53 protein-coding genes (2 of these 53 only partly in view) are annotated in these 57,671 nt (G+C 50.1%); 35 read left to right on the forward strand and 18 right to left on the reverse strand.

The features are described from left to right. A protein-coding gene (locus tag BGO59_RS27775) for a DUF1345 domain-containing protein (protein ID WP_293689208.1) crosses the window boundary here: on the forward strand, positions 1-339 show its 3' portion. The gene continues 330 nt to the left of window position 1, outside the view; only the last 339 of its 669 coding nucleotides appear in the window; its start codon lies off the left edge, out of view; the stop codon is at positions 337-339. Between the two features lie 31 nt (positions 340-370). On the opposite strand, the gene BGO59_RS27780 is transcribed toward BGO59_RS27775, so the two are convergent. Further along, positions 371-838, reverse strand: a complete 468-nt coding sequence (locus tag BGO59_RS27780) for a hypothetical protein (RefSeq protein ID WP_293689210.1) — start codon at positions 836-838, stop codon at positions 371-373. Between the two features lie 44 nt (positions 839-882). Continuing rightward, positions 883-1,062: a hypothetical protein gene (locus BGO59_RS27785; RefSeq protein WP_293689212.1), complete on the reverse strand. Its 180-nt coding sequence runs from the start codon at positions 1,060-1,062 to the stop codon at positions 883-885. Positions 1,063-1,305: 243 nt separating this feature from the next. On the opposite strand from BGO59_RS27785, the gene BGO59_RS27790 reads away from it, so the two are divergent. The 8 genes from BGO59_RS27790 to BGO59_RS27825 all read left to right on the forward strand — a co-directional run bounded on the left by BGO59_RS27790 (position 1,306) and on the right by BGO59_RS27825 (position 9,938). Continuing rightward, positions 1,306-2,019, forward strand: coding sequence for a ferritin-like domain-containing protein (locus BGO59_RS27790; protein WP_293689214.1), 714 nt, complete (start codon positions 1,306-1,308; stop codon positions 2,017-2,019). A 14-nt stretch (positions 2,020-2,033) separates the two neighbouring features. Then, positions 2,034-2,777 carry a ferritin-like domain-containing protein gene (locus BGO59_RS27795; protein ID WP_293689216.1) on the forward strand — a complete coding sequence of 248 codons (744 nt, stop codon included), beginning with the start codon at positions 2,034-2,036 and terminating at the stop codon, positions 2,775-2,777. A gap of 151 nt (positions 2,778-2,928) precedes the next feature. Continuing rightward, on the forward strand, positions 2,929-3,834 hold the full coding sequence (locus BGO59_RS27800; protein WP_293689218.1) for a CPBP family intramembrane glutamic endopeptidase: 906 nt from the start codon (positions 2,929-2,931) through the stop codon (positions 3,832-3,834). Between the two features lie 181 nt (positions 3,835-4,015). Next, positions 4,016-4,393 carry a lipocalin family protein gene (locus tag BGO59_RS27805; RefSeq protein WP_293689220.1) on the forward strand — a complete coding sequence of 126 codons (378 nt, stop codon included), beginning with the start codon at positions 4,016-4,018 and terminating at the stop codon, positions 4,391-4,393. A gap of 87 nt (positions 4,394-4,480) precedes the next feature. After that, complete coding sequence (lgt, locus tag BGO59_RS27810; protein ID WP_365981579.1) at positions 4,481-5,491, forward strand: prolipoprotein diacylglyceryl transferase; 1,011 nt, start codon at positions 4,481-4,483, stop codon at positions 5,489-5,491. Positions 5,492-5,562: 71 nt separating this feature from the next. After that, a complete protein-coding gene (locus tag BGO59_RS27815; protein WP_293689222.1) occupies positions 5,563-6,918 on the forward strand; it encodes a neutral/alkaline non-lysosomal ceramidase N-terminal domain-containing protein in 1,356 nt (451 codons plus the stop codon). 70 nt (positions 6,919-6,988) lie between these two features. Next, a complete protein-coding gene (locus tag BGO59_RS27820; protein ID WP_293689224.1) occupies positions 6,989-9,556 on the forward strand; it encodes a glycoside hydrolase family 9 protein in 2,568 nt (855 codons plus the stop codon). An 88-nt stretch (positions 9,557-9,644) separates the two neighbouring features. Continuing rightward, complete coding sequence (locus tag BGO59_RS27825) at positions 9,645-9,938, forward strand: hypothetical protein (RefSeq protein WP_293689226.1); 294 nt, start codon at positions 9,645-9,647, stop codon at positions 9,936-9,938. Between the two features lie 76 nt (positions 9,939-10,014). On the opposite strand, the gene BGO59_RS27830 is transcribed toward BGO59_RS27825, so the two are convergent. From BGO59_RS27830 to BGO59_RS27845, 4 genes are all read right to left on the reverse strand, one after another. After that, the gene (locus tag BGO59_RS27830; RefSeq protein ID WP_293689228.1) at positions 10,015-11,226 is read right to left on the reverse strand and encodes an ATPase; all 1,212 of its coding nucleotides are present in this window, start codon (positions 11,224-11,226) and stop codon (positions 10,015-10,017) included. Positions 11,227-11,387: 161 nt separating this feature from the next. Next, the gene (locus BGO59_RS27835; protein WP_293689230.1) at positions 11,388-12,860 is read right to left on the reverse strand and encodes a M17 family metallopeptidase; all 1,473 of its coding nucleotides are present in this window, start codon (positions 12,858-12,860) and stop codon (positions 11,388-11,390) included. A 33-nt stretch (positions 12,861-12,893) separates the two neighbouring features. Beyond that, positions 12,894-13,964, reverse strand: a complete 1,071-nt coding sequence (locus tag BGO59_RS27840) for an alpha/beta hydrolase-fold protein (RefSeq protein WP_293689232.1) — start codon at positions 13,962-13,964, stop codon at positions 12,894-12,896. An 84-nt stretch (positions 13,965-14,048) separates the two neighbouring features. After that, positions 14,049-14,477, reverse strand: a complete 429-nt coding sequence (locus BGO59_RS27845) for a response regulator (protein WP_293689234.1) — start codon at positions 14,475-14,477, stop codon at positions 14,049-14,051. Positions 14,478-14,879: 402 nt separating this feature from the next. Between BGO59_RS27845 and BGO59_RS27850 the strand changes: the two genes are divergently transcribed. The 4 genes from BGO59_RS27850 to BGO59_RS27865 all read left to right on the forward strand — a co-directional run bounded on the left by BGO59_RS27850 (position 14,880) and on the right by BGO59_RS27865 (position 21,305). Continuing rightward, positions 14,880-16,055, forward strand: a complete 1,176-nt coding sequence (locus BGO59_RS27850; RefSeq protein WP_293689236.1) for a DUF4856 domain-containing protein — start codon at positions 14,880-14,882, stop codon at positions 16,053-16,055. 74 nt (positions 16,056-16,129) lie between these two features. After that, entirely contained in the window at positions 16,130-17,284 is a 1,155-nt protein-coding gene (locus BGO59_RS27855; RefSeq protein ID WP_293689238.1) for an imelysin family protein, read from the forward strand. Positions 17,285-17,350: 66 nt separating this feature from the next. Beyond that, positions 17,351-18,700 carry an HTTM domain-containing protein gene (locus BGO59_RS27860; protein ID WP_293689240.1) on the forward strand — a complete coding sequence of 450 codons (1,350 nt, stop codon included), beginning with the start codon at positions 17,351-17,353 and terminating at the stop codon, positions 18,698-18,700. Positions 18,701-18,905: 205 nt separating this feature from the next. Next, positions 18,906-21,305 (forward strand): TonB-dependent receptor, encoded by a 2,400-nt coding sequence (locus tag BGO59_RS27865; RefSeq protein ID WP_293689885.1) that lies wholly within the window; start codon positions 18,906-18,908, stop codon positions 21,303-21,305. Here BGO59_RS27865 and BGO59_RS27870 read toward each other — a convergent pair. From BGO59_RS27870 to BGO59_RS27885, 4 genes are all read right to left on the reverse strand, one after another. Continuing rightward, complete coding sequence (locus tag BGO59_RS27870; protein WP_293689242.1) at positions 21,255-22,907, reverse strand: SulP family inorganic anion transporter; 1,653 nt, start codon at positions 22,905-22,907, stop codon at positions 21,255-21,257. The two genes, BGO59_RS27865 and BGO59_RS27870, sit on opposite strands and share 51 nt — an antisense overlap. A 110-nt stretch (positions 22,908-23,017) precedes the next feature. Then, complete coding sequence (locus BGO59_RS27875; RefSeq protein ID WP_293689244.1) at positions 23,018-23,335, reverse strand: hypothetical protein; 318 nt, start codon at positions 23,333-23,335, stop codon at positions 23,018-23,020. Between the two features lie 110 nt (positions 23,336-23,445). Continuing rightward, entirely contained in the window at positions 23,446-24,813 is a 1,368-nt protein-coding gene (locus tag BGO59_RS27880; protein WP_293689246.1) for a HAMP domain-containing sensor histidine kinase, read from the reverse strand. 3 nt (positions 24,814-24,816) lie between these two features. Beyond that, positions 24,817-25,500, reverse strand: coding sequence for a response regulator transcription factor (locus tag BGO59_RS27885; RefSeq protein ID WP_293689248.1), 684 nt, complete (start codon positions 25,498-25,500; stop codon positions 24,817-24,819). Positions 25,501-25,961: 461 nt separating this feature from the next. On the opposite strand from BGO59_RS27885, the gene BGO59_RS27890 reads away from it, so the two are divergent. Then, the gene (locus BGO59_RS27890; RefSeq protein WP_293689250.1) at positions 25,962-26,360 is read left to right on the forward strand and encodes a hypothetical protein; all 399 of its coding nucleotides are present in this window, start codon (positions 25,962-25,964) and stop codon (positions 26,358-26,360) included. Between the two features lie 79 nt (positions 26,361-26,439). Here the strand turns inward: BGO59_RS27890 and BGO59_RS27895 are convergent, their stop codons facing one another. From BGO59_RS27895 to BGO59_RS27905, 3 genes are all read right to left on the reverse strand, one after another. Further along, entirely contained in the window at positions 26,440-27,651 is a 1,212-nt protein-coding gene (locus tag BGO59_RS27895; RefSeq protein WP_293689252.1) for a sialidase family protein, read from the reverse strand. 119 nt (positions 27,652-27,770) lie between these two features. Then, positions 27,771-30,113 (reverse strand): TonB-dependent receptor, encoded by a 2,343-nt coding sequence (locus BGO59_RS27900; protein WP_293689254.1) that lies wholly within the window; start codon positions 30,111-30,113, stop codon positions 27,771-27,773. A gap of 123 nt (positions 30,114-30,236) precedes the next feature. After that, positions 30,237-30,614, reverse strand: a complete 378-nt coding sequence (locus BGO59_RS27905; RefSeq protein ID WP_293689888.1) for a hypothetical protein — start codon at positions 30,612-30,614, stop codon at positions 30,237-30,239. A gap of 293 nt (positions 30,615-30,907) precedes the next feature. Here BGO59_RS27905 and BGO59_RS27910 point away from each other — a divergent pair, with 293 nt between their 5' ends. Then, complete coding sequence (locus tag BGO59_RS27910; RefSeq protein WP_293689256.1) at positions 30,908-32,950, forward strand: 7TM diverse intracellular signaling domain-containing protein; 2,043 nt, start codon at positions 30,908-30,910, stop codon at positions 32,948-32,950. On the opposite strand, the gene BGO59_RS27915 is transcribed toward BGO59_RS27910, so the two are convergent. Together BGO59_RS27915 and BGO59_RS27920 are read right to left on the reverse strand one after the other, a co-directional pair. Further along, entirely contained in the window at positions 32,931-33,149 is a 219-nt protein-coding gene (locus tag BGO59_RS27915; protein WP_293689258.1) for a cysteine-rich CWC family protein, read from the reverse strand. The genes BGO59_RS27910 and BGO59_RS27915 overlap by 20 nt on opposite strands. After that, positions 33,127-33,654 carry a PAS domain-containing protein gene (locus BGO59_RS27920; RefSeq protein ID WP_293689260.1) on the reverse strand — a complete coding sequence of 176 codons (528 nt, stop codon included), beginning with the start codon at positions 33,652-33,654 and terminating at the stop codon, positions 33,127-33,129. The genes BGO59_RS27915 and BGO59_RS27920 overlap by 23 nt, the downstream gene beginning before the upstream one ends. Before the next feature lie 268 nt (positions 33,655-33,922). On the opposite strand from BGO59_RS27920, the gene BGO59_RS27925 reads away from it, so the two are divergent. From BGO59_RS27925 to BGO59_RS27950, 6 genes are all read left to right on the forward strand, one after another. Then, the gene (locus tag BGO59_RS27925; protein WP_293689262.1) at positions 33,923-34,246 is read left to right on the forward strand and encodes a DUF6660 family protein; all 324 of its coding nucleotides are present in this window, start codon (positions 33,923-33,925) and stop codon (positions 34,244-34,246) included. Between the two features lie 71 nt (positions 34,247-34,317). Beyond that, positions 34,318-36,519: a TonB-dependent receptor gene (locus tag BGO59_RS27930; protein WP_293689264.1), complete on the forward strand. Its 2,202-nt coding sequence runs from the start codon at positions 34,318-34,320 to the stop codon at positions 36,517-36,519. A 78-nt stretch (positions 36,520-36,597) separates the two neighbouring features. Continuing rightward, on the forward strand, positions 36,598-37,527 hold the full coding sequence (locus BGO59_RS27935; RefSeq protein WP_293689266.1) for a cation diffusion facilitator family transporter: 930 nt from the start codon (positions 36,598-36,600) through the stop codon (positions 37,525-37,527). Between the two features lie 166 nt (positions 37,528-37,693). Continuing rightward, a complete protein-coding gene (locus BGO59_RS27940; RefSeq protein WP_293689268.1) occupies positions 37,694-38,407 on the forward strand; it encodes a gluconate 2-dehydrogenase subunit 3 family protein in 714 nt (237 codons plus the stop codon). An 80-nt stretch (positions 38,408-38,487) separates the two neighbouring features. Next, positions 38,488-40,206 carry a GMC family oxidoreductase gene (locus BGO59_RS27945; protein WP_293689270.1) on the forward strand — a complete coding sequence of 573 codons (1,719 nt, stop codon included), beginning with the start codon at positions 38,488-38,490 and terminating at the stop codon, positions 40,204-40,206. Positions 40,207-40,311: 105 nt separating this feature from the next. Then, positions 40,312-40,962, forward strand: coding sequence for a Uma2 family endonuclease (locus BGO59_RS27950; RefSeq protein ID WP_293689272.1), 651 nt, complete (start codon positions 40,312-40,314; stop codon positions 40,960-40,962). On the opposite strand, the gene BGO59_RS27955 is transcribed toward BGO59_RS27950, so the two are convergent. Beyond that, positions 40,963-41,424, reverse strand: a complete 462-nt coding sequence (locus tag BGO59_RS27955) for a hypothetical protein (RefSeq protein WP_293689274.1) — start codon at positions 41,422-41,424, stop codon at positions 40,963-40,965. Between the two features lie 92 nt (positions 41,425-41,516). Between BGO59_RS27955 and BGO59_RS27960 the strand changes: the two genes are divergently transcribed. After that, entirely contained in the window at positions 41,517-42,023 is a 507-nt protein-coding gene (locus BGO59_RS27960; RefSeq protein WP_293689276.1) for an N-acetyltransferase, read from the forward strand. Between the two features lie 113 nt (positions 42,024-42,136). Beyond that, positions 42,137-42,277 (forward strand): hypothetical protein, encoded by a 141-nt coding sequence (locus BGO59_RS27965; protein ID WP_293689278.1) that lies wholly within the window; start codon positions 42,137-42,139, stop codon positions 42,275-42,277. Positions 42,278-42,293: 16 nt separating this feature from the next. Here the strand turns inward: BGO59_RS27965 and BGO59_RS27970 are convergent, their stop codons facing one another. Next, positions 42,294-45,842, reverse strand: coding sequence for a carboxypeptidase-like regulatory domain-containing protein (locus tag BGO59_RS27970; RefSeq protein ID WP_293689280.1), 3,549 nt, complete (start codon positions 45,840-45,842; stop codon positions 42,294-42,296). Between the two features lie 65 nt (positions 45,843-45,907). Beyond that, on the reverse strand, positions 45,908-46,207 hold the full coding sequence (locus tag BGO59_RS27975; RefSeq protein ID WP_293689282.1) for a putative quinol monooxygenase: 300 nt from the start codon (positions 46,205-46,207) through the stop codon (positions 45,908-45,910). A gap of 84 nt (positions 46,208-46,291) precedes the next feature. On the opposite strand from BGO59_RS27975, the gene BGO59_RS27980 reads away from it, so the two are divergent. From BGO59_RS27980 to BGO59_RS28035, 12 genes are all read left to right on the forward strand, one after another. After that, complete coding sequence (locus BGO59_RS27980) at positions 46,292-47,263, forward strand: aldo/keto reductase (protein WP_293689891.1); 972 nt, start codon at positions 46,292-46,294, stop codon at positions 47,261-47,263. A 116-nt stretch (positions 47,264-47,379) separates the two neighbouring features. Next, positions 47,380-48,063, forward strand: coding sequence for a response regulator transcription factor (locus BGO59_RS27985; protein ID WP_293689284.1), 684 nt, complete (start codon positions 47,380-47,382; stop codon positions 48,061-48,063). Continuing rightward, positions 48,060-49,337 carry a HAMP domain-containing sensor histidine kinase gene (locus tag BGO59_RS27990; protein WP_293689286.1) on the forward strand — a complete coding sequence of 426 codons (1,278 nt, stop codon included), beginning with the start codon at positions 48,060-48,062 and terminating at the stop codon, positions 49,335-49,337. Before BGO59_RS27985 ends, BGO59_RS27990 begins: the two co-directional genes overlap by 4 nt. Before the next feature lie 212 nt (positions 49,338-49,549). Further along, on the forward strand, positions 49,550-49,969 hold the full coding sequence (locus BGO59_RS27995; protein WP_293689288.1) for a PqqD family protein: 420 nt from the start codon (positions 49,550-49,552) through the stop codon (positions 49,967-49,969). Continuing rightward, positions 49,951-51,036: a hypothetical protein gene (locus BGO59_RS28000; protein ID WP_293689290.1), complete on the forward strand. Its 1,086-nt coding sequence runs from the start codon at positions 49,951-49,953 to the stop codon at positions 51,034-51,036. The genes BGO59_RS27995 and BGO59_RS28000 overlap by 19 nt, the downstream gene beginning before the upstream one ends. Further along, positions 51,017-51,760, forward strand: a complete 744-nt coding sequence (locus tag BGO59_RS28005; protein WP_293689292.1) for a glycosyltransferase — start codon at positions 51,017-51,019, stop codon at positions 51,758-51,760. Before BGO59_RS28000 ends, BGO59_RS28005 begins: the two co-directional genes overlap by 20 nt. After that, a complete protein-coding gene (locus BGO59_RS28010; protein WP_293689294.1) occupies positions 51,757-52,470 on the forward strand; it encodes a glycosyltransferase family A protein in 714 nt (237 codons plus the stop codon). Before BGO59_RS28005 ends, BGO59_RS28010 begins: the two co-directional genes overlap by 4 nt. Then, a complete protein-coding gene (locus tag BGO59_RS28015; RefSeq protein WP_293689296.1) occupies positions 52,451-53,587 on the forward strand; it encodes a nucleotidyltransferase family protein in 1,137 nt (378 codons plus the stop codon). Before BGO59_RS28010 ends, BGO59_RS28015 begins: the two co-directional genes overlap by 20 nt. Before the next feature lie 3 nt (positions 53,588-53,590). Continuing rightward, entirely contained in the window at positions 53,591-54,397 is an 807-nt protein-coding gene (locus tag BGO59_RS28020; protein WP_293689298.1) for a DUF2837 family protein, read from the forward strand. A 68-nt stretch (positions 54,398-54,465) separates the two neighbouring features. Then, positions 54,466-56,655, forward strand: a complete 2,190-nt coding sequence (locus tag BGO59_RS28025) for a TonB-dependent receptor (RefSeq protein ID WP_293689300.1) — start codon at positions 54,466-54,468, stop codon at positions 56,653-56,655. A gap of 246 nt (positions 56,656-56,901) precedes the next feature. Further along, a complete protein-coding gene (locus BGO59_RS28030; protein ID WP_293689302.1) occupies positions 56,902-57,288 on the forward strand; it encodes a hypothetical protein in 387 nt (128 codons plus the stop codon). A 334-nt stretch (positions 57,289-57,622) separates the two neighbouring features. Then, on the forward strand, positions 57,623-57,671 hold the 5' portion of the coding sequence (locus tag BGO59_RS28035; protein ID WP_293689304.1) for a DNA starvation/stationary phase protection protein. Its footprint extends 608 nt past the window's final position; the window shows 49 of its 657 coding nt (coding positions 1-49); the start codon lies at positions 57,623-57,625; its stop codon lies beyond the right edge, outside the window.

Consider the following 57,671-nt stretch of genomic DNA (forward strand, 5'->3'; position numbering starts at 1 on the left):
GCCAGCCTTAAACCGTATTACATGTCGCTGGTTCTGGTAGCAGTTGCCAGTTCGTGGTGTCTGGTGCATACCGTGTTTGTATTTCGCTATGCCCATCTGTATTACGGCAATGGCCTGGAGAAGGGCAAACGACCAAAGGGCCTGGAGTTCCCCAATGAATCAGAACCTGATTACCTGGATTTTGCGTATTTCTCGTTTGTGATTGGCATGACAAGCCAGGTATCCGACGTGGCGGTCAGTTCTAAGGCCATGCGTCGCACCGCATTAGCGCATGGCATACTGTCGTTTGGCTTCAATGCCATTATTATTGCCCTGACCATCAGCGGCATTTCTAAATAACCGTTGGGCCTTTAGTTGTTCAGGGCGAACATTACCCGCGTCGCTTGCCCCAGTAGAATCCCACCAGAACGAGTGCCAGTGTTACGGCCACTTGAAGGCCTATCAAGGAGTTGGTCATAATCACCACAAAGGGATCTTCCAGTGGGGTAGGTTGATCTGGACTGGGCAACACCGAGACACTTGTCCACAATTTCGTTATTGCAACAGACATTCTGGAAAATAGGATCACCAGCAGCAGCCCAAGGACGAGAATAATCAGGTTAGGAAGCGTTCTACTAAATCGTATTCGGCCTTCTTTTACCAGGAAAAGCAGAAAAGAGACGATCAGAAAAAGTGGAAAGACGACCCAGGCTGATGAAAGGACAAAATAGGTATCATACAGTTGAATATCGACACTGCCACCTACCAAACTCCGACCGAATATAGCCAAGCAAATCAGAACGCTGATGGCGAATGCGAGCGCCAACCAGAATAGCTCAATCAACGTAGGCCTGAACATAGTTCATCTTTAAACGATCCTAACATAGGACAGATGGCTCTTTACTATTCGTTCGACCGACGGTTGGCAGCTTGTCGTTTTGCTTTTTCGGCCTGTTCTTTTTCGTAAGCTTCCCGCTGCCGTTTGTCGGAAATCAGGTTGCGGTATAAGCCATTAAGTACGTAAATATCGTCGACCTCGTCGATGAGTCGATGGAGTTGTTCCCGAACCTGGTTGATATTCATATAATCTGCTGAGTAAGACAAATAACATTATCCGCAACAACGGCCCGCAAAAGTAGTATGTAAAGACGGTTTTTCTAGTTCAACGTCCACCCTTCACAGGCGGCTGGTGGTATATATAGGAAGTGATGGTTTAGCCTGCCTGATTCGTACTGAAAATCTAAATTTCAACCACTCACGTATATAGTTCAAACCAAGTGATGCAATAGCGGTTATACCTGCAGAGATCGTATCAATTTCAACAACATGAAAAAACAACAGCTTAAACCAGGCTTATCGATGTTGCCTGGCCAGTTAGAACCGGTATGGGTAGGGCGCCGTTTATTTTTACGCTATGCTGGTGCCTTAACGGCTGGCGGAATGCTTTTAGCAGCCTGCGGAGATGAAGAAAACCCAACTACAGTTACAGCGCCTGTCGATCTGGGTTCGGGCGATACGGGGATTTTGAATTATGCCTATGCACTTGAGCAGTTGGAAGCCGCTTTCTACACACAGGTTGTGGCTTCACCCTTTAGCGGCATGACCGATGCCGAAAAAACGTTGCTGACCGACATTCGTGACCACGAGATTGTACACCGCGAATTTTTCAAGGCAGCACTGGGCGCTAATGCCATCGGCGCGTTAACACCAAATTTTGCTTCGGTTAATTTCTCAGATCGGGCTAGTGTGCTGGGAGCCGCCAAAGCGTTTGAAGATTTAGGTGTATCGGCCTATAATGGAGCCGGAACCCTAATTACGAACCCAGATTATATTACGATTGCCGGAAAGATTGTATCGGTCGAAGCACGTCATGCTGCGGCTATTCGGGACTTGCTCAACCCAAAATCAGCTGATTTCGCGGGCGATGACGTCGTAGATCCTACTACAGGATTGGATGCAGCCAATGCACCAACGGTTGTCCTGCCAATCGCGCAGAAGTATGTTAAAACGCAAATCACCGCCAACAATCTTCCCAAGTAAATCGGAAACATATCATGAACTTACTAAAATTAATCGCCGACATCGAGCAGGTAGACCCCGAATTCGGCGACCGCTACAGCTTCCACTCACGTAGGAACTTACTTAAATTCAGTTCAAAGCTTATTGCTGCGGGCATTCCGGCTATCGTAGCAGGCACTCTCAATAAAGCGCTGGCTCAATCGACAACACCCTCACAGACTGCTATCGACATAGCCAATTACGCGCTGACGCTGGAATATCTGGAAGACGATTTTTACCGGATGGGCCTGGCGGCTCAGGGGCTCGTTCCGACCAGCGACCAGAAAGTGATTGCCCAGATCAGCAAGCATGAAACAGCCCACGTCAATCTGCTGAAAGCAGCGCTGGGTACGTTGGCCGTAGCTAAACCGACCTTCAAATACCCAACCGGAACGTTCACAAGCTATCCAACTTTCCTGGCAACGGCACGGGCGCTGGAAGATACGGGCGTGCAGGCCTATAAAGGTCAGGCAGCCGCTCTGGTCAACGACAAAGCCATCCTGAAAGTAGCCTTACAGATTCACTCGGTAGAAGCCCGCCATGCCGCCGAAATCCGGCGAATTCTGGGGCTCAAAAGCTGGGTATCTGACACAACTCAAACGACATTTACACAAGGCGGTGTTAATCTGAAAACGCTTCCGAACGTATCCGGTATTTCGGATGATAACCTTCGGGGAGCGTTTGACGAACCGCTAACCAAAGCACAGGTACTGGCTATTGCAGCGCCATTCCTTGGCTAAACGACATAGGGAGGCCGGGAAACCGGCAATGGGTGTCGGAAGGCATCGGAGATTTTCTCCGGTGCCTTTTTCTTTGATTGCCATTGCTTTACCCTTAGTTATATCTTTCTAGCTCAACGCTTTTGAATACACTATACTACAGCTATCGCCTATGTACAAATTGAGAGCCGCTTTACTCCTTTTTGGTTGTACACTTCTGGGTATGTCAGTTGGATCGGCTTTGACGCTATTAATTGTCTATTCAGCAGGCCATCTAAAGGAGATCAGCTCCTTACCCATATTTATCCAACAAGTTGCTCAACTGCCTAACGGATGGTATATTTTTATATCCGTTCAAGCTGTAAGTCATTTGTTTACTTACTTGATCCCTGCTTTAGTCTATTGGTATTTGTTTGAGCACCGTCGATGGGCTGATTTTCAAACTAACTCCTTAAAGGCTGTTTCTGGACTATGGCTAGGGCTTCTAAGTGTTATTGTTATTCTACCCTTCAACGAGTTAATTATCAACTGGAATCAGCATCTCGAATTACCTGGACTTATTGAAAATCTTGCCGATTGGATACATCGCAAGGAACAAGAAAGCACCCTGCAAACCAAGCTGTTGGTCGCCTTTAAATCAGCAGATCAATTATTGATTGCCATTCTCGTTGTTGGATTTGTTGCTTCAATCGGTGAAGAGGTATTCTTTCGAGGCATAATTCAGCGCTGGCTCATGAAATGGACAGTTAATGCTCATGTTGGCATCTGGTTAGCGGCTATTATATTCAGTGCCGTTCATTTTCAATTTTCTGGCTTTTTTCCAAGAATCTTACTTGGCGTACTGTTCGGCTATTTATACTTCTGGTCAGGCAATATATGGGTAGCCATAGTCGCTCATTTTATTAATAACAGTCTAATTGTTATTAATGCCTATATTCAGCAGCCCGCTTGCTTAGATCTTGGATTAAAGCTTCATACAAATAATTGGTTTTGGGCCATGCTGTCCGCTATTGGCGCAACAATTCTACTCTTTTTCTTTCAGCGATTAAATTATAGGCGTACGGTACATCTGTATTAAGAAGTGGTTTGCGTTCGTGGGGGCAGATTCTTAAACCTACCCCATGAGGTTTCTCCAAACCGAGCCAGGGAAGGCTACAAGAACTTTTACTATGGATTTTACCTCCAGCTAAATCCAACGCTTTGGACTGAAAACGAATCCCTTTTGTATGGAAAAAGGCATCCGTTCCACGTAATCCATAATGAAAAATATCGCCTGGATAATTGTGCTTATCACCCTGGGGTGCCGCTCAAACGACCCCGTTTTATCCATCAATCCTGCTCAGTTGATTGGCACCTGGACTAGTCAGTCAATTTCCGGCAGTGAAAAACCGTACACGCGATGGACGTTTGAATCAAATTACGTGTACGTTGTCGATGATGCATTGAAAAAGTGTCAGCCAGTTACCAATTTATCTTATTACAGATACTGGCTGGAAGGCGACAATTTAGTGATGCGGTATGAAGGTATAACGAATGGATTAGTCCCTATACCTGATATTCGTCGCCGAATTATAGCCATCACAGCCAATGAATTCGTGTTGGATACCCCTTATCAGGTACTCGAAAAATGCCCTTGATGCCTACCGTTTCGACTGGCAGATGCAGGACAATTAATTATACACGTTAAAATTTCTCCCATTCTAGCCCCTATAAACCAAGACGATATGCTCCATTACATCATCTGGAATGTTGATCCTGAAATTTTCCGTATAGGTTCCTGGCCAGTGCGATGGTACGGCTTGTTGTTTGCCACTGGGTTTCTGTTCGGCATGCAACTTATGACCCACATCTTCAAAACTGAACGAAAACCCCAAGCCGACACCGATGCGCTTCTGATGACAATGGTTCTGGGAACCGTCCTGGGTGCCAGGCTAGGTCACTTTCTATTTTACGAGCCAGCTATGTTTATTGATGACCCGCTAGGCATTGTTACCCCTCCTTATGGTGGATTAGCTAGTCATGGAGCCATCATCGGTATCCTTCTGGGCTTATGGATCTACTCCCGTCGAGCAGCCAGTCAGGCAACCGGGCAAAGTTTTCTCTGGGTAATCGACCGTATTAGCATTGTAGCGGCCCTGGGTGGGGCCTTTATTCGGTTCGGCAATCTCATGAATTCCGAAATTTTCGGTAAGCCAACTACCGTCCCCTGGGCTTTTGTTTTTGTAAGAGATCATGAGTTTAGCCAGGTACCTCGTCATCCCACTCAGATCTATGAATCGTTATCCTGTCTGATTTTAGCCATTGGGCTATTCTGGTTTTGGAGAACGTATCGTAACCAGGCGGCACCGGGGACCATGGCGGGTATCTTTTTGATTTGGGTATTTAGCCTGCGCTTCGTCTGGGAATTTTTCAAAGAAAATCAGGTCGCTTTTGAAGACAGCATGAACTTTAATATGGGGCAACTCTTGAGTATACCGGCCATTTTGCTCGGCTTGATTTTACTTTTACGAAACTTCATCCGACCCGCTTCTCTCATTCCCGTTGCCCTGGTTATTCAATCGTCAAGTCTCTGTTATCAATGCGATTATCAGTCGGCCTTGCCAGCCTCCAGCAAACCCAACGCTGAACGATGTAAGAACACCCTTTCTGACAAGGCCCTTCCCGGAAGCCGACCTGTTCAGGAGTACATAGCGAGAGTCCCAAAGCAGCTTTCTAAAGTAAGTTCATTCACCTAACCTTAGTTACTGGTTATCCTTACCACATCTTCATTCCTTTTACCGAAATTCGCTGGTCTAAGCGATTGTACATGAAATTTGTCCGTATTCTTTTAAAAGTCCTGCTCGGTCTGGTTGTTGTCATCCTGCTGTTTCTGGCCGTTAGTTTGGCCCCCGTCGATGAAACGCCTTACCAGCAAATGCCTTACTATACCCAAACCAAACAACGGCTGGAAGCCCTTCCCACTCCTCCACCAGCTAAAGGACCACTGCGCGCTGGCTGGGCGAAAGCAAGCATCACACCCTCCTACTCTACCCCAACAGGTGGCTATGGTGCGCGTAGAGGCAAACACTGGCACATTATCAGCGACTCCATTTTTGCACGAGCCATCGTACTCGATAATGGCACCACCAAAGTAGCGCTCGTTGGGCTGGATTTGCTCATCACCCCACCAACGGTGACCGAAGCGCTAAAAAAACGACTGCCCGAAGTGGGGCTTCGCTGGGAGAACGTGTACACAGGAGCGATTCACTCACACAATAGCATGGGCGGCTGGGCACCGGGTCTGGTCGGTCAGTTGATTGCCGGTGGATACGACGAGAAAATTGTAACCCAGATTACGGAGGGTGTGCTACAGGCCATTCGCGTTGCACAAATGAACATGGCACCGGTACAAATCGGTTACGGTGAAGCCGATGCTACGGACCATATCTACAACCGCATCGGCTGGTCGGGGCCGACCAAACCGCTTGATGGAAAAATCCACCTGCTGAGGCTAAAGAAAAATTCAGGCGAATCGGCGCTTCTATGCTCCTTTTCGGGTCATGCCACCCTGTTTGAAGACAGCATGTGGAACTACCTCAGCCGCGACTACCCGGGTTCGCTCGTGGATCGGCTGGAGAAGAAATCGGCTGATTTTGCGGTCTTTCTGGCGGGCGCCGTTGGCAGTACAGGCCCCGAAGCCAAAGGCAAGACCGATTTTCAGGAGATACGAAACTATGCCGGTGATTTAGCTGCGCGGATCGAACGAACCTTGCCAACTATCCCGCTTAACTCAGACAGCACCCTGGCCATGCTGACGCTACCCTTGAGCCTGCGTGAGCCACACCCCCGCGTAATCGGCAACTGGCGTGTACGCCCCTGGTTATTCTACGCGATCTACGGCGATTACCCGTCCGACCTGAAAGCGTTGCGCATTGGCCACACCGTTCTGCTCGGCACCCCTTGCGATTACTCCGGCGAATTCGTTGCCGACTTCAAACCACTGGCTCAGCAGAAAGGCGTTAACCTGATGATTACCAGCTTCGATGGGGGGTATATTGGCTATGTCACACCCGATGCGTACTACAACCGCCCCACCTACGAAACCCGCGATATGAACTGGTTCGGCCCCTACAACGGCGCCTATTTCGAGGAAATGATGATGGGGCTATTGAAGAAACTATAATTGCGTAACCATTGAACAGCCGTATCGTTGGTAATGATGCCATCATTACCAACGATACCCAAACCTAATTATGCCAGTTCGACTATTATTAATCACTGCGTTCATCATCACCATAGCTGCTTTCGTCAATCATACCGACGAGTCGGCGGTTATTCGGATCAACCTGATGGGGTATCGGCCGAACAGCCCTAAAATAGCCGTTTGGGGGAGCCTTAGGGAACAAACAATCAGCAGGTTTCAGCTTATCAATGAACAAACGCAGCAGCCTGTTAAAGAATGGTCGTCGGGCAAAGCGTTTGATGCCTACGGGCCTTTCCGACAAACGTATCGGCTCGATTTTTCAGATTTTCAGAAACCCGGTCGGTATTATCTTCAGGCCGAAGATGGTACGCGCTCGCCCAGCTTTCGGATCGATGAGGATGTGTATAACGGTGCGGCTGATTTCTGTTTGCGCTATATGCGCCAGCAACGCAGTGGCTTCAACCCGTTTCTGAAAGATTCCTGCCACACTCATGACGGCTATACCCTCTACGGCCCCATGCCCGACAGTACTCATATTGATGTAGTGGGTGGCTGGCACGATGCATCCGATTACCTGCAATACGTAACTACCTCGGCCAACGCCACCTATCACCTGCTGGCTGCCGTCCGGGATTTCCCGAACGCCTTTACGGATGCCTATCAGGCCAATGGACTGACAGGTTCCAACGGGCTCCCCGATGCACTAGACGAAGCTCATTGGGGGCTGGACTGGTTACTGAAAATGCACCCCAAAGAGGATTGGCTGTTCAATCAACTCGGCGACGACCGCGACCACGCAGGCATGCGGATTCCGAAAGAAGACAATTTTTACGGCAAAGGGCTGGAACGGCCTGTTTATTTTGCGACGGGCCAGCCGCAGGGCATGTTTAAATACAAAAACCGGGCTACGGGTGTTGCCTCTACAGCGGGTAAAGTGAGCAGTGCATTATCACTTGGCTATCAACTTCTTCGCAACTGCCAGCCCGACTATGCACAAACGCTCCGGCAACGGTCGCAATCGGCTTATCAGCTCGGCTTACAAAAGCCCGGTAATTGTCAGACAGCCCCTGGCCGTGCTCCTTATTTTTACGAAGAAGATAACTACGTAGACGATATGGAACTGGCAGCCGTTGAGCAGCTTAACCTTCTCAACGCGACAGGCAAGCAGGCAACACAACTTCAGAAAACAGCCCTGGATTTTGCCCGGCAGGAACCTGTTACGCCCTGGATTCTGAACGACACGGCCCGGCATTATCAGTGGTATCCGTTTGTGAATGTGGGGCATGGCGAACTAGCGAAAAAGCTTCCCGTCAATCAACGAAAAACGGTCACCGACTTTTACAAAAAAGGTATCGAAACCGTCTGGAATCGAGCCCGACAGAATGCATTTTACCGGGGTGTACAGTTTACCTGGTGCAGCAACAATTACACGGCTTCGTTTGCTACCCAATGTTTCTGGTATCGACAACTCACCGGCGACAATCAGTTTGTGGCCCTCGAACAGGCCAATTTCGACTGGTTATTCGGTTGCAATCCCTGGGGAACGAGCTTTGTGTATGGCCTGCCTGCCAACGCCGATACACCGAGTGATCCTCATTCGGCATTCACCCACCTCAAACAGTATCCGATTGATGGCGGATTGGTCGACGGGCCGGTGAAGGGGAGCATCTACAAAAATCTGATCGGCATTACGCTCTACCAGCCCGATGAATACGCGGCTTTTCAAAGCGACGTAGCCGTTTATCACGACGATTATGGCGATTATAGTACCAACGAACCTACCATGGACGGTACGGCCTCGCTCATTTACCTACTGGCCGCCAAACAGGCTGAACGACTAACCCAATCTACCAAAGCGACGAAACCGAAACGAGAGGCTCGACCTGCTCCCAAACGCCTTCAACCAACGAAATCTGACCCAAAATCGACTTATTTTAAAGGGGCTCGAATTCGGGGCGATACAACCGCCCGACGGCTGGCGCTGGTTTTTACTGGTGATGAATTTGCCGATGGTGGTTCTGTAATTGCCCGAACGTTGCAAGCCCATGACGTTCGGGCTTCGTTTTTTTTGACTGGGCGCTTTTTGCGGAATCCGGCATTTAGGGCCACCATCGACCAGTTGGCTCGCGAAGGTCATTACCTGGGGCCCCATTCCGACCAGCATCTGCTCTACTGCGACTGGCGCAAACGCGATAGTTTATTGGTCACCCATGAACAGTTTATTACCGACCTCCGAGCCAATTATGCTGCACTGGCTCGTTTTCGGCAGAAACCCGTTACAAAACGAATCTTCCTACCGCCTTATGAATGGTATAACGATAGCATTGCTGTCTGGACAACGGCCGAAGGTATCCACTTAATCAACTACACATCCGGCACGCTTAGCCACGCCGACTACACAACACCCGACGATCGAAACTACCGCAGTAGCGAGACTATTTTACAATCCATCCGTACCTACGAAACCAGCCATCGCAACGGCTTGAATGGGTTTATCCTGTTGATGCACATCGGTACCGCCCCCAGCCGAACCGATAAACTATATACGCACCTGGATACGCTGCTGACCGAATTTCAACAGAAAGGATATCAGTTTGTTCGTATCGATGCATTGTGACCCGGACCGAAACTTTACGCATGAAAGTGAGTTGATATAGCAGCCGTCTATTGCCTGACGACGCTTTACTCAACAACTGACTTTTCTTATGCGCACGGTCCTGATTTGTTCCACGTTATGTCTGGCGGGCTCCCTTTGCTTTGCCCAGGCCGATTCCTCGAAAGTTATTCAGCAGCCTGCAGATCGGCAGGTGGCGATTCCGGGTGTCGATACACCTGTATCGGGTCCGGGCCTTACAGCACAGGTGCCTCTGAATACGCCACCGCCACCACAAAACGGCCGAAAAAAACGGAGGACTCAGCCTCCCAGCGATCCACGGGCCTTTGGTGTAGGTATACCTATTGAAAAAGACAAGAGCCGAAAAGATACCCTCAGGAATTAGTAGTAACGTGGTTGGAAGCCCGCCATTGGGTCCCAATGGCGGGCTTCCAACCACGTTACTCGCGTTACTACTGCCATTAATTAGTCGGTTTATCGGGCAGGGGGGCCGATGCGTGGAATTCCTGATAAATCCGATGCATGTAATTGTCCAGCAGGCTTAAAATCTCCGCCCGATCGTCGGAGCGAACAATGACGCCAACGTGGTATTCTTTTTTCATGCGCCACCAGATTTCCGGCTCAGTAAATACCGACAGATCAGGCCATTGCTGCCGGGCTAAGGAGATGATCAACCCGGCATACCGGGCATCGTCAGCGGGTGGAATGTAGTGCTCTTTGCGCGCCATAGCGATTTCCAGTTTCGCCCATTCGCGCCAAAGATTCACGCCCGATGCCGCTTCCACCATCTCGGCAATGTTGGCGCCCCCCACGCGCGAGGATGTTTCCAGAAAATAGAGTTCGCCATCGTGATCGCCCCGGATGTATTCCGAGTGCGAAGCACTGTATCGCATGCCAAAAGCTGCCAGCACCTGGTCGTTGATCTGACTGAGGGCTGTATTTTCAGGAGTTCCGAGGGGTAAGGTAGCCGTTCGAAAAACACCCCCACCATGTGCTACTTCCATTGGGGTTGCCAGATACTGGCTCACCCTTGTAAAAACAGCTTTTCCATCCACCGACAGCGAATCGACGTGGTACACTTTCCCTGGTTTAAATTCTTCGATCAGGTAATGATGCCGTTTATCTTCCAGCAGGTGTATAGCCGACCAGGCTTCTTCCAGCGAATGTACTTTTCGAATGCCCGTTGTCGATGCTTCGGACCGGGGTTTCAGAAGCCAGGGCGATTCGGTCGTTTGCAAAAAAGCAGTAATAGCTTCGTCGTTAAACAGGGGGCTGAATGCCGGAACCCGAATCCCTGCCGATGCAGCCCGCATTCGCATAGCCAGCTTATCACGGAAATAACGAGAAGTTGTTTGCCCCATCCCATCGATCCGAAAGGTTTCTCGGATCAGGGCACCCTTTTCCACATCGAAATCATCCAGCGCCACAACCCGGTCGATCCGGCGCGAACGCATGGCATGGGCCAGACCAACGATCATTTGCTCCAGATCATTCGGTTCGTTGCTGGGTGATGGCAGGTAGAAAAATTCGTCGATTGCTTCATGAGGCCAGGCTTCATTAGCCAGTTTCTGATCGGTTAACAGATACACGGTGTTGCCCAACTCCTTACAGGCCCGCATAAATTCGTGTCCTTTAAAAAAAGTGGCAATGCACAGAAATGACAACTGGCTCATAGAGGACTATCGTTTATCTCACGGTTTTAGTTTACGGTTTATGGTAAGTTGATGCATCCGTCTCGCATTAACCAACCATAACCTGAAAACCGAACACCGTAAAAGCTGTTCTTATTTTCTCCGAAAAAGATACGGCCAAAAGATTAAATCACGAATTTTTCTTAGCGACTTTCTGCAATCAGCGCCTGTAAGTAGGATGTTAGTAGTCGGATGCCAAAGCCCGTGGCATTCTTTTGCGAACCAAATTCGGTGTCGGCAAAGGCCATCCCGGCAATATCGAGGTGCGCCCAGGCGGGATGGTTTTCCGTAAATACTTCCAGGAATTTTGCCGCACTGATGGCCCCGGCGACTGGCTTGCCACTGAAATTTTTCACATCGGCCACATCCGATTTGATGTCTTCTGTATACACATCCCAGATGGGCAGCCGCCAGAGGTGTTCGCCCGTCTGGTTAGCTACTTCGGTCAGTTTATTGGCCAGTTCATCGTTAGCCGTAAATAGCCCGGCAGCATGATACCCCAGGGTTGCAATAACACTACCCGTCAACGTAGCCAGGTCAATCAGCACATCAGGGTTATAATGACGCACCATGTAGCCCAGCCCATCAGCCAGAATTACGCGTCCTTCGGCATCCGTATCGATGATCTCGATGGTTTTGCCGATGTAGGAGGTAATCACATCACCCGGTTTGGTCGAGCGTCCGTCGATGGCGTTTTCCGTTGCGGGCACAATCCCGACTACGTGAATGGGCAGTTTCAACTTAGCAGCTACTTCTACCGTTCCCAGCACAGCCGCAGCGCCACCCATGTCACTTTTCATTAGGTGCATGTTCGACGAGGTCTTGATGGATACTCCGCCCGTATCGAACGTAACCCCTTTCCCAACCAGACCAATTGTCAGTACGTTAGTGGCATCGGCTGGTTTATAGTCTGTTATGATCAGTACTGGGGGTACATCACTTCCCTGGCTCACACTTAACAAAGCCCCCAGTTTTTGCCGCTCCAGTTCGGCTTTGTCGAGTACCGTTACACTATAGCCATGCTGTTTGCCCGAATTCATGGCCCAGTCGGCCAGTGTTTGTGGTTGTTTATAGTTGGCTGGGGCATTCATCAGGTCCAGCATCTGCCGTTGCGTTTGGGCAATGGCTTCGGCACGAATGAGCGCTTCCTGCGCAACGGTTTCAGTTCCGGGCGATACCAGTATGCTAAGTTGCCCCCCATCGGAGAAGAAAACCGGCGTATCAGGCTTATCAGTCTGGTATAACTTCAAATCATACCCGCCCCAGCGAACGCCTAGCACCACACTTTCGACTACCTCGCCCTCAAACTGACTTAAGTCAATCGTGACCTGCGTCGACAGCTTTCCTTTTTGGTCGAAAAAACACTTCCGGAAAGAGCGTAACCAATCCATCGCCTTCGGATTGGCCCCTACTCCAAGCAGATACGTTTTGAAGCCATCAGCTTTATAGACCGTAAAGACCTCTTTCGCATCCGCTTTAAAATCGCGTTGGAGAATGGGCAACGGAAGGGTTAACTTCTGAGAAAGATCGGTTAGCTGACTGGTCAAATCGGTCTGTACAACCGGAATGATCAAATCGCCTGTTGGCGGAGTTTGCGTTTGTAGGGTAATGTTCATGGGTAATAGTTTGGCAGTTCGACGTCAAAATTATCAATAAAACAGCCACTCCACAGCTTTCGGGAACTCCCGGCTCCAGTGGGCTTCCTGGTGCATACCCATTGGATCGACCGATAGATGAATATCGATTGGGTTTCCACCATACTGCTGACGTGCCAGTGCATCGCGAAACCGTTCAATATTAGGGATCATGTAACGTGACTCCTGCTCCCCTCCGTAGGCATAAATTTTCATGGATACGGGTGCTTTAAAGCGAATCGCATCGAAATAGATCTTGGGCGAAATCCAGAGCGAAGGCGAAAATACCATCAGTCGGCCAAACACGTTCGGATGCATCAGTCCGGCATAAATACTGATTAGCCCACCCAGTGAGCTTCCTCCAATACCCGTATGTTCCGCATCAGGCAAGGTTCGGTATCGGCTGTCGACTATCGGTTTGATGGCATGCCGAATAAAATCGAGGTAATACTGTCCTCGGCCCTTTCCGGCTCGGGTCGTCTGAAAAGTAAACTCCCGAATCCGACCTTCTTCGGCATGGTCAATGGAAACCAGAATTACCTCGTGATGGTGCCGGGCAGCCAGCAGGGCCATTTTCTGGTCGATCTCCCAGCTTCCGTACCCCGCTCCTCCCCCAAACAGATTCTGCCCATCGTGCAGATAAAGAACCGGATAGCGTTTGTCGCTCTGCGCGTAATCGTGCGGAAGCAGTATATGCACCCGACGCATCTGATGGATTTTAGGAGCGTCAAAAGTACTGCCAAGCAGTTCTATCTTAGGTAGCCACACTGGGTTGAAAGGCATGCCATACCAGCGCCAATGGGGTACAATATCCTGTTTCAGTCCGGCATCTGCCGAAACTACCCGGTTAGCAACCGACTCGCCAGAGGCATCCAATTCTACATGGTCCCAGCCGCCACGGGTGTATTTGTAGTCTACTTGCTGAGGAAGCTGTAGCGTGTTCGGGAACTCATACAGGTAATGCCCCGGCCCCACACACTGCATTTGAAAGCGATCAACATCAGGGTACCAATCACAAAAACTACCCGATACAAATACCGGGCGATCATCGTGAACAGGCGTATGCAACTCTAAACGTAACGACATACATTTAGAATCGGATACCTGAAAAGTTGGTTCAAAAACGGCTTAAAAGAGCTGGCAAAGGCCGCTTTTCGGGAGCGAATTCGATCAGGCTAATGCCCAGCGTTCACTGAGAGAGGTCACCATCGTTACTAATTCATTGTAACTGGCAGGTTTGGTCAGGCACTGATTGGCCCCGAGATCCATGCTCCGTTGCCGATCCGATTTATCGGACGACGTGGTCAGCATTACAACGGGCAATTCGGCGTAAGTCGGTGTACTCCGCAACTGGGTTAAGGTCTCGAACCCATTCTGCCGCGTCATGTTTATATCCAGCAAAATCAATTGGGGTATGGTATCGGCAACCGTTAAACGTGGTAATACCTGATCGCCATCCGTAAGCATCAGTACACTCACGGGCGTTTTCAGATCTTCAAAAGCCGAACGGATAAACAGACGATCATCCTCATCGTCGTCAACCACCCAAACGGAGGGCGGATTAACCGGAATATAGCTTGCTGACAGGTGAAAAGCCATGACTGGATTCGCGTTGAAATAAAGACGCTGATTAGTTGAGTACGTAGCAATTCACCGACTGATTACGGTGCGACAAGGGCCTCAATAGACAATGCAACTCCTATGATAAAGCGCAATTTTGATACGGATTGGGCTATACGATTATTTCGGGAATTGCATTTGGGTGGTTGGTGTGCTGGATATGGGCGGAATCAAATATACCGAACTACCGATTAATAAACTACTAATTACCTAACTATTTAACAGTTATTTAACTCAGTACAATATAAGCTCAGTCTACTTAACCAATTGGTAAGGTCTGGCTGAGAACGCAGTTCTTATTTAAAAAAAATCTAAATAAATTTTATACTTAGTCTAAATAGTAAATACCTTTGCAGGCGAAATCAGACAACCGATTGATTCATGCTAAAGCTTTTTCGCCTTTCACAACTTCTTCCTGTACTCGCGTTAACGGCCATCCTGGCCTCCTGTAAAGACGACGACGAAAACCCAACCACCGTCCGTCCTCAACTTCGAAAAACAGTTGATTACGCTAAGCTGACTGATACCACTACTTACGCCAACTTCTTTGTCGATGATAAGGGAGCCAAAACAGTCGATCTGACAACAGGTAGCACGCTATTGTCGATGTTCCGGGCAATCAATACCTACAACGGAACGGCTGCCAGTACGGGGGCTACACTCGACGCGACGACCCTGAAAAATATGTTTTCGAATACTGGCAACCCATTTTCGGGAACGGCCAATGCTGCATTAAACACCTCTGGTGTTCAGCTTCGGAACGTAACGGCTTCTTCGCTGTCGTCGGCCGATGCGGAAAAAGAGCGCCAGACGATCGAGGCTGCTTTTGGAGAGATGGCTACGGCTAGTAAATCGGCAACAGCCACCGCATCGGAAGGGCAGGCGGGTAAACTAGGTACCTATCTGGTTGATGCGAAAGGCATCGAATGGGCACAGATCATTCAGAAATCGCTCATTGGTGCTTTCCAGGTCGATTACATTGCCAATGTGCTGCTTAGCGACAAAAATCTGGCAGCTGATAATACGACGTTGGTAGCCGGTAAAAACTATACCCAGCTTGAGCAGAACTGGGATCAGATTTTCGGCATCATTACGGCAAACCCCGTTTACGGTTCAAAAGCGACTTCGACCTCTTCGGGCGAAAGCTTCATTGGCTCCTACATGTGGGAATACAATAAGGACGATTTCCCAAAAATTCACAAAGCCCTTCTGACAGGCCGGGCCGCTATTGTCAACAACGACCTGACTACGCTGAAAACACAGGCGACTTTCATCCGGTCGGCTATGGAAAAAGCGATTGCGGCTGCCGCTCTAGGCTATCTGGGCAAATGGAAAACGGCCGGAACCAACACATCGGCGGCAGCCCACGCGATGGGCGAAGGATTAGGTTTCATCTATAGCCTTCGCTATGCGAAGCTGAACAATGCGGACGCTACCTTCTCCGACGGCCTTCTGACGAATCTGGTTTACTCAGCCCCCAATGGCTTCTGGGGTTTAACGAATGCCAAAATTGATGCAGCTTCAACCGCTATCAAAACCAAGTTTAACATTCCTTAATTGCAAACACCCACTCTAATTCCAGACGCTACAGAGCGGTGTTTTTAATACCGCTCTGTCACTTTTTAAAACCTATGAAACAAGTTAGGTGGAAACAGATCGGCTCTGCGTGTATCCTGTTCGGTATGCTCTGGGCCTGCTCAGGTGGCGGAACCGATACACCGATGCCCACAAACCCTACCAATCAAGCCGACAGCGACCGGAAGGCCATGCTTACCAATATCGCTGACAACATTATTGTACCGGCCTACGCGAATTTTAAAACGAAGATGGACGCCATGACCACCAAATCGGACGCGTTTGCCGCTAAACCCGATAAGGCTTCTCTGGCCGATTTTCGGCAGGCCTGGGTGGATGCTTACACCGAATGGCAGAAAGTTGAACTCTTCGATGTGGGACCAGCCGAGCAGTATACCCTTCGCAATTTTTTCAATATTTATCCTGCCAATACGACGGGAATCGAAGAATACATTGCCGCTGGTTCGGGCTCGTTCGATGTGCCCCTTTCCTACCCTAAACAGGGTTTTCCGGCTTTGGATTACCTCATCAACGGTCTTGGCAGTACCGACGATGCGATTGTGGCACGATACACTACAGCCACCGATGCCGCCAAACGGATCGCCTACCTGAAACGCCTGACCACGCAGATGAACTCGGTGTTCTCGACCGTATACACGCAGTGGACAACGGGTGGCTATCGGGATACCTTCATCAACTGCACAGCCCTGAACGCGGGTTGCTCCACCGGGAAACTGGTCAATGGCTATGTGCTGAACTACGAACGCTACATCCGTTCGGGCAAAATTGGCATTCCATCAGGAGCTATGACCAACGGAACCGTATCGCCCGATAAAGTGGAAGCTTACTACAAAAAAGATCTTGCCCTAACTCTGGCCAAAACTGCGCATCAGGCATCTGTCGATTTCTTCAATGGCAAGAGCGTAAAAACCGGACAGGAAGGCCCAGGGCTGAAAAGCTACCTGAATAGTCTGGGTGCTAAGGATAGTCAAACCGGCAAATCGCTGGTCGATATCGTGAATGCCCAGTTCGATCTGGTCAATCAAAAACTCAGCGTTCTCAAAGCCAACCTGTCCGACGAAGTAAAGACTAATAATACGGCGGTTACGCAGGTGTACACGGAAATGCAGAAAGCCGTTCGGATGCTCAAAGTAGATATGACTTCGGCCATGAGCATTACGATCACCTACACGGATAATGATGGAGATTAATTAATGTGTACGGTTATGGGAATCGTAGTACGTGTAGACCGAGTCCCATAACCGTCCCCTATTGGCATGCCTGCTTACTTTTATAAAACAACACCAGCGGCTCCGCTGGCCCTTTTCAGGCTCCTGTTCGGGTTGATGCTCTTCGGGAGCATCGTTCGTTTCTGGGGAAACGGCTGGATTGCGGAACTGTACGAAAAGCCCCACTACTTCTTTCCATTCTACGGGTTTGAATTTGTAAAGCCACTGGGCCAGTACACCTGCGTTCTGTTTGCAATCTGTGGGTTATCGGCACTGCTGGTGGCCATTGGGTTATTTTATCGGGTTGCAATTATCACGCTGTTCCTGAGTTTCACCTACATCGAACTGATCGACAAGAGCACGTATCTGAATCATTACTACTTCGTGAGTATGGTTTGTCTGCTGCTCATGTTCCTGCCCGCTCATGCATACTTTTCAGTCGATGCCTACCGTCGCCGGACCTTGCTGGCCGATCAGATTCCGGCCTGGTGTATCGACTCGCTGAAACTCTTTGTTGCCATCCTCTATGTGTTTGCCGGTTTGGCGAAGCTGAACAGCGACTGGATTTTGCATGCGCAACCGCTACGGATCTGGTTACCAGCCCATAACGACCTGCCGATCATCGGCTTTCTGTTCAATTATCCCTGGGTACCCTATGTGTTCAGCGTATTTGGCTGCATCTATGATCTGAGCATTCCGTTTCTGCTCTGGAACTACGCAACCCGGCCGTTTGCCTATGTCGCTGTCGTTGTTTTTCATGGACTTACGGCCCTGCTCTTCCCCATCGGGATGTTTCCTTATATCATGATTGTGACGGGATTGATTTTTTTCTCACCTGCCTTTCATCAACGGATTATCAACCAGATCGGCAACTGGTTTTCGGCATCCTCCCAGTTTCTTCACCCCCGCCGAACCTATGCGTACTCGCCTGCTGTAAAGACAGCACTATTGGGGACTCTCACCATTTTTTTTACCGTTCAGTTGCTGTTCCCACTCCGCTACCTGCTGTATCCGGGCGAATTGTTCTGGACGGAGCAGGGCTACCGATTTTCATGGCGGGTGATGCTAATGGAGAAAGCGGGTTATGCCCAATTCACGATTAAAGATCAGCTAGGCCACCAAACCATCGTCAACAACAGTCATTTCCTTACTCCTTTGCAGGAGAAAATGATGTCGACTCAGCCCGATATGCTCCTGCAATACGCGCACCTATTGCGGGACTATTACGCGCAGCATGGTTTCCAGCACCCGGAAGTATACGTAGATTCTTACGTTGCCCTAAACGGTCGGCTTGGCAAACCACTCATCGACCCCAACACAAACCTGGCCAATGAGGAAGACTCATTCAAGCCTAAACCATGGATTACCCCATTTCATGATACGATTTACGGTCTTTAGTTTTTTTAGATTAAATCAGTTGACGTGTATTCGATGGTTCTATCAGCCACCGATTTTAATCGGTGGGTTGAGCGACGAGAATCTGAAACACGAACCGTTTCAACGGTTTAACACCCAGAAACCGTTGAAACGGTTACCCAAAACATTCGTTTTTTGTCTGGTCCCACAGCTAAAGCTATGGGCTACTAAAACGTTCTTATATACGCTGCTATTTAGTTGCTTTTTTACAGCCAATACATTCGCCCAATACCGCCTTACGGGTACGGTACGGGCCCGGCACGATAGCACTGTGGTGAAAGGCTGTACGATTTACCTGAACGACGGCAAGCGTAGCACGACTACCGATAGTCTAGGCCGATTTGCTTTTACCAATCTACCAACTGGCGAACACTTGTTGCAAACGACCAGCCCTGACTTCAAAACTTGCCGGCAAACGGTAATCATCCCGAATCAGGATCAGCACATAACGATCCTGCTCGCCAGTCGGCAGGAGAATCTGACGGAGGTGACGGTTACCGATAAGCAGTCGGATTTTGGCTTCACACGGATGCGCGGAGTCGAAAGCATGGGTATTTACGAAGGAAAGAAATCGGAAGTTATTTTGCCGGAACAACTGGTGGCTAATCTGGCGACCAACAATGCCCGTCAGATTTACGCCCGTGTGGCCGGACTGAATATCTGGGAAAACGAAGGTGCTGGATTACAGCTAAGCATAGGCGGTCGTGGCCTTGACCCCAACCGTAGTTCTAATTTCAACGTTCGACAGAATGGCTACGACATCAGCGCCGATGCATTAGGCTATCCTGAAAGTTACTATACTCCCCCCATTGAAGCCGTTGGACGCATTCAGATTGTTCGCGGAGCGGCCTCGCTTCAGTATGGTACGCAGTTTGGCGGGTTGCTCAACTTTGTCATGAAAAAGCCCGTAACCAACCGTAAACTGGAACTGACCGCCCGTCAAACCATTGGCTCCTTTGGGTTTTACAATGCGTTTACCAGCGCCAGCGGAACCGTAGGCAAGTTGAGTTACTATACCTTTTTCCAATACAAAAAAGGTGACGGCTGGCGACCCAATTCACACTTCACCAACTACACGGCCTACGCTGACCTTGATTACCACGTTTCGGAGCATACAACAATTGGTTTCGACCTCACGCAGATGAGTTATCTGGCCCAGCAACCGGGTGGCCTGACCGATGCCATGTTTGCCGACGATGCCCGCCAGAGCAACCGCGAACGCAATTGGTTTAAAGTCAACTGGACGATGCCTGCCCTGCATGTCGACCATACATTCAACACCAACAACGAAGTCAATTTGCGGGTCTTTGGCCTGAATGCGTATCGGTACTCGCTGGGTTTCCGGCCCAACCGGGTCGCCAGCGTCGACGACAACAGCGAGCGCGACCTGATCAAAGGCGATTTCCAGAACTGGGGCGCCGAAGCCCGGTATTTAAAACGCTATTATCTGGGGAAACAACAGGCCGTTTTGCTGGTCGGGAGCCGCTACTATCACGGATTCAACCATAGCGTACAAGGGCTGGGTAGTACCGGCAAAGATGCCGATTTTACCTTTATCAGCGATGCTCAGGCCATTACCTACGACTACCGTTTTCCGAACCGAAACGTATCGGCCTTTGCTGAGAACATCATCTATCTGGGCGAAAAGCTCTCGATCACGCCCGGCCTGCGCTACGAATACATCTATACTACGGCCGATGGCTTTTACGGCACCACGATTCGTGATCTGGCGGGTAATATCATCAGCTCGGCCCGAACCAGCGAGTACCGAACCAATGGCCGACAGTTTGTATTGGGGGGGCTCGGCATCAGTTATAAACCAACAAGTCAGCTAGATATTTACGGCAACCTGTCGCAGAATTACCGTTCCATCACGTTCAGCGATATGCGCATTGCAAACCCATCGCAGGTGATCGACCCGAACTTGCAGGATGAGAAAGGCTATTCGCTCGACCTGGGTATCCGCAGTACCCAAACAACGCTGTACAATTTCGACATCAGCACGTTCTACCTGAATTATAACAACCGCATCGGCGAAGTACAGTTCTACGACGAAAATCAGCGGGTGCTACGTCGGCGGGGCAACATCGGGCAGGCCGTCATTATGGGATTAGAGTCTTATGCCGAAGCAGACTTCCTGCGTCTGGCGAACCCGGCCAATGCCGATCTGAGTGGGGTTCTGTTTGCTAATGTAGCCTTGATTCATTCGGAATACAAAGCTAGTGAAGTGGCCGGAGTGGTAGGCAATCAGGTTGAATTTGTACCTAATGTGAACCTCAAAAGCGGGGTTCGACTGGGGTACAAAAACCTGAAAGCCTCCCTCCAGTACACCCACCTCTCCGACCAGTTCTCGGATGCCACCAACGCCCGTGAAGGGGGCGTGTCGGCCGTAATCGGCCTGATTCCGGCCTATACCATTATCGATGCCAGTCTGTCGTATCAATTCAGGAAATTTCGAGTGGAAGGTAGCCTGAATAACCTCGCCAACACCGTCTACTTTACCCGACGGGCTACCGGTTATCCAGGCCCAGGTATTCTACCTTCCGACGGTCGCAGTGTTTATCTGACCGTGCAGGTGAAACTCTGAGTCGTTACGCGTAGGTTGCCCCACATTGCCCGTATTGAAAACGGCAGGCAAATCGGCATTGGGGCTGGGCCGGAAAATGAGCCGGATATTCCGTTGTTTGGCGCCGATCCCGAAATTCTGAATGGCCGTGACCACATCGCTGTCGATAAAGGATGACTGGCTACCGTCGATTTCAATAATCGCGTTGTCGGGTATGCTTTTCAGCAGTTTCATCAACTTGGCTTTACTCAGAAACGACACATAATCGCCCAGGCTGACGTGAATTCGTTTGATGTCGCTATCCCACTCGGTCCGAACCTGGTGCGTGTTTCGGTAATGATCGCGCAGGATGAAGAATACCCCCGTCACCAAGCCAATGCCAATACCCGTCAGGAGGTCGGTCAGTACAACGGCTAACACCGTAACGCAGAAGGGGATAAACTTGGCAGGGCCCTCGGCGAACGTAGCTTTGAAAATATCGACCCGCGCCAGTTTATAACCCGTTACCAGCAGAATTGACGCCAGACTCGCCCAGGGAATTTTATTGAGCACCGATGGCAGCGTGACGACACAGACCAGCAGCAACGATCCGTGTAGTAAAGCCGCTAATTTGGTCCGGGCACCTGCGTTGATACTCACCGAACTCCGAACAATAACCGATGTCAGTGGAATACCGCCAATCAAGCCACTAATCACGTTTCCGATGCCCTGCGCTTTCAGTTCGTGGTTGGCAGGGGTTTTGCGTTTCAGTGGGTCGAGTTCATCGCAGGCTTCAACAGCCAGCAACGCTTCCAGACTGGCAACCAATGCAATAGCGATGGCTGATGAATACACCAGCGGGTTGTTCCACTGCGAAAAATCGGGAAAGGTAAATAGCTTAAAAAAGGCGTCCACGCTGTCGGGAACGGGCAATTGCACCACATGATTGCCCGACAATGCCCATTGTGGAGCCATGAGTTTCATGAGTTCGTTCGTCAGAATCCCAAATACGACGACGATCAATGCTGCGGGCACATTTTTGGCAAACGCCTGTTTTTTAAACGCTGGGCGTTCCCATACGTAAAATACGGTGAGCGAAACAATCGTGATCAGAATGGCGGTCAGGCTAAACTGACTCATGGCCATACGAAATTGCTCGTTCAGGTCAAACCCGTTGGGCTGAAAGAGCACCAGCCCTTCAGCCGCGTCGGCATCGTATCCAACCAGGTGCGGAAGCTGCTTGATGATCAGCATGATACCGATACCGGCCAGCATCCCTTTGATAACCGACGAAGGAAAAAAGTTGCTGACGTTACCAGCCCTGGCAAATCCAAATCCGATCTGAAACAGTCCGGCGATGCACAACGCCAGCAGAAACGCCGGAAATGACCCCAATGCTTCTATGGCACTCAAGGTCACAACGATCAGACCCGCTTCGGGACCCGAAATACTCAGCGCCGACCGACTAAAAATCCCGACGATAAGGCCACCCACGATACCAGCAATGATTCCGGCAAAAAGAGGAGCGCCGGAGGCCAGCGCGATCCCCAGGCATAGCGGCACGGCTACCAGAAACGAAATGGCTCCGCCCCGAATATCGCCCAGTTGGCTTTTAGATTCTATTGATTGATTAACGTTGAGCATAACTATAAGTCTGGTTGTATACGAAAAAATAGTGCCTGCCCTAAACAGTTAGCTCCGTACGAGGCATTTCAGAGCAACCGTTTAAGGCAGGACTTCGGCGTACCGACCGCTTACAACTCGCGGGCGGTCGATACAGTTGGAGGACCGACAGACTGCCGGGTCGACAGTTTTTGTCCGGTTGAGGTTTCTAGTTGCTGAAGGCGTTGCTCCAGCCGGACGGTTTCTTTATAAAGAGAGTCAGCCCGCTGGCTTTCTATTTCATACTGCGACCGATACTCGTTGGTAATCAATCGCTTCTGCCGATTATCGACATACATATTGTAGGCGATACAGGCTACGATGAACCCCCAGACGGTTATCCAGTTGATGTATTTACCGGAAGTTCTCCCTTTGACGTTTTTGTTGTCCATAGTTTGAAAACCGTTCATAGATCGTACGAAACGTTTCTGACAACAAAGTTCTCTTAACTAACCTAACCGTTCATTAAGGGTCAGTTAGAAGTTCATAAGAGGGCTGTTAGAAGTTGATTAGAAATCGATTAGAGCGACTTGGGTAACCGAACGGTAAAGGTGGTGCCCTGCTCAGGTTGGGAAACCACATCGATCTGGCCATAGTGGAGTTGAATGATCCGGTACGTTAGGGGTAAGCCGACCCCGTGTCCATGAATCCGTTTGACGTTCTGGGCCCGGAAAAACGGCTCGTAAATCTGTTTCAGATCGACCTCCGAAATGCCAATGCCCTCGTCCGCAAACCGGATCGTTACCCAGCGATTGTTGGCGCCTAACGTAACCTTTACCTGCTTTTTCTCCGAAAACTTACAGCCATTCTCCATCAGGTTGAAAAAGGCCGAGTAGAGCAGCGATTTGTTACCGGCGATGGTCAGTGAGGGTTGAATCGCTTCCACTTCGCCATCAAACGAGAACACGACCGAGTACTCTTCCTGATGGTTCATGAGCATCTGAGCGGCCTGGTAAATAACCTCATCGACGGCTACCTCGCTGAATTTCAAGGGCGTGGCCCCCAGACTCACCAGCGTCAGGTTGAGCAGATTATTGGTGAGTTTGTTCATCCGCTGAATCACATCCAGAGCCGCCCGCCATTTGGCTTCGTGTTCCTCAACGGTGCGCCGTTTCATAAGCGTCACTTCGATCTGGCCGGTAATGATGGTCAGTGGTGTACGTAACTCGTGCGATGCATTGGCCACAAAGTTGCGCTGTACTTCAAACGCTTCCTGCACCCGGTCGAGCATCAGGTTGAAGGTACGCGCCAGTTGGGCCAGTTCGTCCTGATCGTTACCCGCCGTTAGCCGACGGTTCAGGTTCGATGCCGTAATCTGATCGACCTCCTGAATAACTCTGGAAATGGGCCGTAGCGAACGCCCGGCATACGCCCAGCCTACCATACCGACTAAGGCCAGGCTACAGACCAGCCCAACCGCCATAATGGTGCTCAGGTGTCCCATTTCTTCAATGCCATATTGGTCGTAGGCCGACGCAACCAATACATATTCCTGCCGATTGTGCAGGTACGTAAACCCGACAATCTCAACTTTATTTTGCCGTAAGAAAATCTCTTTTTTCTGCCGGATACGGGCTACTATGTCGGTTCCGACAATAGCGCGTGACTGCGTTGCATACACGAGTCGCCCCTGCTGATCGTATACATTTATCTGCTCCTGGGGCAGAGCCGTCAGGTTATTCCGCTCGATAATCCGCAGTAAGCGTGTGTTGATTTCTTCTTCGTCCAGCAACAGTCGGGCGGTCGTTTTGGCCTTATCGCTCAACCGGAGGTAAAAATCCCGTTGCCGGAAGTATTCGGCGGTGGCATACACCACAAACGAAAACAGGAGCAGTATGGCCGCAACGACCCCCACAAACGTGAACGAAAGGCGCGTGCGTATTCTCATGATTTACTCGTCAGAAGCCTGCATAATGTAGCCGATACCGCTAATGGTATGAATCAGCTTGAGCGGAAAATCCTTGTCGATCTTTTTACGCAGGTAATTGACGTACACATCAACCACATTGGTACCCGTATCAAACGAAAGGTCCCATACGTGCTCCATGATATCCTGCCGGGTAAGTGCCCGATCCTGATTTTTCATAAAGAATTCAAGCAGAGCCAGTTCGCGGGCCGTCAGAAGAATTTTCTGGGCGCCCCGCTTTACCGCTTTACTCTGTAAATTGAATTCAAGATCAGCAATTTTAAGCACCGTTGGCTCCTGAACAGCCACGCCGTTTCGACGGTTCAACGCCCGTAATCGAGCCACAAGCTCCCGAAATTCAAAGGGTTTTACCAGGTAGTCGTCGGCCCCGGCATCAAAACCTGTCAGTTTATTTTCGGTACTGCCAAAGGCAGTCAGCATCAGAATGGGCAGGGTTTCGAACTTGTTCCGAATCATGCGGCAGAGGTCATATCCGCTGATAACGGGCAGGTTCACATCCAGAATAACCGTATCGTATTCGTGTTCGGCAAGTTGCTGGTTAGCCTCCATCGCATTGCCCGCAATATCGGCGGTGAAGTCGTACTCTTCCAGCCCATTCTTGATTAGCGACGCAACCTCCCATTCATCTTCTACGATCAAAATTCGCATAATGCCCTCCGATAGCGACTCACCTGGTCGCAGCGAAATTACGTGTTTTTGCTTAGACCTGTCCCATCTACACGTTACCCTTGTAATCCCAGTGATCGTTGATGACAACGCACCGAGCATTTTTACAAGGTCTCAGTATTCAAGGCTGGGCTGTATCGACCAAACCAAAACGCTTATCAACTCCGATGGTTCGTTTTTATCAAGATGTTCGTGCAGCCCTTCGGCCAGTTTCATAGCAAACAGGTTATTTTGGTGTAGAATACCCTCCGGCAACAACAGTTTATCAAAACAACCTCGACATCAAAAAATAACTCACAATCAACAACTTACACAAACACACATATAAACCAAGAAACCGCAAACGGGTCCATTTCCTTATTTACCTCATCATCGAAAGACAATTCCTGGTACAAACAGTTTCGGTTTTATACGTCTTTGACTTATCCAGATGTATTCAACGTATGAAAAAAATACTGATTAGTTCGACTTTACTTTTGTGCGTTGGCCTGATGAGTGCCCGAGCGCAATCGGCCAACACCGAAACCAACGCTGGGAAACAAGGCTCAACCACAACCAGCAACGCAAAAAATGCCAACAATGGCCAATTGACAGGGAAAGGGGTTCCTTACAACAAGGAAGCACAGCAGACGGGCAAATCCGCTACCCAAAAATCAAACCGTCCTATTCCTGAATCATCCATCAGTACAGAATCCGATAGAAGCTTACAGGACGCCGGTAAAATGTCGGTTGGGAGCCACAATCCCCGCCGGGACAACGAAACCCAGTTTGACAAAAAGAGAGGCAACCGAATCCTTCCCCGAACGGGCAGTAAGACCGATAGTAGCCAGCATCGCCGATAGTAGAATAGATAGTTGTAGGAAATTACTTTGTACGACCCCGTTGGGGTCGTACGTTTATGCGACACATTAGCCAAAAACATTACAACGTATCCAGCAGCCGAACAACGATCACAGCATTCTGTTTGTCTTTGCTTTGCTCATAGGCAACCAGCGTTCCTTTATCCGTCGACAGTACCGCCGGATACATTCCGTCGACAGTTTCGGGAGTCAGGTAAGTTGTGGGACTGACTTGTTGACCAGTCATCGTGCGCATCCCGATACGCTGCACAAACGACCCCATTTCGCCGGATCCATCTTTCGAAACCGACTCATCCCAAACCCATACTAACCGTCCGTTGGCAGCCGAAACCTGCGGATGTTTGGCCCGGTTTGTCGACACACTCGACACCAGTTTTTCGGAACCTAATCTAGCCAATCGCAAGCCAGCCGATTCTTCTTTGCCCGAAAACCAGGTTACCAGCAGATCATTGCCCACCTGTGCCACTACCGGCCCCGCGTGTGGGCAGGCCGCTACCTGCCAGTTATCAGCAAAAACAACCTGCGGTTTACTGAATGTTTTACCACCATCGGCCGACACTGCCGTACTCATATCACGAGCAGCAGGAGTACTTTTCTGAGTTGGTATCATATCCCGGTAGGTCAGGTGAATTCGTTTCTGACTATCGACAAACACGTTGGTGCGGCAGCATTGGCAGGCATTTTCATCGACCAGTACCGCCGGGCCAAATCCTTTTCCAGGAGTTGTCTGGGCAAATACGACCGGACGGCCTTCCTGTCCGGGCAATTTTTCATCGAGCCAGACCGCGCCAATTTCGCCATTCGGCAAGCGGGTAATATCGGCAAACGAGTGGCTCTTGCCGGGAGTTGCATCCTGATGCACAGGCTGGGCATCCGTCCAGGTTTTGCCACCGTCGGTCGAAAGCGTATACAGCAGGTCGCCCGCAAAACGAGACGCTGCGGTAGGTCTGGGCACTTCAAAAACCGCCAGCATAGTACCATCGGTTTTTACCGCTAGTTTGGGCATACCCTCGGCATGGACCGACAGTCCGGCGGGGGCTTTTACCCGAACTTTTTCCCCAAACGTTTGTCCACCGTCGGTTGAGAGAGAGAAGTAAAACGCAGCTTCTTTTTCGTTGAGTTTTTCAACCCAACTCAATAAGGGATTTCCGTAGGCATCGGTGGTCAGGCGCGGTACGGCTCCGGCAAACTGCGGGTCTGAGATAGCGGTTTCTTTACCCGGTTTTTCGGCCATTAGACCGATCAGAAGAAATAAGGTTAACAGGCTTTTCATAAGTCATTTTCGTTATTCGTCATACACAATCATTTTTCGACAGGATTGACAGGATAAAGCATGATTCGTATCGCAAAAATTTATCCTGTCAATTCTGTCAATCCTGTCGAAACCTTTTTTTATTTCCCCGAAAAACTATACTGCACCCCAATGACAAAGGTGCGCGGAGCTGCTGGCGTAAAGGTTGTTCGGTCGGTCGAGTTGTTGCCACGGGTGGCGTTGGTAGCATACAGCACATTCGTCACGTTCATGACATTGGTATATACCTCAATACCTTTCCATTGATAACCGAGTCGGGCATTGGCAAAATCGTAACCATCGTAACGAACGGTATTGATCTGGTTCTGATACCAGCCTGATACATGCTGCCATTCCATCGATGCCCGCAGATTTTTAGCCCAGGCTGGGTAGTAAGTCACTTCGGTGTTCCAAAGGGTACGCGGGGCTGACGGCATCTCTTTCCCGTTTACATTCTGAATCACATCCGACACGCGCTGGCTAAGGGTAAACTCGTCGAACCGATGTAGGGCATGTGTTCCGCCAAACCGAATAAATAGCTGTTTCGAAGGGCGATACGTAAGCCCAAGTTCAACCCCTCTGTGTAGAGTTCGACCCGCACTCTGGTAATCCGTCGAATTGTCGGGCTGGCGAATGCTGAGCAACTCGTTGGTGCCATTCATCTGATACAGCGCCACATCGACATACACTTTGTTGTTCAGCAACGACGCCCAGCCACCGATTTCCATATTATCGAATTTGGCTGGCTGGAGATTGTAGTAGAACAAATCTCCACTGGCTGTTGGTGTGGTTCGTTTCAGGAAGATCGACGTGAGCGCTGGGGGTGAAAAACCTTTGGCGTAATTGGCGTACAGGCCCTTTCCATTGCCCAAGTCATAGGTTGCTCCGATTTTTGGGGTTACCTGGCTGTATTCTTTGCTGCCCGTAGTTTTATCCAGCCCATTGGTATAATCGAACGCCATACGGTCGTAGCGCAAGCCCGCCGACAGGCGGAGTTTGGGCAAAGGCTCCAGATCATATTGCACATAAGCCGCCAGATTATGAATATCAGCCTTGTAGTTTGCCAGCTGAATATCAGGCCGTTCGGCAACCTGCGTATATTTCAACACCGATTTTTTATCGGCCCGTAGTTCGGTCGTTAAGTCCGTCTGATAGGCATAGTATGTATTCGGCGACAGATCAAGCGTAGCCCCGGCAATCAGTTTGCTATTCAGGAAATTCAGTCGCTGCGTATGCTGGGCAATGAATCCAGAACTACTGAAATCGTTGCTGTTGATCTGCCCGGTAGCGGTTGCCGAACCCGTTGTCCAGCGAATCGAATAGGCCGGATTCTGACCTACGCTATTATTCCGCACAAACGCCGTCAGGAATGACTGAGAGCCATTTTTCCAGTCGTGTTCGAGGGTCAGACGACTACGAAAGGAGACTGTTTTCCGATACGTAAAATCCGTTGTGCTGACATATTGCCGGGCAAAAAAGGCCGTACTATCGACGCTACCGCTGGTCTGTGAATTGTAATCGTTGTACGATAGGGTGCCGGTCAGGCGGGTTTGCGGAGTAAAAGCATATTCGAGTCGGGCGAAGTACGATGCTTTGTCGTAATTGGAACTGGCTAACCACGAATTCCGCTGACGGGCTACCAGGCCACCCACATAGATCCCAAACTTACCCTGCCGGGCCCCCGCTCCAAACTGAATCCGTTTATACCCCCACTGATCGAATTGAATACCGACTCGGGCCGTTGGCACAGCTGTGGGGCGCTGGGTGATAAAATTGACAGCTCCGCCCACAGCTTCCGGCCCATAAATCGACGAAACAGGCCCTTTTACGACCTCAATCGAGCTAACCGTAAACTGATTCAACTCCAGCAGCGCATTGTGATTAAACACGCCCATTGGCCGAATCGGAACCCCATCTTCCATGTAGAGGAAATACGCATTGGTGGTCATCGGTTGCCGGATGGCCATCATGTGCTGCTCGTTGTTGAGGTTTACCATTAGCACACCAGGCGTTTTGTTGATCACCTCGTAAATGCTGGTTGGCTTGGTATCCTCGATCAGTTTGGGCGACAGTTTCGAAATCGCAATAGGGGTTTCGGTGCGCAGGGCCGCTTCCCGATTGCCCGTAACCACTACGGTTTGTAAATCTTCCACAGCCGGTTCCAACGCAATCCGAATAGGCTGACCCGGGCTGATTAACACCTCCTGGCGACGATACCCTACGGCCGATATACGCACTTTTGACGGGAGTTGAGCCAGTGTAAAATGTCCGTTGGCATCGGTAACCACACCTGACTTACCATCTTGCCAGGATAGCGTTACACCTGGTATGGGTTCTTTGGTTTGGGCATCGAAAACAAGCCCTTGACTGGCGTTCTGTGCGTGAGCACAAAACGCGGCAATAGCCCATAGCCCACAGGCTACGAGGAGTTTATATGTATTCACGAAAGCTTAGTTTAAGTCTGAAAATAAACGGGTTACCAGACGCTGAGGAATGGTAAATGGACAGCCCCTGATGGACAAGACCTGCCAGACAGCTTATCGGGTGACAAGCCTAGGTAAGCTTCGTTAGACGCAGGGCGGGTGAAAAAATGAGGTAGCCGGAGCCGCGTAAACAGGTACTTCGTATGCCAGATGGGCAGAAGGAAGTAGCTCCGTCAAGGATGGCTGAAACAGGAAAGACAGATGATGATCGCAGAACAACTGCACGACGGGCGTATTCTGCACCCGTTCGGTCGTTTCTTTATCCTGTTTATCCTGCTGGGCTTTCAGCCGTTTCGCCAGGTAGCATTGCCCGTCACAATGGAGATCGGGTCTATCACGATTTTCGCATAGAACGCGGGCAATGTAGTCTTTATTGACCTGATAATACGCGATAGCCCCCCACTGACTGACCGTTGGCAGCAGCGTAGCAAAAACGAGGATATACAGGAGCGCATTTCTCACGACGGCGCAAAGATAAAGTTCGTTTGCCGTATATACTGCCCCACTGCCAAAAATCATCGATCCTGTTTGTGTACAAGGCATGCCTTGTCTATACAAACCCAATTGCCCAAATAGAAAAATCCCCTCGCAAACAACCCATTACAGGCCTCTGATAAGCGTTAAATTATACGAATAGCAGTAGAGCAATCAGGCACAATTGCTTATTTTAGCCGCGTATACTTTATCACGTTGTTAATACAATAGCAACTCAACACACGATAAAGTAACTCCAGTACCCAAGTACCCACCGACTCATGAAACGACTTTTACAAGCCTTCCTTTTGTGTGGGCTTTTTACGGCTGCCAATGCCCAGCCCATCGTCCTGAATGACCCTGATCAGATCTATTATCCTATACTTCATAGTTCTGCGCTTACAGTACGACTTGGATCAACTACCATCGATTCACTGTTACAACACCCAGAACGTTACCGCTTTCAACCCCTACAGGTCAAAGCCCTTCTCGATGGTGAGCATGAGCACTGGCTTCGCACCAAACTGGTTACTCCGTTAAAGCTGTACTTGTGGCCAATATTACCTACTGTAGATCACACGATTATATACGAAGTAGTCGATGGTCACATTTTGCAAACGATGGAGTATAAGCATGGCTTACTGGTTTCAAGCGATGGCTACTTGCAAACAAGACGTGCATGCGCCCTGTTGAGCCAGCCTGGCAAGAAGACCACCCTGTACATTAGGGGCAGGTACGGAATTGGCACAACTACGCTCATCGCTAACAACAAATTGCTTGTCTGGCTACACCAGGAGGATTTGTTCTTCGGTCTTTACTTCGGATTAGCCTTGCTCATAAGCCTGTACAGTTTGATGCTGTTTGCTCGCCTTCGGGAAAGGGAAAACCTTTTATACACAGTCTGGGTATTAACGCTTGCCATCACAACAGCTACCTCGTTTGGGCTATTATCCGAATGGCTCCCCTCCTTGTATGTGCTCCTGTTTGACCACTTAATCATTCTCTTCAGCCTGGTCCCCCTGTTGTCTATGGTATTTGCAATTGAATTTTTGCAAGTCCGTCAGCGATCTCGTCGTATGTATCGAGTGGGCCTTGTCATACTAGCCATTATGACTGTCATCCTTTTTACCTACAGCGACAGTTGGCTTTTAGGCACGGTTATAGGCTTAATGCAGATGCCTTACAGTTTGATGGTGAGCATCCTGGCTATCCGTCAGGGATTTAAACCGGCTTGGTACTACCTCATCGGCGCAATAATCGTATACATCGGGTCCTGGGTTGGACAAATTTATGCGATCAACTCATGGCCGGTAACGTTTTGGGCACTCCATAGTGTGCCAATTTCATCCGCGCTGGAAATTCTGTTTTTTACCCTGGGCCTTACCTATAAGGTCAACTTGCTGAAAAAGCAGCAAGACGAAGCCATTCAGGAACAACTACGGCTAACCCAGGAAAACCAACAATTAATCGAAACTCAGAACCACGTGCTGGAAGATAAAGTCGAGCAGCGCACTGCCGAGCTACAGGAATCACTCACAACACTCAAGGCAACTCAGGTCCAACTCATCCAGAAAGAGAAACTCGCCAGCTTAGGAGAACTGACGGCTGGCATTGCCCATGAGATTCAGAACCCCTTAAACTTCGTCAACAATTTTTCGGAGGTATCAGTTGAATTAGTCGAAGAGTTGAAAGGAGAAGCACAGGCTGGACAAACCGATGAAGTAATAGCCATCGCTACTGACTTGTCACAAAATCTGCAAAAGATCAGCCATCATGGCCGAAGAGCCAGTGCCATCGTCAAAGGTATGCTGGAACATTCGAAAGGAGGTTCAGGCGAAAAAGAGCAAACGGACCTTGTCCGACTAACCGAAGAATGCTTCAAAATCGCGTATCAGGGGTATCGGTCAAAACATCGGGATTTTAGCTGTGAACTGGTAACCAGCTTTCAACCAGACACCTTATTTATGCAGATGGTTACTCAGGACATTGGCCGCGTCGTGATTAATTTATTGAACAACGCTTTCTATTCGGTTCGCGAACGAAGTTTCCAGCGGTTAGAAGGCTATCTACCCCAAATCGGACTGAGCATAACCCAACGAAGTGGCTACGCCGAATTGATCGTTAAGGATAACGGCACAGGTATACCGGAAACTATTCGAGAAAAAATATTCCAGCCCTTTTTCACTACTAAACCTACTGGCGAGGGAACAGGACTAGGTCTCAGCCTAAGTCATGATATTATCAGCAAAGGGTATGGAGGATCGCTGGACGTAAAAAGTCAGGAGGGCCAGGGGAGCGAATTTATCATTCGACTACCAACCTAATAGACTCATACTCTGAACGAAGCGCTACTAGGCAATCGGCGCATAAACACTCCTGATATAGAGAATTAGCATACTCCCGTTGAGCTTCGGTCAGAGAGACGGCCTGACACTGGCAGAGGTTTATACTCCCTACCCGACATTCAAACAGTCGGCCGCAACGTGGGCAGGCCGTATGCTCATGCTTTGCGTTTTCGTTCACGGGCTGGTAACTCCTCCTCAAAAGCAATAAAATTGACGACTTCTTTCTGGCGGTTCAGAATGGGGCGAATTTTGACATGACACACATATGGAGTCTGATCTTTTCGGTAGTTAATCAATCGACCATTGATCGGCTTCCGTTTGCCAATTGCGTCGCGCATACGCTGACGAGTCGCTAACGAGGTGGCTTGTCCCTGCAAAAAACTGGGTCGACGGCCCACAGCCTCTTCAGAAACATATCCGGTCATTTTCTCAAAAGACTCATTTACGTACTGGATTAACTGATTCACGTCGGTAATCACAACAGCCTGACTACCAGACAGCAACTCCTCACGAAGAAACTTTGTCAGCACCCAGTCGTTCACTTTGGCTAGAGTCTGCCACCCTGCTTTTCCCTGCAATGGCGAAGACCTATCCCAGAACTCCCACCCTGCCAGTAAGGGCGTTTGAAGCGTAGGCCGGTGCTGATCGGCAAGTTGCTTATCGTATGGTCCACAAAAATCCATTGGTACAAAAGTACAACCTCCTTGTCGAAGCTCAATTAAAATCGTACAGGGTAAAGAGTCCAATCATGCCACATTTAGCGTGTTCACTACACTTCCTGATTTTGCGTTACAACTCATTGACAAGTCATAAACTAATTTAGAGGATGAATGGATTCTAATTTGTTATTATTCGGCAAGTAATCCACTAAATTAGGCAGATAACTACGCGTAGCCTATTTTCTTCTTTTTTGACTACCTGTTGCATGAACCCATAGGCTACTTTTGAATCGTGAAAGCGGTACTTTTTCTTTTGTCGGCCTGGTTACTCTTACTGTCAGGGCTTCCCTGCCCCGATACAGACTGCCATGCTCACGAAACCACAGCCGCCACTTCCCACTCAGACCGGGCAAATGGGCATACGAATGACCATAAAGCGCCCTGTAGTCCATTCTGCCATTGTGCTACCTGCCTGGGTTTTTCGGCTCCTCAACCATTTGGGTATCTTCTTCCCGAACATGTTAACGAGCCCACCCAAACTCAACAGCTATTCACCTATCAATCGCCTAGCCAGACCGATGTTCTGCTAGGCATCTGGCAACCACCCAAGTTGTAAGCGTTTTTCCTGGATTTTTTATCGGCTGGTCATCATCAGCCGGAATGTTTCCTTGTATTCTTACAAATTGGATGAAAAACCTCATTTGCTTTCTAGTCTCATTCCTCGTTTTTATTCATACAGTTGCTGGTCAGGATACCCTACGCGTCTCCGTCCGCCATTCGCTTACCAATCAGCCCATACCGGGCGCAACTGTAGTACTCATCGGTACCTCCAATGGTACTAGTACCGACCCCAACGGAGTGGCTTTGCTCCGCACGTCAGTAACAGGCCCTCAACCGATTCGGATTTCGGCCGTTAGTTTTCTGATGATAACGCGGTCGATCAATTTACCCCAGACCGACACGCTCCGAATCACCCTTGAACCATCAGAAGAAGAGTTGGCGGAAATTACCGTTTCATCCACCCGAACCGGGCGGAGCGTAGCCGACGAACCTACTCGCGTGGAAGTGCTGGATGCTGAAGAACTGGACGAAAAAGCTAATATGCAACCGGCCAACATTGCGGTTATTCTGCGCGAAAGTCCGGGGATTCAGGTTCAGCAAACGTCGGTGATGTCGGCCAATGCCACCTTTCGCATTCAGGGCCTGGATGGCCGCTACACGCAGCTTTTACAGGATGGCTTACCGCTTTACAGTGGTTTTTCGAGTGGGCTGAGTCTGATGCAGGTTCCTCCGTTGAATCTGAAGCAGGTCGAAGTAATTAAAGGCTGTCAATCAACGCTGTACGGTAGTGGAGCCATTGCAGGGCTGGTCAACCTGGTCACTAAGGAACCCACCCGCAAACGCGACCTGTCGTTTCTGCTCAATGGCACATCGGCGCTTGGGCTTGACCTGAATGGGTACTTCGCCCAGCGAAACGACAAAATAGGTTTCACGTTCTATGCTACCCGAAACCTGCAACGAGCCTATGACCCTAATCACGATCAGTTTTCGGATTTGCCTCAAATTGCCCGAACAACGCTGCAACCCAAATTATTCTGGTATCCCAACGCAACGGTAACCATCTCGGCGGGGCTCATCTGGTCCGATGAACAGCGAACAGGTGGCTATTTGCCTACCATCCGAAACGAATCGGCAGGGTATACCGAAGCCAATGATTCACGACGACTGGCCACTCAGTTTCGGCTGGAAAAGCGGTTTTCCAACGAATCGGTGCTGACGATCAAAAATAGCTACAGCCGTTTCAGGCGTGCCATCAGCCTGCCCGACTATCAGTTCGGTGGTCTCCAGCAATCATCCTTTTCGGAAATCAGCTATTATAAACACCATCCAAAATCAGACTGGATCGCAGGCATGAACCTATGGACCGATCAGTTTCATGATGAAAGCCCTGCCTTTAGCCCCACTCCTATTTATGGACAAGCCATTGCCGGGGCCTTTGTGCAGAATACATCGACAATTACCGAAAAGCTGAGCCTGGAAACCGGTTTACGTACCGATCTGGTTATGACTACGGTTCGGGCAACAAATGAAGCAACGAAGCCGCACCTGTTTTTACTCCCTCGGTTTTCGCTTCTGTATCGGGCTTCGGAACACTGGACCAGTCGGTTGGGGGGCGGTTTGGGCTATAAAGCACCCACTCTATTTACCGAAGATGCTGAGCGTTTATCCTTTCGAGGAGTCGATCTGCAATCGATCCGGCAGGATCAGACCGAATCGTCAATGGGCTTGAACTGGGATATCAATTACCGAACCGAACTTTCCGAGGAAACAACCTTATCCGTCAATCAGTTGTTTTTCTACACGCAACTGAACCGACTCACGGTATTGACGCCTACGGGAACCCGGTATGCCTTTCGTACCGCCGATGGCCACCTGTCGACGCGAGGATTTGAAACGAATGTTCGGTTGGTTTATCATGACCTACATACGTTCCTGGGCTACTCATTCATTGATACCCGACGTCAGTATGATAACCTGGCGGGACCGCTCCCGCTTACGGCCAAACATCGGCTCTATTTTACGACGCTATATGAAACCGACAAACTTAAAACGGGTTTTGAAGCTTTTTACTCAGGGCCGCAACAGCGAACAGATGGATCAAAAGCCCCCGATTACTGGACTTTAGGGTATATGATCGAGAAAAAATGGACGTTCGGCCAAAACACCAAAGGCAGCATTTTTATTAACTTCGAAAACTTCCTTGATGTCCGGCAGTCCCGTTTTGAACCACTGGTCACTGGCTCCATCACGCAACCTGTTTTCGTAACTGATATTTATGCCCCAACTGATGGTCGAGTGATCAATGCAGGGTTTAAACTAAAATTGTAACGTGGGCCTCTGGTCTGCAAGGTATAGCCAACAGAAAATTGAATGAACAGCTACGTGGGCCAGAGGTCCGCGCTATCTATGGCAAACGAACACGATCACCACGACCATTCCGGGCACCATCATGGCCCTACAGTACTAACTTCCATCAACCGGGCGCTCATTATCGGGGCTGTCCTGAATACAGTATATGTGGTGGTGGAATTTGGCCTTGGTTTCTATTACAATTCCCTGGCGCTTACCGCCGATGCCGGGCATAATCTGAGCGATGTAGCTAGTTTGTTGTTATCGCTGCTGGCCTTTCGACTGGCTCGCGTCCGGCAAACGCCAGGGTTTACCTATGGCTATCGAAAAAGTACTGTATTGGCTTCACTGACCAACGCCGTTGTATTACTGATCACGATTGGGGCTATTTTATGGGAAAGTATTCACCGATTTCGTCAACCGGAACCCGTTGCGGGGGGAGCAGTAGCCTGGGTAGCTGGATTTGGTATTCTGGTCAATGCAGGTTCGGCCTTGCTTTTCTTTCGGAATAAAGAGCACGATCTGAACGCCAAAGGCGCTTACCTACACCTGGCTACCGATGCCCTGGTATCGCTGGGCGTGGTCATTGCAGGGATTCTCATCGCCTATACCGGCTGGTTATGGCTCGATCCGGTCATAGGTATTCTGGTGGCCATTGTGATCATGGGTTCTACCTGGCGTTTACTGACTGACAGCCTGCGCTTGTCGATGGATGGGGTTCCGGTGGATGTTGACCTTGCCGATGTGCTGGCCGAATTACGGGCTGTAACGGGTGTGCAGGATGTTCATCATGTGCATGTGTGGGCCATGAGCACCACCGAAAATGCACTCACCGCGCACCTCGTGCTGAAACCGGGCCTCACCGACGAACAGATTGCCACCCTCAAACACGACGCCCGCCATCGTCTCGAACACCAGAAGATTAGTCATGCTACGCTCGAAACCGAAACGGTAGCTTCCGACGATTGCGAAACCGAGATTTGCTAAGCTGACAACTGATTCAATGTTGTGGGTTAAACGCCCTGGCGATAAGTAGGATTTCGGCGCTCGATTCTCTCCTATACAGTATCTTCCCGTAGCGGTTTCTGCTTTACTATGAAGTGGTTATCTTTACGAAGATCAAGTATGATCAGGACGTTTTTAATGAACAATCATGAAACGCAGAGAAGCAATCCTTCAGGTAGCCCTTACGATGGGCAGTGCCCTATCGGCCCCAACGATGGCGTCGATCCTCGAAGGTTACCAACCTCATCGATCCATCAAACGGCCACCCTCAACCTTTGCGCTGCAGGGGAATCAGGCGGCCTTGCTCGATGAAATTACAGAGGTCATTATGCCAAAGACCTCGACCCCAGGGGCCAAAGCCGCGAAGGTCGGCGAAACCATCCAGCTCATCCTGAAAGACTGTTATAAGCCTACTCAGCAGGAACATTTTCTGAATGGACTGAACGCCGTTGAAGCCGAAAGCCAGAAAACCTACAGCAAATCGTTCATCGATCTGAGTATAGAACAGAAAACAGCTATTCTGAAAGAATTTGAACAACGAGCCAAAACCGAAGCGAAGCAAAATCCGAAGAAGCAGGAGAAACTGTCGAAAGACCCCGAAACCACGTTAAGTGCCGTTGCCGCATCGGGCAGCGAACAGACGCAGGCCAAACTGGTAGATGCCGAAACAGGGGTGGTGGTGAAAGATGCATCCAAAAATGCTCCGCTCACTCCATTTTTCACGCTCGTCAAAGAACTGACCATTCTGGGCTATTTCAGCTCAGAAATCGGCTGTACACAGGCGCTCTCGTATGTAAAAATCCCCGGCCGTTACGAAGGCGTTGTCAAACTCAAAGAAGGCCAGAAAGCGTGGGCAACATGACATAATGAATAATGTACAATGCATAATGACCAATTTAATATCCATTATCCATTTTTCATTATCCATTCTCCATTAAACCAATGAACCTTAATCTTGACGCTAAAAAAGGAATGACCTACGATGCCATCGTTGTAGGTTCGGGTATATCGGGTGGCTGGGCGGCAAAGGAACTGACCCAGAAAGGCCTCAAAGTGCTGATGCTGGAGCGTGGCCCCGACCTGAAACACGTTACGGATTATCCGACGGCCATGAAAGACCCCTGGGAGTTCCCGCACCGGGGGAAAATCGAATTGTGGGCAGCCGAAGAATATTGGGCCAATGCGCGCTCGGGTGGCAAACCCGGTGAAGACCAGCGGCATATGTTCACGAAAGATGTCGAATTCCCTTATATTGAGAAGCGCCCCTACGACTGGATTCGGGGTTACCACCTCGGCGGTCGTTCGCTGATGTGGGGACGACAAAGCTATCGGCTCAACGAACGGGACTTCACGGCCAATCTGGAAGACGGACACGGTGTCGACTGGCCCATTCGGTATAAAGACCTGGCTCCTTGGTATTCGTACGTAGAGCGATTTGCCGGTATTTCGGGGAATAAAGATGGGCTGGCGGTTTTGCCCGATGGCGACTTTGTGCCACCCATGCAGATGAATAGCATCGAGCTGAAAGCCAAAGAAGGCATCGAAAAGAATTTCAAAGGTCGCCATCTGGTGATTGGTCGCCCGGCGATCATCTCCGTTGCCCAGAAAGTCCATACCGATCTGGGCCGGGCATCCTGCCAGTTCCGGAATCTGTGCGTGCGGGGCTGTCCGTTCGGGGCTTATTTCAGCACGCAGTCGTCAACCTTACCGGCAGCGATGAAAACGGGTAACCTGACAATTATTACGGATAAGATTGCCTATCAGGTTATTTACGACGATCAGAAAGGTAAGGCTACGGGGGTGCGCGTCATCGACCAGAACACCAAACAACAGCAGGAATACTACGCCAAAATCATCTTCCTGAACGCATCTACGATCAATACCGCCTGGATCATGATGCAGTCCACATCGAAACGGTTTCCGAATGGATTGGGCAACGACTCCGACCAGTTGGGCCGTAACCTGATGGACCATCACCTGGGCGCGGGCGCATCGGGCGAGTTCGAAGGGTTGCAGGAGTGGTACTATTATGGTCGCCGGGGCAATGGTATTTACATTCCCCGTTTTGCCAACTGGGGCGACGATAAACGGAAAGATTTTGTACGCGGCTTTGGCTATCAGGGCCGGGGAGCTCGGCAGGACTGGGTCGCGGGGGCAAGCAAAGAAGGCTTTGGTCCTGAATTTAAAGATAACCTGACTCGACCCGGTCGCTGGGAGTTCAACATTGGCGGTTTCGGAGAAACCCTGCCCGACCCTAACAACCGCATGCAACTATCGGCCAAGAAAGACAAGTGGGGACTACCCATTGTCGAGTTCGATGCAGGCTGGGGCGAAAACACCGTCGGGATGCGCAAAGCCATGATGAACGATGCCGCCGAAATGCTCGAAGCGGCCGGACTGAAGAATATCAAAACCCGCAACGATCAGGACAAAAATCAGGGTATCGGCATTCACGAGATGGGTTCGGCACGCATGGGCCGCGACCCGAAAACATCGGTACTCAATGCCTGGAATCAGGTTTGGGGCGCTAAGAATGTATTCGTTACCGATGGAGCCGCTATGGTGTCGTCATCCTGTGTAAACCCATCGCTCACCTACATGGCTCTGACGGCCCGCGCAGCCGACTACGCCGTTCGGGAGTTGAAGCGGATGAACCTTTAAACTAGAACTCAGCTTGTTATGCTGATGATCTGTGCAAATCATCATCAGCATAACAAGCTGAGTTCTATCTTTTTGTAATATCCTATCTTGCTAAAAAAAGCGCTTATGCAACCGTTGATGGAAAAGGCAACCAGCAAGCGACGAAGGACCCCGGCAGCTCCTAAAAAACAGCCCGTCGCGCTCGAATCGCTGGTCTATGAGGTGATGGACGGTCGGCCCCTGTATTACCGGGGATATGAAGATGTACTAGCAGGACGCAAATCACCGGAAGAAATTATGGGTTCGAGTTCGTTGCAGTGGGTACTGGTCTCCTATTTTATGCGTGTTATGCTTCGTCAGCTAGACGAGAAAAAATACTGGTTTGCCTCAAACGAAGCGGGCGTCCATCTGGATCACCGGAACAACCTTTCGCACGATGTAGCCATTTACGAACGAGCCGTTTTAACGCCGGATAAAATTAATACCCACTACGTAAGCGTACCCGCCAAAGTAGCCATTGAGATCGATGTAAAAGCCGATATTTCGAAAGTAGCCGACTTCAACTACATCAATCGCAAAACAAAGAAACTGCTGGATTTTGGCTCCGAAAAAGTTATCTGGGTATTTTCCAGCTCACAGCAGGTGATGATTGCCGAGCGGACAGCCGATGCCTGGCTGACGATGGACTGGCATCGCGATCTGGAATTACTGGATGGGCAACGGTTCAATATCGGACAGTATTTATCCGACGAAGGTATTACCGTGACCGAAGAATAGTTAGAACCGTAGTTTACGCAGGGCCTGATAAGCACCAGCCGTTACCAGCCCTCCTACCAGATACCACCCAATGGTCATGGCGGCTGTAGCCGGAGTGCGCTGCGTTGGTGTAGTTCCTAATCCCAGGGGGCCGGGTAGACCAACCGCCCCAACCCCCGCAGCCAGTCCTAAGGCAGCTCCGGTCACTAAGGCATCTTTCGGTTTCGACAGGCCAATCAGGCTATAGTAGAGTGTATTCGACAAGAGGTCTCCCCCCAACGCCCAGTCGTGTAGCTCATCGTCAGCGGGTGGCTCCTCGTCAACCGTATCCATAACTTTTTTGATCGCACGCATCCCCAGAATGTCGGCACGGGGTGCAGCTGGAATCAATCGCCGGGCCGATTCATGAAGAACGGTAAGGGCAACAGCCCCCAGCAGGCCGCTACCCAATGGCGATAGAATGGTTTTGTTTAGCTTTTTCATACCTGCTTAACCACGAACGTACGCAAATGTTAGGCATCGTTATTTACTGAATCGTATCTTCCTGCCAACAAACCATACCCCTTTCATAAACAATGACGTTTTTATTCCGCAACGACCAGCCCGAACTCGCCATCGACATCCTGCGCGAAGTGGGGCAGTGGTTGGTCGATAGCGATCAAACCCTGTGGGAAATCGATACGCTCACTACCGAAAATCTGCTGGACCAATACACAACAGGCAATCTCTATGTGATGTATGCCCAGCTTGGTGATACTCGTTCAGAGCCAGCTGCCGTGTTTATTCTTCAGTGGGAAGACCCGCTCTACTGGCCCGACGTCCCTCCGAATACATCCGGTTTTATTCACAAACTCGCCATCCGCCGAGCGTTTGCAGGACAAGACCTGTTTGCCGCCATCCTTGATTTTTGCCGAACTCAATGTTTACAACGAGGTATAAAAACCCTGCAACTCGAAACGGATGCCACCCGCCCCAAGCTGATGCAGTTTTACGAACGACATGGGTTTACCCCGACCTATCAGCGTCCGATGCATGAGTTTGGCCAGTCATTTCTCTGCCAGTTTTATGTGATGACCCTCTGAGCACGGTTCATTCCTTCCGCTATGTCGATACGTCGTTGGGTTCAGCGGGCCACTGTTTGCTCATGCGGCTCCACAAAACAGATCACTTTCCAAATGGGGCCTATGTAACCCTGATGAATCCTGATAATGTAGGCGTGTATGCGCCCTGCCGCTACCCAATAGGTGGTGAAGAGTGCGACAAACAAAATCGAAGGGAGTATTACATCGATGAACTCTTTACCCCCACCACACCAGCCCCTGCCTGGGCGAACTAATAGCGTTTGTGCGGTTTCACTGCACGCGAAGCAATCCAACGGCTGTAACGGGTCGGCCTGTAGCTGTTACGCCCTGTACAGTTATACGAAGGGTTTGAACCACGTCCGATAGCGGAAATACGACCTGGCTATGCCCCTGGCTATCGGTTTGCATCATTGGTTTCCAGTAGAGTACATCCCGACGATCGACCTTACCGGAAGGTGCTTCGGTTGCCTCGTAACGGGGCACATAAAACTCACGCTGAACCGTTGGATAGCCAATGATTTGGAGCGGTTTCATGCCTTTTTTATCGGCATTGTTCTGCTGACCGGGCCGAAACCGTTTCGTATAAAACGCAATGACCCCATTCCCTCCCCGGACGCCATAAATACCAGCAGTTGCTGCATTTTTCAGCACTTCAATTCGCTCTATATCGCCCGGATTGAATGGCAAAAGACCCGTTCCGTCTATATCCTGAACATTCATACCATCGATAAGGTACAACGGGGTGGTTCCACTTACAAAACTGCCCGTTCCCCGAATGCTTACCTTATAACTGCCATTGATCGGATTTTGCGTAACCGTAACCCCAGCAACACGTCCGCGCATCATCTCATACAGATTGGCAAACGGGGGCGATTTTTCATCAAACACCAGGGTGGCATCGGCACTGTTGTGTAAACTCCGACGCTGAATATCGTCAGGCCGTTCGTCGAACCGACGGGCTTTTACCGTAACTGCTTTTAATAACTTCGCCGTTTTGTCGCGATACAGATCGGTATCAGATTCCTGCCGGATACGGGCGGCCTCCAATTGTCCCCGCAAGGCAGTCCAGTTCGGCAATACCTTGTTCGTATCAGCATCCCACGACACATCGGGTCCTTCCAATACAAAATGAGCTTCTTTCTCGGGTAAATCTTTCAGTTGATGGTCGGTAAGTTGTGCCATGAGCTGAACGGTATCAGCAATGGCTAAACCACCCAGCCGAAACCGCCCTTTTTCATCCGTTCCGGCCGATTTCACAAACGATTGCCCCGGCACGGTTGACGCCAGAAAGATTTGTGCCCCGGCAACAGGCTGATTCTTCGGGTTAAGTATACGCCCCATGACCGACAACCCACCAAGCAGTTCGGTCGACGGTGTTCCACTTACCCGTCGCCAGCCCTGGGTTAGCAGTAAATCGTCCAGTGCCCGGCGGGTTTCGGGAGAGTTATCCTTGAGATAACTATTTGGCTGCTCTACGCGCCCCCGCAACTCGCCCGTCAGCAACATATGGGTTTGGATCGACGCTTCGGCGGTATCGTCGGGCACCTGGCTGGCATCCGTCACAGAGGCCGACAGGAAAGCCAGTGTCGGCAACCCATCTTCGCTCAGATTCAGGTTCAGGATAGCCCGTTCACGCGGTTGGTAACGCGACTTATTCAGACCGATAAGGGTTCGGATAGGCGGTAGTCGGTCGGGAATAAATACCAGCCGTTCGGCCTGTGGGCGAGCGGTCGCATCATACAGGGTAATCTGATGCATGCCCGCTGGGAGCGCTTCGGTAGGTAAGCTCACACGGGCCAGTCCATTTTGCAACAGAATTTTACGCTGATCGACCAGATACCCCTGTCGCTGAATCAGAATATACACCGAATCCAGCGGAGCCTTAGTTGTCGACGTAATGGTCAGGGCTAGCTGGGTGGTATCGGTGGTGGCATCAGCAGCCAGAAGCAATCCGCTCGATTCGGCTGGTGGCAACAGCACCATCTGATGCTGATTGTTATAAAGCACATCGGCATAGTATTTCTTATCGGCTTCGGGCGTCATCATAAAACTACCCATACCGAGTGCGTTGACCGTAAGCCGGGCGACTTCGGTGCCTTCGCCCGTAACGATCCGGCCTGTTGCCAACACCCCTTTCCCATTGGTATCGACGATTTTGATGCCTAACCGGGCCGGGAAGCCGATAGCCCAGCGCCCCCCTTCGGGCAGGATTTGTACATCCAATGGCTTGGTGACATTCGTTTCGGCCTTCGACAAGGTAGTCTGAAAGAGGTTATTAACGGCTATCATCCGCTCAAAAGCGGCCCGATGCTGCCCATTATCTTCGTCGGTATACGCCCGAAGTCGGTAGGCACCGGATGTCAGCGTATCGGAGAGCCTGAAATCCCCAGCGGCCCGGCCATCAGTAACCTTTAGCCATTGGTGATGAACCGGCTTCCCATCCGGTGTGAGCAGGTCAACGTGCATAGCCGTTTCGCCCAACGGGCGCAGATTGGTGGCCGGATCGAGTAGGTAAGCACTCAACCAAACCCGGTCGCCGGTGGCATAAAATGGCTTATCGGTATGCAGATACAGAACAGGAGCCAGATTCTGAAACTTATCGGTAAAGGCTTTGGCAATACGACCTAACCGGGCATCGGGAGGCATCAATCGGCCTTGTGCCACCACCGGAGCTACAGTTGGATCGGCATCGGTTTTAGCAGGTTGCCAGTCGCCGGGCAACAACCGCGACAACCGATCTTCCGAAAGCGAGCCATACTCTTCCATGCCGTTTGGGGATGTAACGGTTCCATCGACCGTCATCAGCAACTCCCCCGCTGGCAGCTTAATCTCCGAGTAGGCATAGCGCGCATCCAGATAAGGCGAGTAATTGGAGGTAGCGTAGGTATAAAAGACGATCAGTGTTGAAGGAGACACCAGCCGACGTTCAAACGGTAATTTCCCCGGCTGAATTAACTGTTTAATCTGTATCGGCTGAAGGTGGCCTTTGGTTGTACCCGCTGAAACAGACCCCGCCAGCATGGCCCGATTGTTTATGGAGCGGGCTATCGGAACGCCGATATTCTCCTGATATACCAGAAATCCTTCGCGCTCATACGTGCTATCGACCAGGCTGGCCATCAGGTGGCGGGTAGAGCCTTTATAGGCAATCATCCGGTTGCGCCGATACCGTCGAGCCTGGCGGTCATCAGCGGGTTTCAGTTCCTCGAACCGGGCTGTTCCGGCAAAATAGACTTTCTGGCTGGTGGCATCAAAATACATCAGGTCGTAATAGATCTTGTAGCCCAACGCCTGATTTTCGATCTGGATCGGTTCAGACGCCGTTGCTTTCAAATGGCCACCGGCTTCTTCTTTAAAACTAAGCGCGTCGCTATTGATAATCAGGCACTGTCCCGCGAAGGGCTCGCCCAGCAACTGACGCTTGAACTGTTTGAGATGCCGCTCCCATTTTTTCTGATTACCCCGAACCGTAACGGCCAGCAACGTCTGATCGCTGGGTTTTAGTCGAAAATGAGCCCGATTGTCCTGCCCTTCTTCCAGCCGAAATAGTTTTCGCTGCGGCTGATATCCGACAAATGAGGCCACAATTTCGACCGTGCCGAGCGGAACCCCGGTGAGTGTATAAGCGCCCTGCTCATTGGTGACTGTGCCGCGCGTGCTGCCATTGACATACACATTGGCGAAGGGCATTGGCTTACCTGTGGAGGCATCGACAACAAAGCCGGTCAGGGTCGTGGTTGTCGTTTGCGCATAGCTTCCTACTGTCGGCCCAAGTAGCAGACAGATCATCAACCAAACGGTAGCAAGTTGACGAAGCATGGGCAATCGAGGGGATTGATCAGGTAGCCATAGAAGACACAAGCTAATGAGTTTTACTCACGTTGTCAATGGGTTACCACTTCCAGTTGCTCACCCGAAAACGCAATCGCCCGCTCAGCAAACAAGGCTTTGGTTGCAGCCCAGGTAGATCGAAAAAGGTCGCTCTGCCGATAGGCTTCGAGCGCATCAGCCGACTCCCACAGGCTATAGGTCATTCGCACCGCCGGGTGGTTGGGATCACGCAGCAGTTCCAGGTGCGTATTCCCCGGAAAAGCCCTGATCTGATGTTTCGATGCATCGAAAATAGCGTGAAATGCGGGGAGTTTATCTTCCTGAAACGTCATCCGAACAATTCGTACAAGCATAGTATTTCGTGAAAAAGGAAGCGTTAAAAGTTAAAAATAGTTAGTTCTATACTTTTCATGTTTCATTCTTTACTCTTCATTACGATGCAATACCGAACATTTGGCCGAACAGGCTGGCAGATATCCGAAATTGGCTATGGCATGTGGGGTCTGGCAGGATGGACCGGCTCCGATAAACAGCAAGTACTGCAAGCTCTGGAACGTTCTGTAGAATTGGGCTGTAATTTTTTCGACACGGCCTGGGCGTACGGCGATGGTGTCAGCGAAGAGATTCTGGGGCAACTTCTGAAGGCCCATCCCGATCAGAAACTGTATGCCGCCACCAAGATTCCGCCTAAGAACCGGAAATGGCCTTCAAAGCCCGACTTTGATCTGAAGGATGTTTTCCCGGCCGATTATATTGTTGAATACACAGAAAAAAGCCTGAAAAACCTTGGCGTTGAAACCATTGACCTACAGCAGTTCCACGTTTGGGAAGATAGCTGGGCCAATCAGGACGAATGGCAGGAAGCGATCACCAAACTTACACAGCAGGGGAAAGTACAGGCCTGGGGTGTTTCGGTCAATCGTTGGGAGCCCGACAACTGCCTCAATACACTTCGTACCGGGCTGATTGATGCCGTTCAGGTAATCTACAATATTTTCGATCAAAACCCTGAAGACAATCTCTTCCCGCTTTGCCGCGAACTGAACATTGGTGTTATTGCCCGTGTGCCGTTTGACGAAGGTACGCTGACCGGCACCTTTACGAAAGAAACGACGTTTCCGGCCAACGATTGGCGTTCCACCTATTTCGTCCCCGAAAACCTCAACAGCAGTGTCGATCATGCCGATGCCCTCAAGCCGCTCATTCCGTCGGGAATGACTATGCCCGAAATGGCGCTACGGTTCATCCTGAGCAATCCCGACGTACATACCACCATTCCCGGCATGCGGCAGATTCGGAATGTAGAAGCCAATAGTGCAGCCAGCGATGGGTCTGGTCTATTACCCGAACTGTTGCACGAACTGAAAGGCCATCGCTGGGACCGCACTCCTACCGAGTGGAGCCAATAGGCAAACAGATGTAGTATGGAGGTATGATATAGGATGTATCAGGCAGATTGTCGGGAAGCCTATATCATACATTATACACCTTACATCCTACATCTGTTTTGCGCTTACATTTGTTCATGAAAATTTTACTGGTTGAAGACGAGCCTGCGTTGCTCCGATCGGTACAGCATTACCTTGAGTCGGAAGGCTATACCGTTACAACAGCCTTAACCTACCGCCAGGCTGCCGCCAAAGCGAATGATTATGACTACGATTGCGTATTGATCGACCTAATGCTACCCGATGGCAATGGGCTTGATCTGGTTCGCGAACTCAAACAGCGCCAGTCGGCAGCGGGTATTATTGTGCTAACCGCTAAGGATGCGCTGGCTGACAAACTGACCGGCCTCGATGCTGGAGCTGACGATTACCTAACCAAGCCGTTTCACCTTCCCGAACTCAATGCCCGATTACGGTCGGTACTTCGTCGACGATTGTTTGGTGGACAGGCTTGCGTACGGGCAGGGGATCTTACCCTTTGGCCCGAACAACAACGGGTGGGCATTCAGGGCGCTGATGTTAAACTTACCAGCAAAGAATACGAACTGCTTTTGTTCTTTGTTACCAATACCGACCGTATTCTCTCGAAATCAGCAATTGCCGAACACATCTGGGGTGATGCCATGGATGCTGCTGACTCCCATGAGTTTCTGTACACGCACGTTAAGAATTTACGCCGGAAACTGATAGCCGCCGGTTGCCCCGATTACGTTCAGACGCGCTACGGGGCTGGTTATGTTTTCTCGACACGCCCACTATGAGCCTGCTTGGTCAAACTGCCCGCTACCTGTTGCTTTCTGCCTTTGTCGTAGCCCTGATCGGCTCGGTTGGCTTTTACATCCTGATCCACCGAACCATCCAACGAGAGGTCGACGAAATTCTGATGAACCAGGTAGAGCAGGTAAGGCATCAACTCCGGGGACTGGCACCGAATGCCTTTTTACGGGCCGACTGGGACGACAATCCTCATATCGAACGCATTTCTTCCGCAAAACCCACTGGCCCGGTCTTTTCAGATCTTACACTTCCAAACCCGCTGGATTCTGCCGAGTTTTCGCCAGTCCGGCAGGTAAAAACGATCGTCACGGAGCATGGGGAAACCTATCAGATAACAGTCCGTCAGGCGTATTACGAATTCAACGAATTGGCCCGAATCATATCGGTGGGGGTGATCTGGAGTTTTTTACTGCTTATGGGCTTTTCAGTACTGATTGGCCTGGGGTTGTCGCGTCGGTTATGGCGCCCTTTTTACACCACTATCCAACAGCTTGGGCAGTTTCAACTGGAGCAAGCTACCAATCCATTATTTCCAGACAGCCGGATTCGGGAATTTGATCTACTGAGCCAATCGCTACAGACGCTGACACAAAACGTACGGAAGCAGTTTTTTCTACAGAAGCAATTCACCGAAAACGCATCGCATGAGTTACAAACTCCTTTGGCCATTGCCCTGACCGAACTGGATACGCTGATGCAATCCGACAATCTGCGCGAGGCCGATCACCTGCATTTACAGCGGGCTACCGATGCGCTCAGTCGATTAAGTCAGTTAAATCGATCACTACTGCTACTTACGCAAGTCGAAAACGACCAGTATTCAGCCATCGAACCACTAAATATTAGCCAATTGACAAACCAATACACCGACGAGTATGCGCCTTTTTTTGAACACAAGGGTATGACCGTCGAGCGAGCCATACGCCCCGATGTTGAACTACCCATGAACCCGCAGTTAGCAGGTGTTTTACTAAATAATCTCTTTAAAAATGCCGTTCGGCATGGCGCTCCTAACGGCCAGGTTCGCGTTGAACTAACCGATCATACATTACGTATCCAGAACACAGGCGAGCCCCTCCCTTTTGCAGATAGCCTGATTTTCAACCGATTCGTCAAAAATCCAGCTCGTCCCGACTCAACAGGCTTAGGTCTTGCTCTGGTCAAACAAATCTGTGATCGTTACAAGTTGGAGCTTCACTATGCCTACGACGCGTCAACCACTTTTCATGGTTTCCAGATCAAATGGAAGCCAAACTAATGCACGACAAATCAGACTTTTAACCAATTCTTAAAGTACTTTGATATAAATAATCATACATCTATTGGAATTTACTAACCAGATTGTCCGATTTTTGCTTCTGATGCAACGTTAACTGCTTAAATAGTCTAGTCTCTGACAGAATACTTATACACGAAGTTTACCAAAAGGGCTATTTTTTCATTTCGTACCACCGTCACTTATTCCTCTTTATGCATATCAATCAATACGGTATTTCTCCTGCTATCGTCAGTGAGCATTTTGATGATGAAGTCATTATCGTCAATATGAGTCGCGGCAATTACTACAGCCTTCGGGGGTCGGCTGCCCTTGTTTGGCAAGGGGTTGAAGCAGGAGCATCTCAGGACGTCCTTCTTAGCTACCTGGCAAACGCCTACTCGGTCGATGAAGCGGTTATTGGTGCCTCGCTCAACGCCTTTATTGAACAATTGGTCAACGAAGAATTACTAACGAAAGGCACAAGATCGCAAACGTCGTCTTTGCCAACTCGTACTGTATCCCAATCGTTTACGCCACCAGTGCTGGAGATCTATACCGATATGGCGGACCTCCTGACGCTTGACCCAATCCACGACGTTAGCCCGGTTGAAGGATGGCCTATCAAAAAGTAGATGATTACCAGCCCGCTACGTTAACATCTGAAGAAGCGTATTTTACTCAGTTGATAGCTGATCGCTGCCGATCATTTCAGCCACAATCGTCGGCTCGCTCGTTCGGCTTCGGTGCCCTGAACTTGCAGGTGATTTTTATTGGGGAAAGCAATCAGGATTTTTTCACAAAAGCGATTAGCCATCGGGAAGGCCTCTCTCAACCGGATGGATTAACCATTTACGTTGTCAATCATAAAACCTCCGGCATCATGCTTCCTCCCCCCTGCTGGGATTGGCAACAGGCGGATGGGCATGGGGTTATTCATGGACTGGCAGCGGGTTATAGTGGCACCTTTCAGCAGGATACCGGGGTCTTTACGTGGATAGCGCATACCGAGCGACTGGCCCTTGTGTGGGGGACTGATTTTGCCACATTACCGGAATGGGAACGTAGCTTTCCGTTTCGCTATGTACTGCATAAATGGCTTGAAGATCAGGAGCGGTACGTGCTCGTACATGCCGGAGCAGTGGGTACACCAAGCGGTGGGGTACTGCTGACGGGGCGTGGTGGTTCGGGCAAATCGACCAGCACACTTGCCTGCCTACAAAGCAGACTCCAGTATGCCGGTGATGATTTTGTTATGGTTGATCTGGATAAACTCTTTGTTCATAGCCTGTATAATGTTGCCAAACTAGACCCTGAAAACCTGAACCGTTTTCCTGCGCTTCAACCATTGGCCGACGATCAGACCATAGCGCCCGGTCAAAAACTGCAATTCTATCTGCATCAGCATTACCCCAATGTTGTGACGAAAGGCTTTCCATTGAAGGCTATTATGCTCCCACGGTTTACGGGCAGTCAACAGACAACCGTTCGGCCAGCGACACCTGCCGAATCCCTGAAAGCACTGGCTCCCTCTACGCTGGCCCTTCTCCGGGCCGATCAGCGGACTTTCCAGAAAATGACTCGTTTAGTGCATCAGGTTCCTGTTTTCTGGCTGGAAACAGGAACCGACTTAGCGCAGATACCCGACGCTATCTATACAACCTTACAATCATTACCCACCTATGCCAAAGCCTCTTGTTAGCGTAATCATGCCGGTATATAATGCTGAACGCTTTGTGGCCGAAGCCATTAACAGTGTGTTGAATCAAGCCATTGATGCCGTTGAAGTGATTTGCGTCGACGATGGCTCTACCGACCGATCGGCCGAAATAATACAAGCGTTCGATTCAAGAATACGCTATTTTCGACAGGAGAATCAGGGGCCTGCGGCTGCCCGTAATAAAGCGTTCTCATTTGTAAGTGGGCAGTTCGTAACCTTCCTCGACAACGACGATCTGTACCCGGACTATAAACTGGAACGTCAACTCACGCTTTTTGAAGAAGACCCATCACTGGATGTCGTTTTTGGAAAAACCCAGTACGTTTTTCTGGACGGATCGAACCCTGAACGCTTCCACTTTCCCGACCAGACCCAGACCGTCTGGAATATACTGCTCGGAGCCGGTCTGTTTCGGACGAGTGTATTCCAGCGCATTGGCCTGTTCAACGAGGAATTGAAAATTGGCGAAGATCTGGACTGGTATAATCGGGCCAAAGAGGAGGGAGTTCGTATGCGCACCACCGACGATATCATGCTGTATTATCGCCATCACAGCGCCAACTACACCCGTGACCAGGACCTGGTTAAACGTACGCTCCTCAAGGCAATTAAATACTCGCTCGACCGACGCCGAAACGAAACGGGCGTCCAGACCCTACCGCAGTTTTCTGATTTCCGGCAACCCATGAACACCGACAATCTATGAGCCAGTCTATCAGCGTGGTGATTCCTGTGTATAATGCAGCGCCCTATATTACTGAATGTATCGAATCGGTTTTGGCGCAGACTTATCAGCCACAACAGATCATTGTGATCAACGACGGCTCTACAGATCAATCGTTGGATAAACTAATGCCTTACGCACAAAAAGGGCTGATCCAATTGCAAACGCGCGAAAATCGAGGGGTATCCACTACGCTGAATGAAGCCATCGACCTGGCCGAAGGTGATCTGATTGCGTTTCTGGATGCCGACGATGTCTGGCTACCCCATAAATTACAGCAGCAGCTTACCTGCCTGCAAACGAACCCGTCATTGGATGCCTGCTTTGGCTATGTTCGGCAGTTTATCAGTCCCGACCTTCCTTCAGCGGTACAGGCAGGTATTCACTGCCCGCCGGAGCCACAACCGGGCTGGTTGAAACAAACGATGCTGATTTACCGGACTGCTTTCGGGAAAACGGGCCTTTTTAATACGTTATACCATACTGGCGATTTCATCGACTGGTTTATGCGCGCCAAAGAAGCCGGTTTGCAATACGACATGCTCCCCGACACGGTGACGTTACGCCGATTACATCGAAGTGGGCTGGCGTCGCAGCCGCAGTATCAGAAAGAATTTGTTCATATTCTGAAAGCCGCCCTTGATCGACGCGCAAACCATTCTCCCACTCACTATGGCAGTCAAAAGCCCTAAATTTACTCTTCAGCCTGACCAGATTCTGCTGCTGAAAGCCGCCCTTTTTCCAGTTCAGGAGGCATTAGCGGCCTGGCAGACCTGGAAAAAAATACGCGGGTGGGATCAGTTTACCCCGACCCATATCAACTTGTTGCCGAGTCTGTTCGATCCCCTGGATGGCGACTCACAACGGCTTATGCCCCTTGTTTACCGTAACCTGGAAAAATCCGGCGATCCACTCGTAGTGCACCTGCGAGGCATTTACCGATACACCTGGATGAGCAATCAACGGTTCGTTCTGAAAATGAGCCAGGTGATCGAAGTTCTGCATCAGAACGGTATTGACACCATTGCTCTCAAAGGAATTCCGCTTTCACTGCTCTATTACGAAGACATGGGCGTTCGGCTGATGTATGACCTGGATGTACTGATTCCGACGGCCCAAGCCGATCTGGCCATACAAACGCTTCAACAGCCACCACTTGCCCTAAAATCAAGTCGATTTGAGTCCAAACACCGGCATATTCTTCATGCCATGCACCTGTGGGACGCCAACAATGTGGATGTCGATCTGCACTGGAATCTGCTACATCAGCACACATACCCTAACGCCGATGTACCCTTCTGGCAAGCTCGTCAGCCCGTCAGACTGAGCAATGATCAGTTTACGCATGCGCTATCGCCAACCCACCAGCTATTTCATAATCTGGTGCACGGGTTCGACTGGGGCGAGACGCCTGCTATTCGCTGGATTGCCGATAGTTATGTGATCTATACAAAACCCGGTCTTTCCATCGACTGGCACACCCTGCTCGATCTGGCCGAACAATACCGGGTTACCTATCCTGTCTGGCAGGCATTACACGTGCTGACGAGTGAGTTTAAGTTGGCCTTACCGCCTGATGTTGAGCAGCGATTGACTACACTACCAATCAGTACTGCCGAAACGACTTACTTTGCCTTACTCCGAAAACGCTCACCGAACCAGGCGATAAAGGCGGTCCGATATGTACAGAAAAATTGGCTGGCCTATCGTCTGTTTCGCCAAGGCAAGTCAGACCTTTCAATGAGCCGATGGATGTATCGTCAGGTACGGCTCCGGCTCGACTGGCCCAAGCGAGATTTACCCTTTTAACCCATGAGCTCCCAAATCGCGCTGGTTGCCCTGTTTACCTTTGTGGTGCACCTCGTTGCTACGCTGTCGTTAAGTGTTCGCGTAGTAGGGCTTCAAACATTACGATGGGCGGTGTCGTTCTCACTGTTCAACATTATGGCCCTCTTTTCGCGGCTATCCAATACGTTACAGGCCCCGTTGCTCGCCAAAACGGTGGAATTAAATATTCAGGCAGGCCGCTTCGATCAGGTTGCGGATTTTCGGTGGGTACTGGCTTTTTCAACGTTGGCAACCGTAGCTGGCATTTTGGTATTTCCATCGTTTCAACGGCTGATGACCCGGCTCGTTGAGACCTACTATCACCATCGTTCGTTCAGCAAACTGCTTGTTCGGAGCCTATCCTTATCGACCGTTCGAACGCTACCTCAGCATCTGAAATGGCCCGACTCCGCCAACTGGCAGGCCATTCGGCAGAAACCCAATGTTCCGATACGCATACTTGTGCTGAATGCACTGTCAAACGCCATTATCACCGTAGGCGTTCTGTCGACACTATACGCGGGCTACATCAATCCCGACCTACGGGCAACAGCAGCTTCTATGTCGGGCCTCATCAATGGACTTGCCACGATTATCATGGTACTTTTCGTCGACCCAGATATTGCGCTCCTGGCCGATGAAGTAACGGCTGGCCAGTACAGCACTGGCTATTTCCGCCGGTATATCATTCAGGTTTTACTGGCCCGTTTGGCTGGAACCATACTGGCCCAGTTTCTGCTGATTCCCTTTGCTCACCTGGTCATTTGGCTGGCGCAGCATCTATATGCCTAGCCTGCTTCCTGGTTTCTTCAAATTCTCTTCATAATTGCTTCCGAAACTTGCCGAAAATACAGCCAATCATGAAGAAACTCATCCTATTTTTAGTGGGTGTACTAGCTATACTACCCGCTTTCAGTCAGCGCATTATCCGGGTCGAAGATAGCCTGACGCATGAACCCATTATTGCGGCTACCATTCGAACGCCGTCGACAATCAAACCTGTGGTGGGTACCGTGACTGATGCACGAGGCCTTGCCACAATGCCCACACTCCCGACTAGTGCCACTGCCCTTACGGTCAGCGCCGTTGGCTATGCAACCAAAACATTCCCCATCACCACGGGGGGCGACACGCTGATTTTTCAATTGCACAGCGAAGAAGAAGCCCTCGATGAAGTAACCGTTACATCTACACGCACCAACTCACGTATCGAGGATTTGCCCATTAAGGTGGAAGTGCTGGGGCAGGAAGATATGGATGAAGAGAGTGCCGTAGTACCAGGCAACGTCAGTAGCATTCTGGGCGACATTTCGATCATTCATGTCCAACGCACCTCGGCCGTCAACGGTAATCAGGCCATTCGGATGCAGGGACTTGACCCGAAGTACACCCAGATTCTGCGTGACGGACTTCCCCTTTACGAAGGGTTTTCGGGTAATCTGGGAGTATTACAGATTCCACCGCTCGACCTGAAGCAGATTGAGGTCGTGAAAGGCTCCGTATCAACACTATACGGTGGTGGCGCTATTGGCGGTATGATCAACATCGTATCGAAATCACCAACGTCCGAAACCCCTGAATTTACGGCCCTGCTTAACCGATCCAATCTGAAAGAAACGAACCTGAATGCTTACTATTCGCAACGGTACGGCAAAACCGGCCTCACACTTTTTACGGGTTATACCAACCAGCAGGCCATTGATGTAACCGGCGATGGCTACACCGACAGTCCCGGCATCCGGCAGTTCAACTTCCACCCTAAATTCTTCTGGAATCCTTCTGATCATACCCGATTGAACCTGGGTTATGCCTTAACCACCGAACACCGCGAAGGAGGTTATTTGCCCGCTTTCGATGTGAGCGGCCCGGCGGGTTACAAAAACATCACCGATCTACAACGCCATACCATCGATTTCGACGCCAGCCACAATACTTCCGAAACAAATTCGCTGACCTTTAAGGGCGCGTTGAGTACCTTCCATCGGCAGAATACCGACTATCAGAAACTATCGGACGGGCGGCAATCGTCGGTTTACCTGGAAGCGAATGATCTGGTCCGTTTTGGCAAGAATCAGTTGATCATGGGTGCTAACCTCACCGTCGAAGCCTTCCGCAAGAACCCCGACAGCACCCGGCTGGTCGATTACACCTACAATACCGTTGGCGCCTTTATTCAGGACGATTATCAGGTATCGGAGAAAGTGGCTTTACAGGCAGGGTTGCGCTTCGATCACCACAATACATTTGGCAATTTCGTGCTCCCCCGGCTATCGGTAAAAATCAAACCATCTGATCCGTGGACTGTCCGGTTGAGCGTTGGAACGGGCTACAAAACCCCAAACCTGTTTGTCAATCAAACACCGGGTCAGTTAGGGGTTAGCCTGATTTTTCCAAGATTGTTGCCCATTGATGTGAACACTGTAAAAGCCGAAAAATCAGTAGGGACCAACGTGGATATTGCGTATTCTAAAACCTTTGAGAGTGGCTTTTCAATACAGGTCGATCAGGCATTCTATTATACCTACGTCAACTCGCCGGTGGTATCGGCCTTTGCCAGCGTATCCAGTAACCTGGGGGCCTATACGCAACTGATCAATGCGCCGTACAACCTGTTTAGCCTGGGCACCGACACCTACGTTCGGCTCGAATACAAGGCTTATGAACTCTATTTTGGCTATAATCACACTCTCGCCCGTCGTGACGGCCCAACCGACAATACGTATCTGCCACTGGCCCCACAGGACAAATTTTCGACCACCGTTGCCTGGGAGAATGAACACTTCCGATTCGGGATCGAAAGCAGTTACGTGGGCACACAATACCTTTACAACAACGAGAAGGTACGAAATTACTGGTTCTTCGCCGGTGCTGCCGAATACCACTACAACGACCATTGGCGGCTGGTACTGAATGCCGAAAACCTGTTTAATATCAAACAGGCCAACTACGAAACCGTCGTTACCGGCCCAATCACCCAACCTACATTCCGGCCTGTTTGGGCTCCCCTCGAAGGACGAATTGTCAATGTAGCCTTGAAGTATACATTATAAAACCACACAGGCTTTAAGAAGTTACAAACTAACAGTGCTTAACCAGATACATAAGCACTGTTAGTTCATTATAGACTATAAGGAAGGTGAACTACTACAAAACTCTTTGTGCACCAGCAGAATACCTGGAAAAAACCATTACCCCTATTAGTATATGTAATAAGAATACTTCCAAATTGAAGCGCTGAGCGATTTTCTAAAAACATTCATTCAAACACCTTGTTAGGAGGAAATACTCAGAAAATTATGAAGTCGCTCGTTGCTTTCTTGTTGACCTGCCAGCTGTTGGGAAGCAGTCTGTTCCCCAGCTTTGGCATCGACCAGTCGGACAGGCTGTTCGATCTGGTCCAGCATTATCAGCAACATCGACAGACCGAACCTGACCTGGGCTTTGTCGACTTCATGGTGATGCACTACGGTGCCAATTCGGAGCATCAAAAGCACCCAACCCATAGTCATCATCATTTACCCACAACAGGGCATGGGCTTTCCGTTTTCGTGCTGGCCTCTCTGCGACTGACGCCAGCGACGGTCATTCAGGAATCCCTGAAGGCGAAAGCGGCCTTTCTGTCTAAAGCCGATTTATACTCCTTTATAGTCGCTTTCGCCCTGATGAACCCTCCCCGACAATAATACCCCCTACACCTTGTCGTAGTGTGCTCTGACGATCCATGTGAGGTCTGCTTTACTCCACGATTGTCGACATAAAATCAACGTACTCACTCGCAGGCCACTGGTAGTCCGTCTTTTTTAGTAAATACGGGTTAGCGGTGTCGATCCTGCCTGATTCGTTGATGGGGCCGTTTTTTACCAGCTTACGTCCTTACTACTCGTTTGTCGAATTAGCTTCTGTATGCTTACCTGAGCATCGCCAGGAAGCTTGTACCTTATATGATCCGCTTCTTCAATTGCCCTGATTCGCATTTCCGAATTCTTTTTCAATTATCGTTTCAACAACCAATCTCTAATGATTACTCAACACAAAACACTGAAAATGATTACCCTTGGCGGCCTGT

Source organism: Spirosoma sp. 48-14 (assembly GCF_001898575.1).
Lineage (GTDB): Bacteria > Bacteroidota > Bacteroidia > Cytophagales > Spirosomataceae > Spirosoma.

Coding starts and splice junctions, on each gene's coding strand:
- BGO59_RS27780 (WP_293689210.1), bottom strand. CDS start 838: ATGTTCAGGCCTACGTTGATTGAGCTATTCTGGTTGGCGCTCGCATTC.
- BGO59_RS27785 (WP_293689212.1), bottom strand. CDS start 1,062: ATGAATATCAACCAGGTTCGGGAACAACTCCATCGACTCATCGACGAG.
- BGO59_RS27790 (WP_293689214.1), top strand. CDS start 1,306: ATGAAAAAACAACAGCTTAAACCAGGCTTATCGATGTTGCCTGGCCAG.
- BGO59_RS27795 (WP_293689216.1), top strand. CDS start 2,034: ATGAACTTACTAAAATTAATCGCCGACATCGAGCAGGTAGACCCCGAA.
- BGO59_RS27800 (WP_293689218.1), top strand. CDS start 2,929: ATGTACAAATTGAGAGCCGCTTTACTCCTTTTTGGTTGTACACTTCTG.
- BGO59_RS27805 (WP_293689220.1), top strand. CDS start 4,016: ATGAAAAATATCGCCTGGATAATTGTGCTTATCACCCTGGGGTGCCGC.
- lgt (WP_365981579.1), top strand. CDS start 4,481: ATGCTCCATTACATCATCTGGAATGTTGATCCTGAAATTTTCCGTATA.
- BGO59_RS27815 (WP_293689222.1), top strand. CDS start 5,563: ATGAAATTTGTCCGTATTCTTTTAAAAGTCCTGCTCGGTCTGGTTGTT.
- BGO59_RS27820 (WP_293689224.1), top strand. CDS start 6,989: ATGCCAGTTCGACTATTATTAATCACTGCGTTCATCATCACCATAGCT.
- BGO59_RS27825 (WP_293689226.1), top strand. CDS start 9,645: ATGCGCACGGTCCTGATTTGTTCCACGTTATGTCTGGCGGGCTCCCTT.
- BGO59_RS27830 (WP_293689228.1), bottom strand. CDS start 11,226: ATGAGCCAGTTGTCATTTCTGTGCATTGCCACTTTTTTTAAAGGACAC.
- BGO59_RS27835 (WP_293689230.1), bottom strand. CDS start 12,860: ATGAACATTACCCTACAAACGCAAACTCCGCCAACAGGCGATTTGATC.
- BGO59_RS27840 (WP_293689232.1), bottom strand. CDS start 13,964: ATGTCGTTACGTTTAGAGTTGCATACGCCTGTTCACGATGATCGCCCG.
- BGO59_RS27845 (WP_293689234.1), bottom strand. CDS start 14,477: ATGGCTTTTCACCTGTCAGCAAGCTATATTCCGGTTAATCCGCCCTCC.
- BGO59_RS27850 (WP_293689236.1), top strand. CDS start 14,880: ATGCTAAAGCTTTTTCGCCTTTCACAACTTCTTCCTGTACTCGCGTTA.
- BGO59_RS27855 (WP_293689238.1), top strand. CDS start 16,130: ATGAAACAAGTTAGGTGGAAACAGATCGGCTCTGCGTGTATCCTGTTC.
- BGO59_RS27860 (WP_293689240.1), top strand. CDS start 17,351: ATGCCTGCTTACTTTTATAAAACAACACCAGCGGCTCCGCTGGCCCTT.
- BGO59_RS27870 (WP_293689242.1), bottom strand. CDS start 22,907: ATGCTCAACGTTAATCAATCAATAGAATCTAAAAGCCAACTGGGCGAT.
- BGO59_RS27875 (WP_293689244.1), bottom strand. CDS start 23,335: ATGAACGGTTTTCAAACTATGGACAACAAAAACGTCAAAGGGAGAACT.
- BGO59_RS27880 (WP_293689246.1), bottom strand. CDS start 24,813: ATGAGAATACGCACGCGCCTTTCGTTCACGTTTGTGGGGGTCGTTGCG.
- BGO59_RS27885 (WP_293689248.1), bottom strand. CDS start 25,500: ATGCGAATTTTGATCGTAGAAGATGAATGGGAGGTTGCGTCGCTAATC.
- BGO59_RS27890 (WP_293689250.1), top strand. CDS start 25,962: ATGAAAAAAATACTGATTAGTTCGACTTTACTTTTGTGCGTTGGCCTG.
- BGO59_RS27895 (WP_293689252.1), bottom strand. CDS start 27,651: ATGAAAAGCCTGTTAACCTTATTTCTTCTGATCGGTCTAATGGCCGAA.
- BGO59_RS27910 (WP_293689256.1), top strand. CDS start 30,908: ATGAAACGACTTTTACAAGCCTTCCTTTTGTGTGGGCTTTTTACGGCT.
- BGO59_RS27920 (WP_293689260.1), bottom strand. CDS start 33,654: ATGGATTTTTGTGGACCATACGATAAGCAACTTGCCGATCAGCACCGG.
- BGO59_RS27930 (WP_293689264.1), top strand. CDS start 34,318: ATGAAAAACCTCATTTGCTTTCTAGTCTCATTCCTCGTTTTTATTCAT.
- BGO59_RS27935 (WP_293689266.1), top strand. CDS start 36,598: ATGGCAAACGAACACGATCACCACGACCATTCCGGGCACCATCATGGC.
- BGO59_RS27940 (WP_293689268.1), top strand. CDS start 37,694: ATGAAACGCAGAGAAGCAATCCTTCAGGTAGCCCTTACGATGGGCAGT.
- BGO59_RS27945 (WP_293689270.1), top strand. CDS start 38,488: ATGAACCTTAATCTTGACGCTAAAAAAGGAATGACCTACGATGCCATC.
- BGO59_RS27950 (WP_293689272.1), top strand. CDS start 40,312: ATGCAACCGTTGATGGAAAAGGCAACCAGCAAGCGACGAAGGACCCCG.
- BGO59_RS27955 (WP_293689274.1), bottom strand. CDS start 41,424: ATGAAAAAGCTAAACAAAACCATTCTATCGCCATTGGGTAGCGGCCTG.
- BGO59_RS27960 (WP_293689276.1), top strand. CDS start 41,517: ATGACGTTTTTATTCCGCAACGACCAGCCCGAACTCGCCATCGACATC.
- BGO59_RS27965 (WP_293689278.1), top strand. CDS start 42,137: ATGAATCCTGATAATGTAGGCGTGTATGCGCCCTGCCGCTACCCAATA.
- BGO59_RS27970 (WP_293689280.1), bottom strand. CDS start 45,842: ATGCTTCGTCAACTTGCTACCGTTTGGTTGATGATCTGTCTGCTACTT.
- BGO59_RS27975 (WP_293689282.1), bottom strand. CDS start 46,207: ATGCTTGTACGAATTGTTCGGATGACGTTTCAGGAAGATAAACTCCCC.
- BGO59_RS27980 (WP_293689891.1), top strand. CDS start 46,292: ATGCAATACCGAACATTTGGCCGAACAGGCTGGCAGATATCCGAAATT.
- BGO59_RS27985 (WP_293689284.1), top strand. CDS start 47,380: ATGAAAATTTTACTGGTTGAAGACGAGCCTGCGTTGCTCCGATCGGTA.
- BGO59_RS27990 (WP_293689286.1), top strand. CDS start 48,060: ATGAGCCTGCTTGGTCAAACTGCCCGCTACCTGTTGCTTTCTGCCTTT.
- BGO59_RS27995 (WP_293689288.1), top strand. CDS start 49,550: ATGCATATCAATCAATACGGTATTTCTCCTGCTATCGTCAGTGAGCAT.
- BGO59_RS28000 (WP_293689290.1), top strand. CDS start 49,951: ATGGCCTATCAAAAAGTAGATGATTACCAGCCCGCTACGTTAACATCT.
- BGO59_RS28005 (WP_293689292.1), top strand. CDS start 51,017: ATGCCAAAGCCTCTTGTTAGCGTAATCATGCCGGTATATAATGCTGAA.
- BGO59_RS28010 (WP_293689294.1), top strand. CDS start 51,757: ATGAGCCAGTCTATCAGCGTGGTGATTCCTGTGTATAATGCAGCGCCC.
- BGO59_RS28015 (WP_293689296.1), top strand. CDS start 52,451: ATGGCAGTCAAAAGCCCTAAATTTACTCTTCAGCCTGACCAGATTCTG.
- BGO59_RS28020 (WP_293689298.1), top strand. CDS start 53,591: ATGAGCTCCCAAATCGCGCTGGTTGCCCTGTTTACCTTTGTGGTGCAC.
- BGO59_RS28025 (WP_293689300.1), top strand. CDS start 54,466: ATGAAGAAACTCATCCTATTTTTAGTGGGTGTACTAGCTATACTACCC.
- BGO59_RS28030 (WP_293689302.1), top strand. CDS start 56,902: ATGAAGTCGCTCGTTGCTTTCTTGTTGACCTGCCAGCTGTTGGGAAGC.